47 protein-coding genes, 4 tRNA genes and 1 riboswitch (1 of these 52 cut by a window edge) are annotated in these 57,671 nt (G+C 41.3%); of the genes, 37 read left to right on the top strand and 14 right to left on the bottom strand.

Features of this window, described 5'->3' with window-relative positions:
* From QNM18_RS01550 to QNM18_RS01540, 3 genes are all read left to right on the top strand, one after another.
* On the top strand, positions 1 to 850 hold the 3' portion of the coding sequence (locus QNM18_RS01550; protein ID WP_417714760.1) for an ATP-binding protein. 1,835 nt of this gene lie to the left of the window's left edge; only the last 850 of its 2,685 coding nucleotides appear in the window; its start codon lies beyond the left edge, outside the window; its stop codon occupies positions 848 to 850.
* Between the two features lie 99 nt (positions 851 to 949).
* Positions 950 to 1,339 carry a hypothetical protein gene (locus QNM18_RS01545; protein ID WP_211013148.1) on the top strand — a complete coding sequence of 130 codons (390 nt, stop codon included), beginning with the start codon at positions 950 to 952 and terminating at the stop codon, positions 1,337 to 1,339.
* A 397-nt stretch (positions 1,340 to 1,736) separates the two neighbouring features.
* Complete coding sequence (locus QNM18_RS01540) at positions 1,737 to 3,437, top strand: hypothetical protein (protein WP_284136106.1); 1,701 nt, start codon at positions 1,737 to 1,739, stop codon at positions 3,435 to 3,437.
* 56 nt (positions 3,438 to 3,493) lie between these two features.
* Here QNM18_RS01540 and QNM18_RS01535 read toward each other — a convergent pair whose 3' ends face one another.
* From QNM18_RS01535 to QNM18_RS01515, 5 genes are read right to left on the bottom strand one after another with little or no spacing between them, the layout of a single operon-like run.
* Positions 3,494 to 3,823: a TusE/DsrC/DsvC family sulfur relay protein gene (locus QNM18_RS01535; RefSeq protein WP_211013150.1), complete on the bottom strand. Its 330-nt coding sequence runs from the start codon at positions 3,821 to 3,823 to the stop codon at positions 3,494 to 3,496.
* 3 nt (positions 3,824 to 3,826) lie between these two features.
* Positions 3,827 to 4,096 carry a tRNA 2-thiouridine-synthesizing protein gene (locus QNM18_RS01530; RefSeq protein WP_211013151.1) on the bottom strand — a complete coding sequence of 90 codons (270 nt, stop codon included), beginning with the start codon at positions 4,094 to 4,096 and terminating at the stop codon, positions 3,827 to 3,829.
* A complete protein-coding gene (gene tusC, locus QNM18_RS01525; RefSeq protein WP_284136105.1) occupies positions 4,093 to 4,452 on the bottom strand; it encodes a sulfurtransferase complex subunit TusC in 360 nt (119 codons plus the stop codon). The genes QNM18_RS01530 and tusC overlap by 4 nt, the downstream gene beginning before the upstream one ends.
* Positions 4,449 to 4,802, bottom strand: a complete 354-nt coding sequence (tusD, locus tag QNM18_RS01520; protein WP_211013153.1) for a sulfurtransferase complex subunit TusD — start codon at positions 4,800 to 4,802, stop codon at positions 4,449 to 4,451. Before tusD ends, tusC begins: the two co-directional genes overlap by 4 nt.
* 54 nt (positions 4,803 to 4,856) lie before the next feature.
* Entirely contained in the window at positions 4,857 to 5,525 is a 669-nt protein-coding gene (locus QNM18_RS01515; RefSeq protein ID WP_211013154.1) for a Bax inhibitor-1/YccA family protein, read from the bottom strand.
* A gap of 262 nt (positions 5,526 to 5,787) precedes the next feature.
* Between QNM18_RS01515 and QNM18_RS01510 the strand changes: the two genes are divergently transcribed.
* From QNM18_RS01510 to QNM18_RS01400, 23 genes are all read left to right on the top strand, one after another.
* Positions 5,788 to 5,878: transfer RNA gene (locus QNM18_RS01510), tRNA-Ser, on the top strand.
* A 43-nt stretch (positions 5,879 to 5,921) separates the two neighbouring features.
* Positions 5,922 to 6,012, top strand: a tRNA-Ser gene (locus tag QNM18_RS01505).
* A 47-nt stretch (positions 6,013 to 6,059) separates the two neighbouring features.
* A tRNA-Ser gene (locus QNM18_RS01500) sits at positions 6,060 to 6,150 on the top strand.
* Between the two features lie 47 nt (positions 6,151 to 6,197).
* Positions 6,198 to 6,288 (top strand) — tRNA-Ser (locus QNM18_RS01495).
* Positions 6,289 to 6,457: 169 nt separating this feature from the next.
* Positions 6,458 to 6,820: a hypothetical protein gene (locus QNM18_RS01490; RefSeq protein ID WP_349774884.1), complete on the top strand. Its 363-nt coding sequence runs from the start codon at positions 6,458 to 6,460 to the stop codon at positions 6,818 to 6,820.
* A gap of 136 nt (positions 6,821 to 6,956) precedes the next feature.
* Complete coding sequence (locus QNM18_RS01485; RefSeq protein ID WP_023399408.1) at positions 6,957 to 7,415, top strand: GAF domain-containing protein; 459 nt, start codon at positions 6,957 to 6,959, stop codon at positions 7,413 to 7,415.
* A gap of 1 nt (position 7,416) precedes the next feature.
* Positions 7,417 to 7,695: a hypothetical protein gene (locus QNM18_RS01480; RefSeq protein ID WP_023399409.1), complete on the top strand. Its 279-nt coding sequence runs from the start codon at positions 7,417 to 7,419 to the stop codon at positions 7,693 to 7,695.
* A 12-nt stretch (positions 7,696 to 7,707) separates the two neighbouring features.
* Positions 7,708 to 8,358 (top strand): RNA chaperone ProQ, encoded by a 651-nt coding sequence (gene proQ, locus QNM18_RS01475; RefSeq protein WP_023399410.1) that lies wholly within the window; start codon positions 7,708 to 7,710, stop codon positions 8,356 to 8,358.
* 10 nt (positions 8,359 to 8,368) lie between these two features.
* Complete coding sequence (gene prc / locus QNM18_RS01470) at positions 8,369 to 10,408, top strand: carboxy terminal-processing peptidase (protein WP_284136103.1); 2,040 nt, start codon at positions 8,369 to 8,371, stop codon at positions 10,406 to 10,408.
* Positions 10,409 to 10,703: 295 nt separating this feature from the next.
* A complete protein-coding gene (gene nhaC / locus QNM18_RS01465; protein WP_211012305.1) occupies positions 10,704 to 12,152 on the top strand; it encodes a Na+/H+ antiporter NhaC in 1,449 nt (482 codons plus the stop codon).
* 246 nt (positions 12,153 to 12,398) lie between these two features.
* Positions 12,399 to 14,984, top strand: a complete 2,586-nt coding sequence (gene pepN, locus QNM18_RS01460; RefSeq protein WP_284136102.1) for an aminopeptidase N — start codon at positions 12,399 to 12,401, stop codon at positions 14,982 to 14,984.
* Between the two features lie 3 nt (positions 14,985 to 14,987).
* The gene (locus tag QNM18_RS01455; RefSeq protein WP_023399414.1) at positions 14,988 to 15,209 is read left to right on the top strand and encodes a DUF2835 family protein; all 222 of its coding nucleotides are present in this window, start codon (positions 14,988 to 14,990) and stop codon (positions 15,207 to 15,209) included.
* Between the two features lie 237 nt (positions 15,210 to 15,446).
* Positions 15,447 to 17,564: a DUF1302 domain-containing protein gene (locus tag QNM18_RS01450; protein WP_211012303.1), complete on the top strand. Its 2,118-nt coding sequence runs from the start codon at positions 15,447 to 15,449 to the stop codon at positions 17,562 to 17,564.
* A gap of 11 nt (positions 17,565 to 17,575) precedes the next feature.
* The gene (locus QNM18_RS01445; RefSeq protein ID WP_211012302.1) at positions 17,576 to 18,943 is read left to right on the top strand and encodes a DUF1329 domain-containing protein; all 1,368 of its coding nucleotides are present in this window, start codon (positions 17,576 to 17,578) and stop codon (positions 18,941 to 18,943) included.
* A gap of 120 nt (positions 18,944 to 19,063) precedes the next feature.
* On the top strand, positions 19,064 to 20,059 hold the full coding sequence (locus QNM18_RS01440) for a WD40/YVTN/BNR-like repeat-containing protein (RefSeq protein ID WP_417714768.1): 996 nt from the start codon (positions 19,064 to 19,066) through the stop codon (positions 20,057 to 20,059).
* The gene (locus QNM18_RS01435) at positions 20,059 to 22,389 is read left to right on the top strand and encodes an efflux RND transporter permease subunit (RefSeq protein ID WP_284136100.1); all 2,331 of its coding nucleotides are present in this window, start codon (positions 20,059 to 20,061) and stop codon (positions 22,387 to 22,389) included. The genes QNM18_RS01440 and QNM18_RS01435 overlap by 1 nt, the downstream gene beginning before the upstream one ends.
* A gap of 202 nt (positions 22,390 to 22,591) precedes the next feature.
* Positions 22,592 to 27,424 carry an NAD-glutamate dehydrogenase gene (locus QNM18_RS01430; RefSeq protein WP_211012299.1) on the top strand — a complete coding sequence of 1,611 codons (4,833 nt, stop codon included), beginning with the start codon at positions 22,592 to 22,594 and terminating at the stop codon, positions 27,422 to 27,424.
* A gap of 81 nt (positions 27,425 to 27,505) precedes the next feature.
* Complete coding sequence (gene pyrD / locus QNM18_RS01425) at positions 27,506 to 28,516, top strand: quinone-dependent dihydroorotate dehydrogenase (protein ID WP_211012298.1); 1,011 nt, start codon at positions 27,506 to 27,508, stop codon at positions 28,514 to 28,516.
* 122 nt (positions 28,517 to 28,638) lie between these two features.
* On the top strand, positions 28,639 to 29,169 hold the full coding sequence (locus QNM18_RS01420) for a cell division protein ZapC domain-containing protein (protein ID WP_211012314.1): 531 nt from the start codon (positions 28,639 to 28,641) through the stop codon (positions 29,167 to 29,169).
* A 64-nt stretch (positions 29,170 to 29,233) separates the two neighbouring features.
* Positions 29,234 to 31,345, top strand: a complete 2,112-nt coding sequence (rlmKL, locus tag QNM18_RS01415) for a bifunctional 23S rRNA (guanine(2069)-N(7))-methyltransferase RlmK/23S rRNA (guanine(2445)-N(2))-methyltransferase RlmL (protein ID WP_284136099.1) — start codon at positions 29,234 to 29,236, stop codon at positions 31,343 to 31,345.
* A complete protein-coding gene (locus QNM18_RS01410) occupies positions 31,338 to 31,583 on the top strand; it encodes a glutaredoxin family protein (protein ID WP_284136098.1) in 246 nt (81 codons plus the stop codon). Before rlmKL ends, QNM18_RS01410 begins: the two co-directional genes overlap by 8 nt.
* Entirely contained in the window at positions 31,570 to 33,486 is a 1,917-nt protein-coding gene (uup, locus tag QNM18_RS01405) for an ATP-binding cassette ATPase Uup (RefSeq protein WP_211012295.1), read from the top strand. Before QNM18_RS01410 ends, uup begins: the two co-directional genes overlap by 14 nt.
* Before the next feature lie 8 nt (positions 33,487 to 33,494).
* Entirely contained in the window at positions 33,495 to 35,234 is a 1,740-nt protein-coding gene (locus QNM18_RS01400) for a DUF3466 family protein (protein ID WP_284136097.1), read from the top strand.
* Between the two features lie 80 nt (positions 35,235 to 35,314).
* Here the strand turns inward: QNM18_RS01400 and QNM18_RS01395 are convergent, their stop codons facing one another.
* The gene (locus QNM18_RS01395; protein WP_284136096.1) at positions 35,315 to 35,821 is read right to left on the bottom strand and encodes a DUF2062 domain-containing protein; all 507 of its coding nucleotides are present in this window, start codon (positions 35,819 to 35,821) and stop codon (positions 35,315 to 35,317) included.
* A 72-nt stretch (positions 35,822 to 35,893) separates the two neighbouring features.
* On the opposite strand from QNM18_RS01395, the gene QNM18_RS01390 reads away from it, so the two are divergent.
* The 7 genes from QNM18_RS01390 to tcdA all read left to right on the top strand — a co-directional run bounded on the left by QNM18_RS01390 (position 35,894) and on the right by tcdA (position 43,241).
* Positions 35,894 to 38,068: a DNA internalization-related competence protein ComEC/Rec2 gene (locus QNM18_RS01390; protein ID WP_284136095.1), complete on the top strand. Its 2,175-nt coding sequence runs from the start codon at positions 35,894 to 35,896 to the stop codon at positions 38,066 to 38,068.
* A 63-nt stretch (positions 38,069 to 38,131) separates the two neighbouring features.
* Positions 38,132 to 39,868 carry a lipid A export permease/ATP-binding protein MsbA gene (gene msbA, locus QNM18_RS01385; protein WP_211012292.1) on the top strand — a complete coding sequence of 579 codons (1,737 nt, stop codon included), beginning with the start codon at positions 38,132 to 38,134 and terminating at the stop codon, positions 39,866 to 39,868.
* Between the two features lie 2 nt (positions 39,869 to 39,870).
* Complete coding sequence (gene lpxK / locus QNM18_RS01380) at positions 39,871 to 40,854, top strand: tetraacyldisaccharide 4'-kinase (protein ID WP_211012291.1); 984 nt, start codon at positions 39,871 to 39,873, stop codon at positions 40,852 to 40,854.
* The gene (locus QNM18_RS01375) at positions 40,844 to 41,041 is read left to right on the top strand and encodes a Trm112 family protein (protein WP_023399430.1); all 198 of its coding nucleotides are present in this window, start codon (positions 40,844 to 40,846) and stop codon (positions 41,039 to 41,041) included. The genes lpxK and QNM18_RS01375 overlap by 11 nt, the downstream gene beginning before the upstream one ends.
* Positions 41,029 to 41,784: a 3-deoxy-manno-octulosonate cytidylyltransferase gene (gene kdsB / locus QNM18_RS01370; RefSeq protein ID WP_211012290.1), complete on the top strand. Its 756-nt coding sequence runs from the start codon at positions 41,029 to 41,031 to the stop codon at positions 41,782 to 41,784. Before QNM18_RS01375 ends, kdsB begins: the two co-directional genes overlap by 13 nt.
* Positions 41,777 to 42,442 (top strand): TIGR01621 family pseudouridine synthase, encoded by a 666-nt coding sequence (locus tag QNM18_RS01365; protein ID WP_284136094.1) that lies wholly within the window; start codon positions 41,777 to 41,779, stop codon positions 42,440 to 42,442. Before kdsB ends, QNM18_RS01365 begins: the two co-directional genes overlap by 8 nt.
* A gap of 1 nt (position 42,443) precedes the next feature.
* On the top strand, positions 42,444 to 43,241 hold the full coding sequence (tcdA, locus tag QNM18_RS01360) for a tRNA cyclic N6-threonylcarbamoyladenosine(37) synthase TcdA (RefSeq protein WP_284136093.1): 798 nt from the start codon (positions 42,444 to 42,446) through the stop codon (positions 43,239 to 43,241).
* A 482-nt stretch (positions 43,242 to 43,723) separates the two neighbouring features.
* On the opposite strand, the gene QNM18_RS01355 is transcribed toward tcdA, so the two are convergent.
* The 6 genes from QNM18_RS01355 to QNM18_RS01330 form a co-directional block, all read right to left on the bottom strand.
* Complete coding sequence (locus QNM18_RS01355) at positions 43,724 to 44,131, bottom strand: SufE family protein (RefSeq protein WP_211012287.1); 408 nt, start codon at positions 44,129 to 44,131, stop codon at positions 43,724 to 43,726.
* 2 nt (positions 44,132 to 44,133) lie between these two features.
* A complete protein-coding gene (locus tag QNM18_RS01350) occupies positions 44,134 to 45,345 on the bottom strand; it encodes an aminotransferase class V-fold PLP-dependent enzyme (RefSeq protein ID WP_284136092.1) in 1,212 nt (403 codons plus the stop codon).
* A 125-nt stretch (positions 45,346 to 45,470) separates the two neighbouring features.
* Positions 45,471 to 46,025: a DUF4136 domain-containing protein gene (locus QNM18_RS01345; RefSeq protein WP_284136091.1), complete on the bottom strand. Its 555-nt coding sequence runs from the start codon at positions 46,023 to 46,025 to the stop codon at positions 45,471 to 45,473.
* 107 nt (positions 46,026 to 46,132) lie between these two features.
* Positions 46,133 to 48,910: an ATPase gene (locus QNM18_RS01340; protein WP_284136090.1), complete on the bottom strand. Its 2,778-nt coding sequence runs from the start codon at positions 48,908 to 48,910 to the stop codon at positions 46,133 to 46,135.
* Complete coding sequence (locus QNM18_RS01335) at positions 48,907 to 49,458, bottom strand: condensin complex protein MksE (RefSeq protein ID WP_284136089.1); 552 nt, start codon at positions 49,456 to 49,458, stop codon at positions 48,907 to 48,909. Before QNM18_RS01335 ends, QNM18_RS01340 begins: the two co-directional genes overlap by 4 nt.
* A gap of 10 nt (positions 49,459 to 49,468) precedes the next feature.
* Complete coding sequence (locus QNM18_RS01330) at positions 49,469 to 50,737, bottom strand: hypothetical protein (protein ID WP_284136088.1); 1,269 nt, start codon at positions 50,735 to 50,737, stop codon at positions 49,469 to 49,471.
* A 158-nt stretch (positions 50,738 to 50,895) separates the two neighbouring features.
* Between QNM18_RS01330 and nhaD the strand changes: the two genes are divergently transcribed.
* From nhaD to QNM18_RS01310, 4 genes are all read left to right on the top strand, one after another.
* On the top strand, positions 50,896 to 52,143 hold the full coding sequence (gene nhaD / locus QNM18_RS01325; RefSeq protein ID WP_023399441.1) for a sodium:proton antiporter NhaD: 1,248 nt from the start codon (positions 50,896 to 50,898) through the stop codon (positions 52,141 to 52,143).
* A gap of 119 nt (positions 52,144 to 52,262) precedes the next feature.
* A riboswitch (Lysine riboswitch) is annotated at positions 52,263 to 52,436 on the top strand.
* An 87-nt stretch (positions 52,437 to 52,523) separates the two neighbouring features.
* Positions 52,524 to 53,870, top strand: coding sequence for a lysine-sensitive aspartokinase 3 (gene lysC, locus QNM18_RS01320; RefSeq protein WP_284136087.1), 1,347 nt, complete (start codon positions 52,524 to 52,526; stop codon positions 53,868 to 53,870).
* Between the two features lie 161 nt (positions 53,871 to 54,031).
* Entirely contained in the window at positions 54,032 to 54,562 is a 531-nt protein-coding gene (locus tag QNM18_RS01315) for a DUF924 family protein (protein ID WP_284136086.1), read from the top strand.
* A gap of 121 nt (positions 54,563 to 54,683) precedes the next feature.
* Positions 54,684 to 56,009, top strand: coding sequence for a sodium-dependent transporter (locus QNM18_RS01310; protein WP_211012280.1), 1,326 nt, complete (start codon positions 54,684 to 54,686; stop codon positions 56,007 to 56,009).
* A gap of 81 nt (positions 56,010 to 56,090) precedes the next feature.
* On the opposite strand, the gene QNM18_RS01305 is transcribed toward QNM18_RS01310, so the two are convergent.
* The gene (locus tag QNM18_RS01305) at positions 56,091 to 57,068 is read right to left on the bottom strand and encodes a 2-hydroxyacid dehydrogenase (protein WP_284136085.1); all 978 of its coding nucleotides are present in this window, start codon (positions 57,066 to 57,068) and stop codon (positions 56,091 to 56,093) included.
* A complete protein-coding gene (locus QNM18_RS01300; protein WP_211012278.1) occupies positions 57,034 to 57,549 on the bottom strand; it encodes a glutathione peroxidase in 516 nt (171 codons plus the stop codon). The genes QNM18_RS01305 and QNM18_RS01300 overlap by 35 nt, the downstream gene beginning before the upstream one ends.
* Between the last annotated feature and the right edge of the window lie 122 nt (positions 57,550 to 57,671).

Raw genomic sequence — 57,671 nt, 5'->3', positions numbered from 1 at the left:
AAAACTTGATGGTGATATTGAGGTTGAAAGTGAAGTTGGCTCAGGTACGTCATTTACATTGTCGTTGAGCCTGTTTACTACAGAGCGCACTAAATGGGTAACTTCCTTTGAAGATATCCATCATCAAGGTGATGTTTATGTACAGTCCAATCATGAGCTAGATTCCGAAGAGTTAAAAGGAGAGGTACTATTAGCAGAGGATCACAGTGATAACTGTCGACTTATTACTCGTATATTAGAAAGAATGGGCTTGAATGTTACCGCAGTAGAAAATGGTCAGTTGGCGGTCCAAGCTGTTTTAGACAACGAGTTTGATTTAATTCTAATGGATATTCAAATGCCAGTTATGGATGGCGAACAAGCATTCAACTTTATTCAAGCCACAGGTTGCACAGCCCCTGTCATTGCGCTCACAGCAAATACTATGAGTCATGAAGTTGAGCGCTATATAAAATTAGGCTTTACAGATCATTTAGCAAAACCCATAGACAGGGCCCAATTTGCGAAGAAGATTTCTCATTATCTCAATATTATTGTTGATGATGAGCTTAGCCTACCTGATGAAGAATTTAAGCAGCTTAAAATGCAGTATATAGACGGGTTGCACGAACAGCTTGTGCAGCTACAGAATCAGCTCAAATACAAGGACTATGAAGGGCTAGCACGTTCCATTCATGCATTAAAGGGCACATCTGCGATGTTTGATTGCCATGAAATATATCAAACAGTGTCACAAATTGATTTATTACTGAAGCAAGAAAACTGGCAAGATGTTGAGAAAGTGCTCGCTCGTTTATTTGACCTTATAAATAAAGTTATTGATGAGTCTGATTGCGGACAGGCTGTATAATTGAAGCCGCTACAACTTGAAAAATAAGCATTTGTTCATCACAGTCTCCTAATTTTATAATTACTTTAAAAACAGTTACAACGGATTAAGGTGATAATTATGAAGTATTTAGCGTTGATGTGTGTGCTTGTAAGCCCAATCGCAATTGCAAACCCATTAGTTGGAACTTGGGAATTTGTCAGTGGTGAATACGCCACTGAATCGGGCAGGGTTAAGGCATCTGCTCCCCAAGTAACCTCCACAAAAATAATCAATGAGTCTCACTTCAGTTATATAACCAGCAGCGATAATAAGTTTCACTATGCAGGTGGTGGGACATATAAAGTGACAGGCAATAAGTTTATTGAAACGGTGACGTTAGGAAATGTTGATAGCTTGATTGGCCGCACTATGTCATTTACGTACGAAGTTAAAGATAATTTATGGCATCACAAATTGGTTGAAAACGGTAAGTTTATTGAGTATGAGATCTGGAAAAGGGTTGAGTAAGTAGTACCACTGCGTCAGTTTTAAAAGTCAAACCCCTTCCAAAAAAGCTATCAGGTTAAGCCTGTCGGATCCGCTCCAACTAGGCTTAACAACCTGTATAAAGCATCTAGTCACTGAAAAAGTTCACTATTTGATGTAAGAAATTGTATAAAGCCTGTTGTTTTAGGCTAACATTTCTACATTAAAGAAAGTGTTTGTAATTCTTTATGTTATCTAATGGTTGAAATTAATAATCAATTTTAATGAATAATTATTCTCATTATGGTGGCCGGAAACTCATTAAAAGGTGTGTGTTTTATGAACAGTTAATGACAGGTGTTAATGCTGTCAACTTTGTTCCGTTGCACTTTTTAGCATAAGTTATTTGTACAGGGTTAGACAAAGAAGGTATGCAAATATGAAAGCTTATATTCCAGTAATTATGGCGTCTTTGGTTGTTGGTTGCTCTTCGTCAGAGAGCGATAGTCCAATTCAGGTAAATAGCGAATCGCAACAGGATAGTACGAGTGAACAAACATCGAGTGATCAGAGTAACAATTCGAGCCAAAGTAGTGACAATCAAAATAGTGATGTGAATAATGATTCAGCGTCACAGGATGACACAACAGATGATAGCAACACTGACGAAGTGGGTGAAAGAGGGCTATATTTTCCCAAATCTCTGGCGGTGGCCTCACCTTTTTCTGATAGTAGTGATGAGCAAGATCGGCAATATGTTTATAGGGCACATGAAGCAAGAGGGCCTGCATCGCCAACTTATTTCTGGGCTACGAGAAGAATTGACGCATTATTAAGTGGAGAAACGCCACTGAGAGATGTATTTAGAATTGGCTCATTTTATAGAAACAGTGTGAATGCAGACTGTTTTGGTCCTCAAGTTGCTTATCAGGGACACCCTGATGCTACTGACCCAAGTACTAGCTCAGGAACTTTGCCAACAGGAGATCTTGGACTTTGGCTCGCAAGTGCAAAAAATGGTAATGCATGTGCTGTCGCGCAAACAAATTCGCAACTGCGCGCCGTTAGAGAGCGTTCACGTATGGCGCTAATGACATTGGCGAGTATGGTGTCTGCTGCGATAGATGATGGTGCGGGGCTACCATCCGAAGGAAGCTCAGTTGACTTAACCACACAAATGAACTCGAAAGGACTGGCTGACATTACTTTCAGTTCGGCAAACATAGAGCTTACGTCTGGGGTTTGGCAATATAGTATTGATTTGACTTATACGGTATCAGGATCGGACTATGAGATAATGATGTCGATGATGCATACACCCGGGAGTAGCGCGACAAACTATACAGGGTTATTAAACTTTTCTGTTGAAGGAGAGGTTGGGGTAGCTGGTATTGAATTTCCCGGTGGTAATTGCAGTCAAAATGCACGGACATTGGTGGGATCACTTGCCTATGAACGTAATGGCGAACAAATGTCATTGCAATCAAGGTCAGCTGTTAACTGTGGGCACTCAATTGCAGGTGCATTCAATAGTGACCAACAAGTGGATGTAAAGAACAAATATCACAGTACTGACAATAGCGACGGGTGGAGTGAAAACTTCGCAATCTTTGGTGCAGATTTCAACTTAACTAGTTTAGCTGGTGATTATGCTTATGTGTGGCAAGCTGGCGTCAATGATTCTCATAGTCGCATTCTCAACATTGGGTTTAATGATGCAACTCTGGAAAATGGAGAAGCGCATTTTGGCTATGGCACTGATATTGATGAAACTAGTGGCTTGGTTCAGGGTTTTATTTGTAATTGGGCTGGCCCAGGTAATAGTCACAGTTTACAAGAATTTACGCAAAGGCAATTCTTTGAATTTGACTCTTCAACTAATGTGTATTTAGGTACTGATCATCGAGCAAACATTGAATATGCACCAACCAATTCCTGTGGTTATGACGGATCAGGGTCATTCGTATTTGATATAGACGCAAGTGGGGTGCTGGGTGATATTGCCTCAGAAGATGCCTCATCAACGTTTAACACAGATTTATGGGCGCCAACAGATCCATCGCTTAGCGTTGCAGAATCAGTATTGGCGCGAGGCCTCTCAATTCCAAACGTGCCATTTACATGGCCAATTGATGAATGATATCGATTTGAAGTTGTTAGGACAGAGAATAGAAGAGAAGGTAACACCTTCTCTTTTTATATGCACTTTGCAGGTTTTGGCAGCCCAGCTATTTTAGTTGCTTGCTTTGCGGGACCTTTAGGAAAAAGCTTATATAAATAAATACTTTTTCCTTTGTCTTCACCTAGCTTTTTCGCAATTGCTTTTACTAGCATACGGATTGCGGGACTAGTACCGTACTCCTCATAAAAGTTGCGCACAAATTTGATGACTTCCCAATGTGCATCAGTCAGAATAATATTTTCTTGAGATGCAATGATAGGAGCAAGGCTCTCATCCCAGTCTGAGTGGTCTAAAAGATAGCCTTCTTTGTCGGTTTCAATTATTTTGTTATCTACTTCTAGCATAATTTACCACGTTATTGATTTGTCACAATTGGCAATTAGATCAACCCAGCTCAGATCATCGACTTGCTGTATTGAGTCTATTGGTGTCACTGCACGAGCTATCGCACAAGTTTCAAGCATGTAGATTTGCACAGGGCTGTTCGAAGCAAACTGTGATTGGTCATAACACGCATCCTGTTGTAGTAAAATTTTGTCATGTATACCAACAAGGTTCATATCAAAAGCGGTATAATAGCTTTTGGGTTTTGAAAAAATGTGTAATGTAGAACTCATAACTTTACCACGTACTCTTGTGTGTCAATCAACGCTTTTTGCTGGCTAACGTCTAAGACTTCAATATCTATACTAATTTGCTCGGGAGCCAATGCAAATTGTGCTAAGGCAGACTCGCATGCAAAAATGCGGTCAACATCGTAAATTTCTAACGTCTTTAGCTGTTTCAGAAAATCTTTAATACCCAGCTTAGTTGGCTGCTGGTCTTTTTTAAGCGCCAGTACTGAGGGGCCTCTAAACAGCCAGCTTACTTCCTGATCGACAGCTGCAAAAATTAAGGCCATATCCAAGCTGTCTCTTATTCTTTGGTTATCAAAGGGGGAAGCGTCACAAATTACTAGTATTTTTTTGGTCATTTGAATTGCACCCATTTGTCACTTTGACACGTTTCCATTGCGAACTCAGCGAGACCAGCAACTGTAAATATCCCAGTATCAGCGGTATTGATCCCTCGTTTTTCAGCTGCGGTGACACACAACTTGAGTGGAATACCTAGATTGTGGACGTTTTGCCAAACATTGTTGACTTGCAACTCATCACTAGATAAATGAAAGTGCTGGCTGGCGTGTAATACAGCCTCTTGGTATAAAAAAACGCACTTGATTGTGTGCTTTTGTTGGAGTGCAGCGCTTATGAAGCGCTCGATACATTGTAAAGAGTCATGATCTTCAGGACCACAATGTACTGAAATAATAAACTGGCTCAAAGAAAACCCATAAAAAAAGCCCCTAGTGGGGCTTATTTTATCAGAATGACGAGATTAGTCATCATTTGACATGCCAAGAAGCATAAGCAATGACGTGAACAAGTTATAAATAGCAACATACAATCCAACAGTTGCAATTACATAGTTTGTTTCGCCACCAGTTACTATTCTACTTGTTTCGAACAAGATCATTGCAGACATAAGCAGTACAAAAACCGCATTAATAGCAATGAACAACATTGGACTACCGATAAAGATATTTACGATAGACACACCTACCGTAACTAAGATACCGATAGTTAAGAAACCACCCATAAAAGAGAAATCTTTCTTAGTAGTCAATGCATATGCTGAAAGACCGAAGAAAATCAAAGCCGTTGAGCCTAGAGCTTGTGCGATCAACAGCCCACCATTTGGTAAACTTAAATAAGCGTTAAGCATCGGACCTAAGCCAAAACCAAGGATACCGGTGAAAAGAAACACTAAACCAATTGCAGATGGAGAGTGTGCTTTTTTGTGAATAACAAAAATCAGACCCATAGCCACAAGTGAACAGATCATGCCAGTGAAACGTGGCAGTGCCATTGTCATTGATATTGCAGCAGTAACGGCACTAAATGCCAAAGTCATTGCTAACAGAAAATAAGTGTTTTTAAGCACTTTATTAGTTTCAGTCGTTGACAATACTGCTTTTTCAGTAGAGTACGAATGATTGAACGCCATATTATAGCTCCTTAAAAGAAACACGATGTTCCGATAATTAAACTTATCAAAGATTACCAAGAGTTACATGCTTGAGCAAACCTTTCTCGAATAGTAGACCATATTTTGAGACAAATAGTTCAGAGATAACAAGAGATTGATAAAAAAGTCACCAGATCAGATGGATTTGTCTACAAACGAGCCGAAAATTAGCCAAACAATCAAAAAAGCAAAAAAAAAGCTTCACATTCTAAAAGTGTTTCCCTATTATTCGCCCCGCTGCGGAGAGATGGCTGAGTGGTTGAAAGCACCGGTCTTGAAAACCGGCATACGTTAATAGCGTATCTAGGGTTCAAATCCCTATCTCTCCGCCACTAAATTTATAAATTGTGTCTTAGACATGATTTTACAAGTTTCGGAGAGATGGCTGAGTGGTTGAAAGCACCGGTCTTGAAAACCGGCATACGTTAATAGCGTATCTAGGGTTCAAATCCCTATCTCTCCGCCACTACAATAAGCAATATGTTTAATAACAACATAATGCTTTAAAAATACGGAGAGATGGCTGAGTGGTTGAAAGCACCGGTCTTGAAAACCGGCATACGTTAATAGCGTATCTAGGGTTCAAATCCCTATCTCTCCGCCACTACAACAAGCAATATGTTTAATGACAACATGATGCTTTACAAATACGGAGAGATGGCTGAGTGGTTGAAAGCACCGGTCTTGAAAACCGGCATACGTTAATAGCGTATCTAGGGTTCAAATCCCTATCTCTCCGCCATATTGAGCCCAAGCTAATTTTTAGCTTGGGCTTTTTTATTCATTACTTACCTTAATTTTAAACCGTGTGAAGCTGCTTTGGGTTTGGAAAATGAGACTAATGTAGCATTGATGCGATTGGACTAAAGTCAAAGACTTAATCTCTAACATAGTTTATTAAGGTGTTTGTGATGAAAAAAGTGGCCACTGCAATCGGCATTTCAATGCTTTCTCCACTTATTGTCGGTAGTTTACTAGGTATATATTTCTATATTACTACAGGGCAGGGACAGCTATTCATTCAGTTGTTGACGACGGCCATATCCAATGGCCACATTGTTGGCTTGGCAATGGCGTTGTGCGTTTTACCTGTTTACTTGTTTTTATATAAGCGAAACAAATTAACCTATTCTGCTCTGACAACAGTGGCAATGTTGGGAGGTACCGCATTGACTTTGTTACTTTCCGTGTCGGGGGGGCCGATATTGATAGCTAATGCGGTGATGTGTGCGTTGGCGTCTGCGTTATTTTTATACAGCTTAAGAAAGCAATAATAATTGTGCTGTGTGCAAAATGAACAGTTGGTGTTGTATTGACGACAAATTGGTACTTTTTCCTCGTAAAAGGTTTCATTTGTGTGCGTGAAAGAGTACCTTTACTGTTTATATGTAAGAATGTTCAGTACCAACAATGCAAAAGCAAAAATTTTATGAGTTGTTAAATCAACAGGCAAAGGGACTCATTGATGGGGAGCGAAACCATATCGCAAATATGGCTAACTTGAGTGCCTTGCTCTTCACTAATATGGAAGACATTAACTGGTCCGGTTTTTATTTGATGGATGGCGACAATGAACTTGTTTTAGGGCCATTCCAAGGCAACCCTGCATGTATTCGAATTCCTGTTGGTAAAGGCGTTTGCGGCACCGCAGTATCAGAAGCAAAAACACAGTTAATTGAAGATGTGCACGCTTTCGAAGGGCACATTGCATGCGACGCTGCATCCAATTCAGAAATAGTGATACCAGTGTATAAGCAAGGTAAAGTTTTTGCGGTATTGGACATTGATAGTCCTAGTTTGGCAAGATTTGATGAACAAGATAGACTGGGATTAGAAGCGTTAGTTAAAAGCTTCGAGGAAACACTTTAAAATGAAAGATATGCTTAATGTACAAGACTACTTGTTTTCCAACTTTGATGTTGGCGACTGGGAAGGTGATGAAGAGCAAGTTGCAGAAACGCTTAATGAACTTATTCACTTTGCTTGGGAGAGATTACCCGAAGATCTTGGAAGTGAGCAAATTGATCAAATTATAAATGGTATTTGGGAACATCTTCGCGGTGATATGGCATTAATTGAAACCGACTTAGATGAACTCTTAGACTGGGTTACACACTATATTAATTCATCATTAGATGAAAATATTTAAATAGGTTTAGACATGGAAACCACAAACAAGCTAAAAGATATTAATGAGGTATTGGAGTTTTTATACTCAGAATTTCCTCAGTGTTTTAAACAAAAGGATGGTATTAAACCACTCAAAGTCGGGATCTTCAAAGATATCGCTGAGAAGATTGAAGGCTCTGATAAAGTTAGTAAAACGCAAGTTAGGCAAGCTCTAAGAAAGTACACATCTAGCTGGCGCTATTTAGAAGCCGTAACTAAAAATGAATTTCGTGTTGACTTAGAAGGCGGCCAGGCTGAAAAAGTAGAACAAGAGCACGTTGAACATGCACAAAAAGCACTAGAAGAAAGCCGTGCCAAGATGGCTAAACGTAAGAAGCCGCAAAGACCTCGAAACGACGGTGACACAAAATCTTACAAATCAAAAGGGCAAGGCCAGCCACGCCATGCTAATAAAAAGCCTAGAGTTAATAAGAAACCTGCACAGCAACAGCAGCGCAGAAGTTCAGGAAAAGTTGAACCTCTTCCTGCAAATGAGGTCAAGGTTAATAATAAAGTTAAAGTTAAACTTGGCCAAGCACTAGTAAATGCGACGATTACGGAAGTCAATAAAGACGAAGTACACGTTGAGCTTGTTACTGGTATGCAGGTTAAGACCAAGGCCGAAAGCCTATTTATTCTATAAGGAGTAGTGTATGAGTAAAAATTTACCACTCATTGGGGCAGTTGCACTGTTTGTTTCAAGCACATGTTTGGCAGCAAATAGCGTTGTAACAGAAAAAGATATACCAGTGCTTAAGCCAGAATTACAGCACGCAACAGCTACGAAGAGAGTGACAAGTAAATTTACTCGTGACCACTACAAACGTTTTAAGCTCAACGAAACATTGTCTGAAGAGATTTTTGACCGATATGTAGAAACACTGGACTACAATAAGTCTATTTTTCTTCAGTCTGACGTAGATGCTTTTAAACAATATAAAGCAAAGTTTGATGAAGCACTGATGAGTGGTAAGTTGGACTTTGCTTTTGAAATGTTCAACGTGAGCATGCAAAGACGTTTTGAACGTTTTGAATACGCCATTTCTTTGTTAGACAAAGAGATGAAGTTTGATACCCCAGATGCATTTTACTATGACCGCGAAGAGGCGAAATTTGCCAAAGACCAAGCGGAGTTGAACGAGTTCTGGCGTCAAAGAGTAAAATCTGATGCTTTGCGTTTAAAGCTCACAGGTAAAGACTGGGAAGGTATCAAAGAAATTTTAACTAAGCGCTACAAAAATGCTCAAAAGCGATTAGTACAAACAAATAATGAAGACGCCTATCAGATCGTCATGAACGCTTTCGCTCGTAGTGTTGAGGCACACACATCTTATCTTTCGCCGCGCAGAGCGGAACAGTTTAAGATGGATATGGACCTTGAGCTCGAAGGAATTGGTGCTGTCTTAGGTTATGATGAAGACTACACAATTATCCGAAGCCTAGTACCAGGCGGGCCAGCGGATAAATCTGAAAAAATTAAAGCTGACGATAAAATCATCGGTGTTGCCCAAGACGGTGAAGAATTTGTCGATGTCATCGGGTGGCGACTAGATGATGTTGTTGACCTTATTAAGGGGCCAAAAGGCACTAAAGTGAGATTGCAGTACCTGAAGGGCAGTGACTCCCACGGAACGCCTAAAGTTGTTGAAATAACCCGTGATAAAATACGACTTGAAGATCGCGCAGCGAAGTCGTCTGTGTTTGAAGCACAGTATTCAGATCTAACAAGCAAAATTGGCGTTATCGAGATCCCAAGTTTCTATAACAACCTGTCAGAAGATGTGTTAAAAGAAATTAAATCTCTTAAAGCACAAAAAGTCGATGGTATTGTGATAGACCTGAGACAAAATGGTGGTGGATCTTTATACGAGGCGAAGAAGCTTTCGGGGTTATTTATTGATAAAGGACCGATTGTCCAAATCCATACAGCGAACAACCGTATTGACGTGCAACAAGACCAAGATGGAAAAACCTATTACGAAGGGCCTATGACTGTGCTGGTTGATAGATACAGCGCGTCTGCGTCAGAGATATTTGCTGCGGCAATGCAAGATTATGGCCGTGCTGTTGTGATAGGTGAACAAACGTTTGGTAAAGGCACGGTGCAGCAGCACAGGGGTCTAAGAAAAACTTACGATCTGTTTGAAAACCCACTTGGTAGCATTACCTATACGATTGCGAAGTTCTACCGTATTAACGGTGGGAGCACGCAAAACAAAGGCGTGATCCCAGATATTTTACTCCCTTCATTTATCGAACCAGAAGAGTGGGGAGAAAGCCAAGAAGACAATGCACTTCCTTGGGATAGTATTGCAAGAGCTAAATATAAAACGATTGATGACTTAACGTCTGTTATTGGTCATTTAAATGACAAGCATAACAAGCGTATTGCGAAAGAACCTGAGTTTTCCTATGTGTTCGACGATATTAAACGTTATAAAGAGCAGGAAACTGAAGTCTCAATTTCGCTTGTAGAGTCTGAGCGTAAAAAAGAGCGTGAAGAAAGAGATCAAAGAGCGCTGGTCCGTACAAACGAAAGATTAAAGCGTTTAGGGATGGAAGCGATTGAAAAGCTGGATGATGTACCAGATGTGATATCAGATATGGATCCGTATCTCGAAGAAGCAGCGCTTATTACGCAAGATATGATTAATTACGGCAGGCTTGTGAAAAACGATATAAAGTCGAGTTAATAAGACACTCCAAATGAAAAAGGCGCAATAGCGCCTTTTTTCGTTACTCCTGCTTGCAAATTTGTTATTATCGTCAGCCGCAACAAGACAACATGAGACCATGTTTATCAATCCGTATTGATAATTGGCACAATCAATCAACGAGAAATTTAAACCTTCATATTAAGCAATATGCTTTTATTGAAAGTTGAATACTCGTTTATTAATAATTATTAAACCGGATTGGTAAAGTTGAGTAATAACTACTCGGTCAAATAATAATACGCACCGCAATGAGTGCGAGGGGTACATAAATTTGAAACAACCAAAATCGGCATCAGCTTGGGATGCTTTTATACCAATTATCGTTTTAGTCAGTTTATTAGGTGCTGCTGTTTATTTGTATGGTGATAATTCATCATCAGGTCCAAACCAAATCGCACTATTATTTGCGACTTTTACAGCTGCACTTATTGGACTAAAAAATGGCTTTACCTGGAAAACGCTTGAAGAAGCGATGATTAAGGGTATCACTATTTCTCTAGGCGCGATATTGATCTTGCTCATGGTAGGAGCTCTAATCGGTACTTGGCTACTATCAGGTACGGTTCCCACGCTTATCTATTACGGACTGCAAATCATTAACCCTGCTTGGTTCTATGCGGCCAGTTGCTTAATATGTGGCATCGTTGCAATGAGTATAGGTAGTTCTTGGACGACAGCTGCAACAATCGGTGTTGCGCTTTTGGGGGTGGCTAATGGGCTTGGGTTAGACCCCGTTGTTACCGCAGGAGCTGTCATTTCCGGTGCATATTTTGGTGACAAACTAAGCCCGCTTTCTGAAACCACGAATCTAGCACCAGCGGTCGCAGGCAGTGACCTTTTTGACCATATTCAACACATGTTATGGACTACAGTTCCAAGCTTTGTCATTGCGCTCATTATCTTTATCATTATGGGCTTTAATGCTGATGTCGCGAGTGATGCAAATAAAATAGACGCTATTAGTGCTATTTTACAAAGTAACTTTAACATCAATATCTTTATGTTGGTTCCTTTGGTTATTCTATTGGCTCTGGCAGTTAAAAAAATGCCAGCGTTTCCTGCCATTTCAATTGGTGCTGTCGTTGGTGCTGTTTGGGCTATCTTATTTCAAGGAGATTTGATTGCGAGCCAGATTGATACGAGTCAAGGAGAGATAGTAGGGCAATTTAAACTGATTTGGGCTACTTTCTTTGATGGCTTTAGTGTCCAAACTGGGGATGCAAAAATGGATGACCTTTTAAGTGGTGGCGGTATGTCTAGTATGCTGACGACGACTTGGTTAATAATGACTGCACTTATGTTTGGTGCCATCATGGAAAAAACAGGCCTTCTAGAAGTGTTTGTACGTAGCATCCTTCGTATTGCAAAAAGTACGGGTTCTCTTATCGCGTCTACTATCGCGACATGTTTTGGTACTAACTTAGTTGCTGCCGATCAGTACATTGCCATTGTGGTGCCTGGTAGAATGTTCAAAGAAGAATATAAACGCCGTGGATTGCAAAGCGTCAACCTGTCAAGAACGCTTGAAGATGGCGGAACAATTACCAGTCCACTTATTCCATGGAATACCTGCGGTGCTTACATGCAAAGCGTCCTATTAATCAACCCACTTGATTACGCTGTGTATGCATTTTTCAATCTAATAAATCCACTGCTAGCAATTGTTTATGGTTACCTCGGAGTTAAAGTTTTAAAGCTCAAACCAAGAGAGCAAGAATAAAAACAACCGGCCTCACACAAGTGGGGCCTTTTTATTGTTTTAACAACGATATTACTCGTCTAAACTTACTGAAAGGCTACATTTCACTAATTTAATATTATAAAATCCTGTCCAATAGATAATGAGCGCTCTAAACGGGCGATAAACTTACGCGTAATTAGATATTGGCATTTAATAGACAAGCAGATATTGGCCACAGGGCATTGTTTATATTATCTGGCCAACTAATGCGATGAAGGAATTTAAATGACGCAGAAACCGCAAGCTAAACTTTTAGCAGATTACCAGCCACCTAGTCACCAAGTTGAGCACCTTGATCTGACTTTTCATCTATCACCTAAGCAAACAAGAGTCATAGCCAAGTACAGTTTATGCGCAAATAGCGAGCAGTCTTATGTTGAATTAGATGGTATTGACTTGAAGCTTATCTCTCTAAAAGTGAACGGTCAGCCTCACGCTCAATACACTCTGTTGGTTGACGGTATCAGAATAGATTCGGTACCTGCTTCATTTGATCTTGAAATAGAAACAGAAATAGCGCCTGAACTAAATACTTCTCTAGAGGGGTTATACCTCTCTGACGGTGCATACTGTACGCAATGTGAAGCAGAAGGTTTTAGAAAGATCACATACTTCTTTGACAGACCAGACGTACTTGCGACCTATCGAGTTACCGTAATTGGCAGTAAAGATTTTCCATTTTTGCTATCCAATGGAAATCAAGTTGACTCGGGCACTATTGGGGATGACAAACACTTTGTGACATGGGAAGACCCATTTAAAAAGCCATCATACTTGTTTGCTTTAGTCGCGGGAGACTTTGACAAGCTAGAAGACAAGTTTGTCACAAAGAGTGGAAAAGAAGTGAAATTACAGCTCTTTGTTGATAAAGGAAACCTTTCTAAAGCACCACACGCAATGACATCACTACAAAAGTCAATGAAGTGGGATGAAGAGCGTTTTAATTTAGAGTATGACCTTGATATCTATATGATTGTTGCGGTTGATTTTTTCAATATGGGAGCAATGGAGAATAAAGGCCTGAATGTATTCAACAGCGCTTGTGTCTTAGCGAACCAGGAAACTGCAACGGATAGAGACTATCACGTCATTGAATCAATTGTTGGGCACGAGTACTTCCACAACTGGACAGGTAACCGAGTTACATGTCGAGATTGGTTTCAGTTGAGCCTAAAAGAGGGCTTAACAGTTTTTAGAGATCAGGAATTTAGCAGCGATTTGGGGTCAAGAGCACTTAACCGAATTGACGCGGTCAATGCAATGAGGACGCACCAATTTGCCGAAGATGCTGGACCCATGGCACACCCAATACGTCCAGAAAAAGTAATTGAAATGAATAACTTTTACACTGTGACAGTTTACAATAAAGGTGCTGAAGTGATCCGTATGATGCACACGTTATTGGGAGAGCAGGGCTTTCAGCAAGGCATGAGTCTGTATTTTGAGCGACACGATGGTCAAGCGGTCACTTGCGATGATTTTGTGAATGCAATGGCTGATGCGACGAATACAAATTTAAATCAGTTCAAGCTTTGGTATCAACAATTTGGTACGCCTACTTTAAACGTGTCGACAAAATTCCAACCAGAGTCAAAAACTTATGAAATTGAGCTAACACAAACACATGCTAAAAATGACCCGGTCACTGCGCCTTTACATATTCCAGTGGCAATAGAGCTGCTGGATGGGCAAGGGCAGGCAATTGAGTTAAGTAAGGCTGACTTAAAACAGGGCCGTGTTCTTGAGTTAACGCAAGCCAATCAGACTTTCATTTTTGAGAACATTGAAGCAGAGCCGATACCTGTGCTACTTGAGGACTTTTCTGCACCGTGTTTACTAAAATATGATTACTCTTTGTCGCAGCTTAGCCACATCGCCAAATATGCGTCTAGTTACTATGCAAGGTGGGAAGCAATGCAAATTTTGTTTACTCATCAAATACGTTCGTATGTAGAAAGCACAGAACCAACACAGTCTATGACTGAGGAGCTTGCGTCAGTATTAGTTAGTATGTTTGAGAACAAGCCGGCAGATCTAGCTATTCTTGCTGAGTACATTTCAGTGCCTAACTTTGATACTTTATCTGGAGGGTACGACGTTGTGCCTGTAGATGCGCTGTGCAATGCAATAGCACTTCTTGAGCAGCAGGTTGCTCAACTGCTCGAAAAGCATCTTGTGGCATTTTATACCAGCACACATGACAGCGGGGGGTTAAGTTCTAAAGATGTGGCAATACGTGCACTTAAGAATAAATGCCTTTACTATTTGGCATTAACTCAATTTGATGTGACAAGCCATCTGATTGAGCAGGCTAGCTCGACAAATATGACAACTAAATTAGGGGCGTTAAAAAGTGCTTTAAATGCGCAGCACACGCTATCAACAAAGCTAATGGAAGAGTTTGATGCGCAGTGGAGTCACGACCTACTTGTGATGGATAAATGGTTTGCATTACAGGCCACCAATCAGTCTGACAAGTGTATAGATGTTGTGTTGTCACTTTATTCCCACCCTTGTTTTGATAAATCAAATCCAAATAGAGTTCGCTCTTTAGTTGGTTCTTTTGCCAGATCAAACCCAAAGCAGTTCCACAGAGCTGATGGCAGAGGCTATGAACTCTTAGCTGATTTAATTGTAGAGTTAAACGAACTCAACCCACAAAATGCTTCACGAATAATCACGCCGCTATTGTCATATAAAAGGTTTGACCAAAACCGACAGGACAAAATGCGTACCCAATTGGAGCGTTTAGCTGCAATTTCTGACTTAAGTGATGATTTATTTGAGAAAATAGATAGAGCCTTAAACTAATTGATGCAAGAATATTACTTTTTTTTAAGACTTACTTACGAGCAATGTTTAGCCTATTACGAAGGTGACATTGAATATATACAGGTTGTGGAAGATGGCGGGAAGCGAATTCGCTTCCCAGCGACACATATAAGACGGTTTGTATCGAGCATTGGTGTTAGTGGTCGATTTAGATTGCAACTTGACGATAGTAATCGATTTATAGCCCTTGAAAAGGTGACTTGATCGGCAAAAAGGCTTTCAGAGATATAGTATTTTTGTTAATTCGGTTTGTTTTAAACTTAAATTACGTGTTATAACTACTCTGGTAAGACGTCTTACCAAGGTTAAAAGACGGGCTAAAAAGTTAAAAATGCACCGAACGAACGCGTAAAATTTGTAATTTTCGATTTTCGCTTCTATCGTTACGACAACAAAAAACAATAACTTGATTAGATTTACCCGCCATAAGGGGGAGAAATAATGATAAAAAAAGCGCGCTTTACTAAGAACAAGATTATGCTTGGGCTTGGAGCAGCCATTTTTGGAAGTGTTGGCATGCATGCGCACGCCGCGAATTTCCAGGTCGGTGATTTTGAAATAACGTTCGATTCAACGTTTTCATATGGTCAGAGCATCAGGGTAGAAGATAGAGACTTTGGTCATATTGGTAAGAGTAACCATCCAAGGTTTGATTGGACTGGTTATAATGCCTCTACAGGCAACACTTTATACTCTTCTTCTCAAGTTTGGAGTCAGCCTGGTGCATACTCCAACAATGGTGATGCGGGTAATTTAAATTTTGACTCTGGCGATACTTTCTCGCAATTGCTCAAAGGAACCCATGAGTTTGCTATAACTAAAGACAACTACGGTTTCTTCTCTCGCTTCATGTATTTTTATGACTTTGCGATGGAAGACGGCGATTTCGCATATCGCAACCCTGTGTCAGGCCAGCAGGTAGACCCTTGTGCCGATGACGACACGAAAGAGCAAGTTTGTTCGGATGCGCGTCTACTTGATGCATTTGTTTGGGCTGATTTCGATTTAAATGACGGTAATAACCCACTCTCAATTCGCTTAGGCCAACAGGTTATTAACTGGGGTGAAAGTACGTTAATTTCACACGGTATAAACGTTAACCCAGTTGATATAGATCGACTTAAAGCACCTGGTTCAGAGCTAAAAGAGGCGTTTATCCCTGTAGGTATGCTTTGGGCCTCGTTGGGTATTACAGAGAACATTACGCTAGAAGCTTTTTATCAGTATGAATGGCATGAAACGCGCCTGCCTGCGACAGGGAGCTATTTCTCAACAAATGATTTTGCCTCTGCAAATGGTTACGGTCAAAACGTGCAACTTGGTTTTACGTCAAACCCGGATATTGACTTACACCACCTAACTGAAGCATTAAACTCTCTTCAGGCAAATTGGGTTGGTGCACTAGCTGCACAAGGTTTGGATGTTACTGACCAGAGTGTGTTAAACAGCGCAGAAGCGCGACAAATGCTGTCTTCTATGTATCTTGCATACCCAACACGTGTTGCCCTGAAAGGCAAAGGTAATGCAGGTAAAACAGACGCGGACGATAGTGGTCAATTTGGTATTCGCTTAGGTATGTTTGTGCCTGAGTTAAATGATACAGAGATTGCGCTTTATCATATCAATTACCACAGCCGTAGGCCCCTGATTTCAGGTAAAGCTTCTAACTTTACCACTGGCGCAATCATGCAGGACCTTGAGTATATTCAAGGCAATAAGATCACTGAGGACAACATTACTAACCTGAATGCCTTCACTCAGGCTGTGATTGTCTATCCTGAAGATATCAAACTCTATGGTCTGAGCTTTAATACGGCGATTGGCGAAACAGCTTTCTCAGGTGAATTTGCGTACCGCCAAGATGAGCCGCTACAAATTGATGATGTAGAACTTCTTTATGCTGGTATGGTAGAGCAGTTAGCTGCTGCGGGAATTAGAGATGACTTCAGAGGTTTTTCTCAGCTGAGTCAAGGTGACGCAACCGCTTATGTTAAGCCTGGTGAAGTTGCTCAAGGTTACGTACTAAAAGATACCATGCAACTTCAATTTACCGCGACGCATTTATTTGGCCCATCATTAGGCGCTGATAGCTGGGCAGTGGTTGGTGAAGTCGGTGCGGTTACCATTAAAGACATGCCAGCTTACGACGAGCTGCGTCTAAATGTAGCAGGCACGGGCCGAAGTGGCACAATTGAAGGGGTAGAAGGCCGTAACTACGATTTAATTCACCAAGCTGTATCAAATGGTCCAGAAGTAAATCCATTCCCAACAGCTTCTTCTTGGGGTTACCGTCTCATTGCAAAAGGTGAGTATAACAACCTTTTCTCTGGCGTAAACTTTTCACCAAGAGTTGTATTTTCACATGACGTGAATGGTACGACACCAGATCCTATGTTCCTGTTTGTTGAAGATAGAAAGTCAATGGGTCTAAACCTTAACTTTAGTTATCAAAATGCGTGGTCGTTTGATTTAGGGTACAACACTTTCTGGGGCGGTGGCGCAACAAATACGTTCTCAGACCGTGACTTTGTATCATTTAATATTAAGTATTCAATTTAAGGGCTTTCGATATGTTTAGAAAACCTACACTACTCGCAGCATCAATAATGACAATAATGGCTGCTCCGATTGCACTAGCGAAAATGACACCAGAAGAAGTCGCTCGTTTAGGCAAAGATTTATCTCCAATTGGTGCGGAAGTCGCCGGTAACGCAGATGGCACGATCCCATCGTGGACAGGCGGAATTACTAAGCCACCAGCTAACTTTAAACCAGGTATGCACCATCCAGACCCATATGCTGATGATAAAGTTTTGTTTACTATTGATAAGAGTAACCTTGATAAATACAAGGATAACTTGAGCCCTGGGCAAATTGCTCTGTTTGAAACATACCCAGATACATTCAAAATGAATGTTTATCAGACGCGACGCAGTGCTGCATATCCGCAATTTGTTTACGATGCGACCAAGAAGTACGCATCAACAGCAGAGTTAATTGAAGGCGGCAATGGTATTAAAAACACCGCAATTGGCATTCCTTTCCCTATCCCTGAAAATGGATTAGAAGCAATTTGGAACCACCTGTTAAGATACCGTGGTCTGTCAATCGCTCGTAATGGTGGTCAGGCAATGCCAACGGCTTCTGGTTCATACAACATTATCGGTTTTGATGAAAAATTATTAGTAAAGTACTCAGATCCAAGTGCAACGCCAGAAGAGCTGCAAAAGTCTAACGTACTATTTAAGTTTAAGCAGAAAGTAACAGAACCAGCTCGACTAGCTGGTACGGCGCTACTAGTTCATGAAACAATGGACCAAATTTTGACGCCGCGTCAAGCTTGGACCTATAACACGGGACAGCGCCGTGTTCGTCGTGCACCAAATGTTGCATATGATGCACCGGGAACAGCTTCTGATAGCTTACGTACAACAGATGACTTCGATATGTTCAATGGTTCACCAAACCGTTACAACTGGACATTAAAAGGGAAAAAAGAGATGTACATTCCGTACAACAGCTATAAGCTGCACAGTGACTCTCTTAAGTATGAAGACATTTTGAAAGCCGGTCATATCAACCCTGAACATGTTCGCTACGAAAAGCACCGTGTATGGGTTGTCGAGGCAAACCTCAAAGAAGGCACACGTCACATTTATAAAAAGCGTGTTTTCTTTATAGATGAAGATAGCTGGCAGATTCATGTAGCTGATCTGTACGATAATCGTGACCAAATGTATCGCGTAGCGATGGCACACGGTATCAATTACTACGATGTACCAACTCACTGGAGTACACTTGACGTTTATCACGATTTAAACTCTCGTCGTTATCTAGCCATAGGTTTAGACAACGAAGAAAAAATGTATGATTTTACGCAGTCTTTCCAAGACAATGAGTTTACTCAAAGCGCACTTCGTCGAGAGGGAAGACGTTAATATTACGTCTTCTAGGATCAAGTAATTGGTCTTTCTACACTCTATTAAGGTTGGGCTTGCTGTAGCCCAACCTTATCCCCCCAGTCATTCACGACATTTTTTATTTGAGTATTCATAATGATTAAGAAGTTAATTGCAACGTCGATTGCAGTGTTCGTTATGCAAAGTGAAGCTTTTGGCAGCGCCGAAGAAGCGTTGAGAGTTGCACACCCAGAGAAAACCTTGCTAACCGATATAACCTATAGTGGCGATAGATTAGTCGCGGTAGGAAAGCATGGCACCATTGTGTTCAGTGATGACGGTTCGAGTTGGCAACAAGCACACGTACCAATTCAATCTTTATTAACCGCGGTAGATTTTACTACGGCGAAAAGAGGGTGGGCGTGTGGCCATGATGCGTCTATTTTACACACCACAGACGGTGGCGTATCTTGGCAAGTTCAACAATATCTACCAGATCTAGAAAAGCCCTGTTTAGATATTGAGTTTGTTAACGACAATCAAGGCTTTGCAATTGGTGCGTATGGCATGATGTATCAAACTCAAGACGGCGGAAAGAGCTGGAATAAGCGCTTTTTAAATGAGTTTGTTCATCCCGATGATGTCGATTACTTAGCAGAGCTTAAACAAGACGATCCACAAGCATATGAAGATGAAACGCAATTCATACTGCCCCATTTCAATCGCATGCTAATTGATGGTCAAAGTATATACCTCGTTGGTGAGATGGGACTATTTGCTGTAAGTCATGATTTAGGGGCGACCTGGGAAAGGCTGGAGGAGTTCTATTCAGGCTCTTTGTTTGCAGTCAATAAAAACCAACACAGTGGACTGATAGTCGCAGGCCTTCGTGGTAACACCTTTCAATCATTGAGTGATGACATTTCCTTTGCACCAATTAAGGTAGATAAATCGGCGACGATTAACAGCATCGTTGAACATAATAAAAATCAAATAATGTTGGCTAATAGTGGTTTTATCTTCACGGTGACAGGCGACAGAGTTCAAACAAGACAATTGAAGAACGGTAAATCTATTCTCTCTGGAGTGGTACACAACGGCAAACTTGTACTTGCAACAGAAGAAGGCATTCAAAATATCGAGGTTGATCGCTAATGCAGTCTATATTAAATCAACTAGTTTACGTCGTATTCAGACATCGTTTTATGGTTATTGCGCTGTTTGCGCTCACCACCTTATTTTTAGGCTTTAAGTCAACCCAAATCCAATTGGATGCATCCTTCAATAAAAATATTCCTTTAAATCATGACTATATGAAGGTGTATTTGAAGCACGAAAAGCAATTTGGCGGTGCCAATAGTATTTTAATTTCCGTGTGTGATGCGGATGGCGACATATTCAATCCAGAATTTTTCTCGCAATTAAAGGCTGTGCATGATCAGCTTTACTTTATACCCGGCGTTAATCGCCCGCTAGTAAACTCGATATTCGCGCCAAGCGCCCGATTTGTTGAAGTGGTAGAAGATGGCTTCGCGGGTGGGCCAATTATTCCTGCAAACTTTACAGCAGATGAAGCGGGTTTAGCGGTTGTTAAGCAAAATATTGAAAAAGCCAAAGTCGTTGGCCGCATGGTTGCAAGCGATTATTCTTGTGCCATGGTATCGGCTCAGTTAATGGAGACCGACCCACAAACTCAAGAGAAGCTGGACACTTTAGCATTTGCAAAAAAACTTGAGTCAGAGATCAGAGATCCGCTTAGTACAGACAAAGTTTCAATTCATATCATCGGTTTCGCTAAAATGGCTGGGGACATCGCTGATGGCGCCAAAGACGTGGTGTTCTTCTTTGCAATCGCCATTCTTTTTACTTTTATTATGGTTTGGCTGTTCTGTAAGAGCTTTAAGCTTACACTGTTACCAATTGCATGTTCATTGATCGCTGTTGTTTGGCAGCTTGGTCTGTTGTCGGTACTTGGTTTTGGTCTTGACCCAATGTCGATATTAGTGCCATTTTTAGTTTTTGCCATTGGTGTGAGCCACGGCGTACAAATGATTAATGCCATAGGCAAAAAGGTATCTGAAGGTGTTAGTAGTAAAGTCGCAGCAGAGGCGAGTTTCAAAGCACTATTGATCCCGGGTGGTATCGCCTTATTATCAGACACCATTGGGTTTATGACATTACTGGCGATTGATATCGGGATTATACGAGAGCTTGCAATTACAGCCAGCTTAGGTGTTGCGGTAATTATCTTCACCAACTTAATACTGTTGCCTGTTTTGGCCTCTTATTTCAAATCTTCTAAAATGAACCGGGTTGATGACGGGAAGAATGAAGCCAATAGTGTGTTCACTAAGCTGCGAGAGAGCTTGGTTTTAGCGACAGATAAACGGTACGCAAGTGTTATTCTACTCATTTCAGCGGGCTTATTTGCATTTGGTTATTGGCAGTCGAAAGACATGCGCATTGGCGATTTACATGCGGGTGCACCAGCACTTCATGAAGACGCGCGCTATAATTTAGACACCTTCTTGATATCAGATAGATATGAGATCTCATCAGACATTTTAAAAGTGTTGGTAGAGGCATATCCGGCGGCTTGTACTGAACATGATACGATGCAGAGAGTAAGTCGATTCCAGTGGCGAGTAGAAAACCTAGATGGCGTACAATCCGCAGTTTCTTTGAGCTCGGTTGCTCAAGCGGTTAACGCTGGCTACAACGAGGGCAATTTGAAATGGCAAACTTTGCCTAGAAATGGCGCGTCGTTAGTACAGGCTACTTCAAGAGTAGAAACGAGTACGGGTCTACTCAATGGCGATTGCTCCGTAATGCCAATTATCATCTTTATGGATGATCACAAAGCCGAAACCATCGACCACGTCGTGTCTCAAATTAAATTGTTTGCAAACGAAGAGGGAACTGTTCGAGTTAGTTTTAAGCTGGCTTCTGGTCCTATTGGCGTGATGGCAGCAACAAACGAGTCAGTCGCGGCTGCACAATTACCAATGATGATCTATGTTTATGGTGCGGTGATTATTTTGTGTCTGATCAGTTTCAGGAGTATACGCGCAACAGTAGCAGTTGTATTACCTTTGTATATTGTTTCAACACTTGCTCAAGCGCTGATGGTTAAGTTGGAAATTGGACTTACAGTATCCACGCTACCAGTCATAGCACTGGGCGTAGGAATTGGTGTCGATTATGGTATCTATATCCTGTCTTCAATGATGAATCAGCTAAAACAAGGTATGCCTTTATCAGCTGCTTATCGTAACGCGTTGGCTGAGCGAGGCAGTGCTGTATTATTTACGGGTATAACACTGGCGATAGGCGTGAGTACTTGGATTTTCTCTGCATTAAAGTTTCAAGTTGATATGGGGATACTACTGACGTTTATGTTCTTAGTGAATATGCTTGGTGCTGTATTGCTGTTACCTGCGATAGGTACTTTTATCTGGCCTGACCAGAAAAAAAAGTGTGAATAATTGTGCTCTTAAATGGCCTTAATTGGCCATTTATATCTACAATTTGTGAATATATGACCAACTGGCTGAAAAGCCTCAAATGTTTTTGTCAAAAAAGCTTTTTATTAGCGCCAGAAAGGTTAAAATCCTCTGGACTCCACGCTAATAATTGGCTGTACAAATAATCTACCGTTCAAAGGTGGTATAGATTAAGGAACACATAATGACACAAAGTGAAGGTCCAGCATCGGTTATCCTTGATAACGTTTGCAAGTTGATCCAGAAAAAAGTTCATGCCGATAACGTGTCGCTCGTTGAAACATTCGCCAAAGCCTTGTACAGCAACATGTCTAAAGAGGATTTGGCACATCGTAACGACAGCGACCTGTACGGTGCTGCTTTGAGTCTTTGGAATTCTCTCGAAAAGAATACCTCAGACAATGCAGTTATCCGTGTATTCAACCCTGAAGTTGCAAAAGATGGCTGGCAATCGTCTCACACGATTGTAGAAATCATCTCAGATGATAAGCCGTTTTTGGTTGATTCAGTGCGTATGGCGCTTAGCCGTAAGAATATTGCATCGCATTTGCTTTTACACTGTCCTCTCAAAATCAACCGTGACCAAGAAGATAAAATCTCCGCTGTTTCAGGATTAAAAACCGAACAAGAATCTTCATCTACTAAAACTGTTTTCTTTATTGAAATCGATCGTCAAACAGACGAAGCAGTTATTGCTGATTTTACGCAAGAGCTAGAATCAGTGCTCAAAGATGTTACTGTAGCGGTTGAAGATTGGTTGCTAATCCGGGATAAGCTAGTTGCTGTCGGTGCAGACATTCCTAACCGTAAGCACAGCTCTTCTGAGCAAGAGCTCAATGAAGCAGTTGAATTCTTAGATTGGCTAGCTCGTGATAACTTCACATTCATGGGTTACCGTCAATATGACCTTGTTCCAGTTCAAGGTGACTATGAACTTAAGCCGGTTGCAGGCTCAAGTTTAGGCCTAATGAAAAACTCTACTGAAAGCAGCCGCTTGCTATCAGGGTTGCCAGAAGTTGCTCGCCTTGAAGCACGTAGTAAAAACTTATTGATCCTAACAAAAACGAACTCCCAGTCTCGTGTTCATCGCCCAGCTCATATTGACTATGTTGGTATTAAGCGATTTGACGACGAAGGGAACGTTATTGGCGAAGACCGTTTTATAGGTCTGTTCTCATCAAGCTTTTACAATAACAGTGCATCAGATGTTCCAGTGCTTAAGAGCAAAATTGCTCGCATCATGGAGCAATGTGATTTTGCGAAAGGGACGCACGCATACAAAGCTGTTCTCAATATCTTAGAAACGTACCCACGTGACGAGTTAGTGCAAGCTCGTGAATCTGAGTTATTAGATGTAGCTACGGGCGTTTTGCAAACCCAAGAGCGTGACATGTGTCGTCTATTCGTTCGAAGAGATGTCTATGGTCGTTTCTTCTCTTGTATGGTCTATGTGCCGCGTGAGCGATACAACACCGCGCTTCGTCGCGAAACTCAAAAGTTGTTAGGCAATGCCTTTGGGTCTAACGAAAAAGTTGAGTTCACTACATTTTTCTCTGAGTCTACATTAGCAAGAACGCATTACATTGTTCGTGTAGCTGACAACAACATTAAGTACAACGTGAAAGAAATCGAAAATAATTTAGTAGAAGCTGCCCGTACATGGGAAGATAAACTACAAACGGCTTTACTTGCTGGTGAAGGTGAAGCTCGCGGCAACGAATTAAACCGTAAATATGCAACAGCTTTCCCTCGTGCATATAAAGATGAAGTATTGCCAAGTGCTGCTGTCGTTGATATCTCAAAACTTGAGAGATTGAGCGATGAGAACAAACTAGAAATGTTGTTCTACAGACCTCAAGAAGAAGCAAATTCGCAAATTGTTCGTCTGAGCTTATTCCATAAAGATGAGCCAATTCACCTATCTGACGTAATGCCAATGCTAGAAAACTTTGGTTTACGTGTAATCGGCGAAACGCCATATGCTGTTAAGACAAGTGATGGTCAAATCAACTGGATCATGGACTTCTCAATGTTGCTTGACAGCAAGGGACTGGCTGACTTTGATAAAGTATCTGCTCGTTTCCGTGCAGCGCTTATCAACGTTTGGAATAACCGCCTAGAAAACGACGGCTTTAACCGCTTAGTACTAAAAGCGGGCTCTACAGGTCGTGAAGCGTCTATCTTACGTGCATACGCTAAGTATATGCGTCAAATTGGTGTGACTTTCTCACAGTCTTATATTGAAAACACTTTCGAACACTACCCGCATATCGCTAACCAATTGGTTGAGTTGTTTGAGAAGAAATTCTGTCCTCAGAAGAAAGTGGCACAAAAGTCACTTGATAAGCTTGTAGAGAAAATCTATCACGAGCTAGAAAGTGTAGCAAACCTTGATGACGACCGTATCATTCGTCTATACGTTGCAATGATTGATGCGACTTTAAGAACGAACTTCTACCAAAAAGAAGCAGATGGGTCAAACAAGTCATACGTATCATTCAAAATCCAGCCAAGCGCAATTCCAGAAATGCCGTTGCCATTACCAGCGTTTGAAATCTTTGTATACTCTCCACGTATCGAAGGTGTTCACTTGCGCGGTGGCAAGGTTGCTCGTGGTGGTTTACGCTGGTCAGATCGCCGTGAAGACTTCCGTACCGAAGTACTAGGTCTTGTTAAAGCCCAACAGGTTAAGAATACAGTTATCGTGCCTGTGGGTTCTAAAGGCGGCTTCGTTTGTAAACAGCTTCCAAATGACCGAGAAGGTTTCTTCCGTGAAGGTCAAGAGTGCTATAAGATTTTCATCCGTGGTCTGTTAGATATTACTGACAACATCATTCACGGTGATATCGTTCCTCCTGTTGACGTTGTTCGTCACGACGAAGATGACCCGTATTTAGTAGTTGCAGCCGACAAAGGTACAGCAACTTTCTCTGACATCGCAAATGGCATTGCAGAAGAGTATAACTTCTGGCTAGGCGATGCGTTCGCATCAGGTGGTTCTATTGGTTATGACCACAAGAAGATGGGTATCACAGCGAAAGGTGCGTGGGAATCAGTTAAACGTCACTTCCGTGAAATGGATATTGATTGTCAAACAACAGATTTCACTGCGGTTGCAATCGGCGACATGGCTGGTGATGTATTTGGTAACGGTATGTTGCTATCAGAGCACACGCGCTTAGTATCTGCGTTCAACCACATGCACATCTTCATCGATCCGAACCCTGACGCTGCGAGCTCATATAAAGAGCGTGCACGTATGTTTGAATTGCCACGCTCTTCGTGGGAAGACTATGATGCTAGCCTAATTTCTCAAGGCGGTGGTATTTTCTCACGTGCTGCTAAGTCAATCACGCTAACACCAGAAATCAAGAAAATGCTTGGCACTAAGAAAGCAAGCATGACACCAAATGAGTTGATTAAAGCACTTCTCATGATGCCAGTAGACCTATTATGGAATGGTGGTATCGGTACTTACATCAAAGCTGCAAGCGAAAGTGATGCTGATGTAGGTGACAGAGCGAATGATGCGTTACGTATTAATGGTTCAGAGCTCGGTGCTAAGATCTTCGGTGAGGGTGGTAACCTAGGTGCAACGCAACTTGGTCGTATCGAGTTTGCAGCTAAAGGTGGCCGAATCAACACGGACTTTATCGACAACGTTGGTGGTGTTGCGTGTTCAGATAACGAAGTAAACATTAAGATCCTGCTGAATGGTTTAGTTGCAGAAGGTGACTTAACTAAGAAGCAGCGTGACGAATTGCTATATGCAATGACCGACGAAGTGTCTGAGTTGGTATTGGCTGATTGTTACCGTCAAACACATACATTGTCAGTAACTAAGTCGAAAGGTCCAGCGACTCTTAAAGAAAAGATCCGCTTTATTCATGCTCTTGAAAAAGACGGTAAGCTTGATAGAAACATTGAGTTCTTGCCAAGTGATGAAGAGCTAGCAGAGCGCGCGGCGGCAGGTCTTGACCTAACTCGTCCAGAGCTTTCTGTACTGGTTTCTTACTCTAAGATGGTATTAAAAGAAACTTTGGTGGTTGATGAAATCACTGAAAACCCATACTACCGTCAGTTATTAGTGAACTCTTTCCCTGTGCCTCTGCGTGACCGATTCAACGCTGCCATGGATGAGCACCCACTAAGAAAAGAGATCATCGCGACTAAGCTTGCAAACAATATCGTAAACGATATGGGCTTGAACTTCATGATCCGTATGCATGAAGAAACAGGCGCTACGGAAGCTGAAATTGCACTTTGTTATTCAATTGCATGTGCGACATTCCAGATGTCAGAAACATGGGCTGAAATTTCAGCGCTTGATAACAAGATCCCATCAGCTGTACAAACAGAAATGCTGTATCAGTTACGTCGTACAGTTCGCCGCGTTACGCGTTGGTTCTTGCGCCACCGTAACAAAGCACTAAGCATCGAAGAAACAATCGAGTTCTTCGCACCGACATTTGCAGACTTAAGCACTAATCTGACAACTTATATGGTTGAAGAAGAGAGCGCACGTCTTGCTGAGAAGGCCGCTGAGTTAACATCAGAAGGTGTTCCACAAGCATTAGCGGATCGCATTGTATCGCTATCTAGCTTGTTCTCAGTTATGGACTTAGCAGAAGTTGCTAGCAATGCTAAGCGTGATATCTCGGTTGTATCGAATACTTACTTCAAGTTAGGTGCAAACATGGGCTTGCATTGGTTCTTAGACCAAATTACAGCTCAGCCAGTTGCTAACCATTGGCAAGCGCTTGCACGTGCATCATATCGTGAAGAGCTTGATTGGCAGCAGCGTGCGTTGTCTGAGGTAGTATTGAATAGCTTTGAAGGTGATGGTGAAGTTGACTCATTGATTGATCAGTGGATGGATAACCAAGCTTCGTTGTTACACCGCTGGCAGCAAATGTTAGCTGAGTTCAAGACCTCTCAGAACCATGACTTTGCGAAGTTCTCAGTGGCACTAAGAGAATTAATGTTACTCAGCCACAACTGTGACACTTCCAAATAAAAATTAACACGTTAAAATACCCCGGCAATTGCTGGGGTATTTTTTTGCCTCAAACTGTTACCAGGAACTTAAGGAGTCTCGATGTTTTACGATTTAGCACGTCGTTATATGTTTAATAAAGATGCGGAATGGGCCCACGATTTTGCTTTAGGCAACTTGCGCCGTTTCAAAAATACCCCATTAAGTCTTGCTTGGTCACAGTCTCTACCTAAAAAGCCAGTTAACTTTTTAGGCTTAGAATTTGACAACCCAGTTGGGTTAGCTGCAGGTCTAGACAAGAACGCTGAATGTATTGATGCATTTGGCCAAATGGGTTTTGGGTTTATTGAAGTAGGTACTGTTACACCTAGGCCTCAAGCTGGTAATGATAAGCCACGTATATTTCGTCTGCCAGAAGCACATGCTGTGATTAACAGAATGGGCTTTAACAATAAAGGCGTAGATAATTTAGTTGCTAACGTAAAAGCTTCGAATTATACCGGGATCCTTGGGATCAACATTGGTAAAAACAAAGATACACCAAACGAGCAGGGCAAAGATGATTATATTCACTGTATGAGAAAAGTGTTTGAACACGCTTCTTATATCACGGTAAATATCTCTTCTCCTAATACTCCAGGGCTGCGTGATTTACAGTATGGCGAAGCGCTGGATGACTTGTTACAAAGTTTAAAGAATGAGCAAGTTGATTTAATTGAAAAGCACAAAAAGTCTGTGCCGATGTTAGTTAAGATTGCGCCTGATGTAGATGCAGTACAGCTTACGCAAATTGCTGAATCACTTGTAAATAATAGAATTGATGGCGTTATTGCGACCAATACTACACTGGCGCGAGATGCTGTACAGGGACTTGAGTATGCCAATGAAGCAGGGGGCTTATCTGGTCGTCCTGTCCGTGAAAAATCGACCCATGTAGTGTCTGAATTAAAGCGTTTGACTGAGGGCAAATTACCTATTATTGGTGTGGGCGGTATCGATAGCGCGGACGCGGCACAAGAAAAGCTAAATGCAGGTGCAGATCTGGTTCAAGTTTATACTGGTTTTATATACGAAGGGCCACAATTGATCAAAAGGATCGTAAACTCTTTATAAGGATCAGTCATATAACGAAAAGATCCTAAACAAATTGTTATTATAAATATTTTCACACTTGCAAAAATCGCGATATACTTCGCGTTACTGGATGAATTAATTTAATAGTAATGCGGAGGGCGATTTTGCAAGCATCAAAAGAGTGGCGTTGGCTTCAATGTCGCGTGCAGAACCGTTTGCTTGTTGATTTGGGTGATGAGCTTCAGCTTTGCACTCCTTATCGTCTTCGCCAACTTACGGCTGATTCTGATTCCAGTCCTACCTTTAGCGTTGAAGAAGCGCAGTTCTATCAAAATGTTTTTGACTATTTGTGCAGTTATTCAGTTTGGTCTGAAGCACAATGCTGCCAGATTGCACTAAACGCAACTGCTGCCAAGTTTCACTTGTTGCCTGTGCAAGCCAAAAGTTGGTTTTTTCGGTCATATACAGGGGCTGATGTGCTTTGCAACGCTGTTGTAAGTCTTAAGTCTAAAGTGATGACAGGCGAGTGCCTAATTGTTGATCATGAACGTGAAGCGAGTTTGTGCATCAACTTGACCGCGGACTTTAAACTTGACGAAAATATTAGCTTAGAACAGTTCCAAGCGATAAAAGTTTTGAACGATCGTATCCACCCAGTATTGGTTAGTAATAAAGTAAGCATAAGAGCTTAATCCAATCCCCGTCTGTACATAGCTGTGTTATAATCGCGTCAATTGAAATTACAGGGTTATCACATTGCAGTTTATTGCGCTTACATCGATTGGCATCGAAAATTTACTAGTCGAAGAACTTCAATCTTTCGAAATTAAAGTCACAAAGCAAAGTATTGGTTCGGTTCGCTTTGAAGCAGACAACCTCACTGCCCAAAAGTTTTGTATGATGACGCGATACGCAACGCGCGTCATGTTGTTGATTGACGAGCATGAAGACATTAATAATAAAGATGACCTTTATAAGTTTGCTCGTTTTCAGGGTTGGCAAGAGTGGTTTGGCCCTTCACAAACTTTTGCTGTTGAATTCAACGGTACAAATAAAGAATTAAAAAACACTCAGTTTTCAGGGTTAGTCATCAAAGATGCTGTGGTTGACTATTTTCAAGATCTTTATGAGCAGCGTCCATCAGTAGATAAACAAGATGCCAATGTTCGCATCATTGCTAAGCTCAACAAACAAAAAATTGCCTTATATTTGGATTACTCAGGACCGAGGTTATCGGACCGTGGTTACCGTTTAAAACAAGGCAAGGCGCCAATTCGCGAGCACCTTGCAGCAGCACTTGTGACCCGCAGTGGTTGGTTGAATGATACGTCTAAACCGCTTTTTGATCCTTGCTGCGGCTCGGGTACGTTACTCATCGAAGCTGCGAGTATGGCGCTAAAAATGCCTACTAATTTGAATAAATCTTTTGCATTTAAACGTTTGCCAAGTTTTAGAGAGGCAAAATTTAAAGAGTTACAAAAAGAACTGAAACAACAAAAAGTAGATTCTAAGCTGTGGTTAATTGGTCACGATATTGATTCAAAAGTAATAGAAACCGCAAAATCTAATGCTAATCGCGCTGGTGTTGGCGAGTTTATCCAGTTTAAAGTGGCAGATGCTGGAAAATTGCAGTCTGTCGCGAAACGACCTGGGACAGTGCTAAGTAACTTACCATATGGTGAGCGCTTGGGCTCAATGGCCGAATTAATTAATCTTTATCGTAACATGGGTGTGAGCTTCAAAAAGCATTATCGTGATTGGAATGCTGCGCTGCTCGGTACCGACGATGAGTTATTTAGGTTGCTTAAGCTTGCGTCTAAAAAACGTTATAAGTTTAAGAACGGCCCAATTGATGTCACTTTGTATATGTATGAGCTGAATGAGAAGCAAGTTGCGCAGAATCAACAAACTTCAGAGTTACATTATGAACAGTCTCGCGCATTTGCTAACAGGCTTAAAAAGAATAAGCAGGGCCTAAAAAGTTGGTTGAAAAAAGAGGCTGTTGAAGCATATCGCTTGTATGACGCAGATATCCCTGAATATAACGTAGCCGTTGATGTATATGGCGATAACGCGGTTATCTTTGAATATGCAGCACCAAAAGAAATTAACGCGGAAGTCGCAGATAAGCGGTTACAAGATGTCATCTCTTTGACTGCTGAGACATTAGATATTTCGCCAAGCAACTTAGCGGTTAAGGTACGTAAAAAACAGCGCGGCGATGAGCAGTATACTTCATACGAAAAACAAAATCGTTATCAAGTTATCGAAGAATTTGGTGCAAAATTTAAAGTAAATTTGTATGACTATTTAGACACCGGTCTGTTTTTAGATCACCGTCTTGCGCGTCGATTTATGCAACAAAACGCACAAGATAAACGAGTGTTAAACCTGTTTGCTTATACCGGCTCTGCATCAGTTCATGCTGCTCTTGGCGGGGCTAAGTCGGTGACGACAGTTGATATGTCAAAGACATACCTCAAATGGGCTGAAGAGAACTTTGCGCTTAATAACCTTAAAAATCCGCGTTTTAGGTTCGAGCAGGCGGATTGTCTGAACTGGCTTGAGCATGCGAAAGGTCAATACGATCTGATCTTCTTAGATCCTCCTACGTTCTCAAACTCAAAGCGAATGAAGAATGTTTTTGATGTGCAAAGAGACCATATTCAATTGCTAACTTGGGTAAAGAATATTTTGAGCCCAGATGGCGTTCTGTTGTTCTCTAACAACAAGCGTGGATTTAAAATGGATGAAGTTGCATTAATGGGCTTGGGACTGAAAGCGGAGAATATCTCAAAGGAAACACTATCTCCTGACTTTAAGCGCAACAAGCAAATTCACAATAGCTGGCTTATCACTCATGGCTAAGGTGGTTTTATATCATACTGATGGATGTCATCTCTGTGAGCAAGCATATGCGTTAGCAGTTAATGTGCTTGCTACTAACGACATTCATCATCAAGATATTGTGGAAGACGAGAAATTGATGACACAGTTTCAAACTTCAATCCCAGTAATTAAGAATATAAAAACAGGTAAATTGCTGAACTGGCCATTTACTCAACAACAAATTGAAGAGTTAATAAAAGAAGATGGATTTAATTAGAATTGCTAAAGCACAACTTGCTTTTGGTTCTCATCCTTTATTAGACAACGCAGATGCGCTTATCGAAGCTGGCGAGCGGGTGTGTATTGTTGGTCGAAATGGTGCCGGTAAATCAACTTTATTAAAGGTCCTTGATGGTCAGGTATTGCTTGACGACGGTGAAATAAACCGATTGACTGGATTAAAAGTATCGCGACTTGAACAGGATCCACCAAAAGGCGCCGAAGGGAGTGTATTTGACTACGTGGCGCAAGGCTTACCTGACGTTGCGAGTCTTTTAATCGAATACAACCATGTCAGTGAGGCGCTTCAAACAGATCAGTCAACGAGCTTGCTTAATAAACTTGAACGGTTGTCTGCGGAGATTGAAGCTGCGGATGCATGGCGTTTTGAAAGTCGTATCAACTTAGTATTGAGCCAGTTGCAACTGACCGCGCAAATGCGCTTGGAAAAGCTCTCTGGTGGCTGGTTGAGAAAAGTTGCATTGGCAAAGGCGTTGGTAAGCGATCCTGATTTATTGCTACTAGATGAGCCCACCAACCACTTGGATATGGCAAGTGTGGAATGGCTTGAATCGTTTTTAAAAGATTTTAAAGGTGGCATCGTCTTTATCTCCCACGACCGTGCTTTTATTAGAGCTGTGGCAACTCGGATTCTAGACTTAGACAGAGGTAAGCTGGTTTCTTATCCAGGAAACTACGCAAAGTATCTAGATCAAAAAGCCCATGATTTAAAAGTAGAAGAAACGCAAAATGCGCTGTTTGATAAAAAACTAGCTGAAGAAGAGGCTTGGATCAGGCAGGGGATCAAAGCGAGAAGAACACGTAATGAAGGCCGAGTTCGTGCACTTAAGGCGTTGCGTGTAGAGCGCAAACAACGTGTTGAGCAGGTCGGTAAAGCTGATTTCAATATTGAGTCGGCCGAGCGTTCAGGTAAGTTGGTATTTGAGGCGAGCTTTGTAAATCACGCATTTAAAGATAAGCCAATTGTTAAAGACTTTTCAACGCTGGTTATGCGTGGTGATCGTGTTGGATTAATTGGTCCAAATGGTATAGGTAAAACGACTTTACTCAAGCTGTTATTTGGCAAGTTGTCAGCAGACAGCGGTAAGATCAAGCAAGGCGTGAATCTAGAAGTAGCGTATTTTGATCAATACCGAGAAAAGCTTGATGAAGAAATGACAGTGCAAGACAATGTTGCGGAAGGTAAGCAAGAGGTCTCAATAGGTGGCAGAAGTCGTCATGTTTTAGGCTATTTACAAGACTTTTTATTTCCACCAGCAAGAGCGAGAACACCAGTAAAAGCACTTTCAGGTGGTGAGAAAAACCGATTACTCCTCGCTAAGCTATTCTTAAAACCATCAAATGTATTGGTCTTGGATGAACCGACCAACGATCTGGATATAGAAACACTTGAGCTGTTAGAAGAAATTATCACGCAATATCAAGGTACAATTTTAATTGTCAGCCACGATAGAGAGTTTATCGATAATACGTGTAATAGCGTGTGGGCGTTTGAAGGTGATGGTGTTGTTACTGAGATAGTCGGTGGGTACAGTGATTTCGAGTCTTATCGTGACAATAAACTGGCGCAACAAAAAGAGCTGGAAAAGTTAGATAAAGAAAAGGCTGCTACAAGCCCGGCAAAGCGAGATACAAGTAAAAACAAATCTAGTAAGCTCAGTTACAAATTAAAACTTGAATTAGAAGGCTTGCCGAGTAAAGTAGAGGAGCTTGAGTCCGCGCTTGAAAGTCAGCAAGAATTAGTTAACTCCCCTGAGTTCTTTAAACAAGAGTCTGATGTAACACAACAAGCATTGAACCAACTAGCGGAATTGGAGTCCAAGCTCGAAACCGCGTATGAACGTTGGGAAGAATTAGAAGCTTTACAGAATCAGCAGTAAGGATTGAAATGAGATATTCACTTTTAGCCGCCAGTATTGGTTTGTGCTTTTCAGGGCAGCTATTTGCTGCAACGTACCAATTAACAGAGTTACCATCACATAATGGATCAAAGAATACCTTTGTCTCTGATGCTAATGACTCAGGTGTTGTTGCAGGTCGAGCAACAGAACTCTTTAACTTAAAAATTGATGTTAGCTACATCGACTTTAGCGATGAAACATTAATAAGAGAATATGATCGTTTGAAAGAAGCGCGTGATAGAATCGATGATCCTATCAAATTTACGCTTGATGATATCCAAAATAATAACGCTACAGCAACAGATCCAGATGCACATGCATTTATGCGTGGCTATTTGGGCCAGCGTAATGGTAATGCAGAATTTCAAAAATTAAACGCTAGCACCAGCTTGATATATGCGACCTCAAGCGCCGACGAAAAGGTGATTTTTGATGCGCAAAGAGACTATACAGGAGGAGAATTATCTCGTTCAGTAGTCTCTTTTATCACTGCTGTTTCATCAGATGGCGCCATGGTCGGTTGGGGCACTGCGCCCTACACGAAAAAGAACGAATTTACTAAAAAAGACGAAAATGAAACAACGGTCTTTTTTGAGCGAGAGTTTTCCTCTAAAGGGGTGTTTATAACGCCAGGGGGAGAAGTGATTGAACTACCATCTCCAAGTTTTGACGCGGATTACGGTGGGCAGAGTATCGCTACTGACGTGCAAAAATTAGATGACGGTACCTATCTAGTAATTGGCCAAAGTGCTGTCAGTGTCGCTAAAGATGGTCAAGATCGCTTTGACGATATGTGTAAAAATGAAAGCGAGCCGGTGAATGTTTGTGTGTGGCGGTTACAGAATTTATCTGAGTATTACAACCGCGAAGCATACCAATGGAAGCTTGACGCTAATTTCAATATTATTCCGGGTGAATCTAAAAGCATCGGTGTTGGTCTGGTTCGTGAAGATGATGAAGAGCGTGCTCATATCGGAACTGCGCTAGCAGTTAACAATGCAGGCGTTGCTGTTGGTCATTCACAAACACGTAAAGACGACAACTTCATCATCAGACAAAGAGCTGGCTTTTTCAAAGACGGTACATTTACACAAATAGTTGATCATGTTGAAGGTTATGAGTCAAGCCATGGCGTTGAAATTAACAATCAAGGTGTAGCAATCGGTTACCGTTTTAATGAATTTACACTTGGTAGAAAAGAGCAAGTTAAAGGTTTTTACTTCGATGTAAATGACAAGAAGTATACAGAAATAAAGTCATTCTATGATGGTTCAGCATTATTCCCTGAAGATATCAACGATGCCGGTTATATTGTCGGTCAGGCAGAGGCAGAAAATTTAGGTGACAACCCGAGAAGAGAAGCGTTTCTTTATAATACTTCTAACTCTGAGCTGCAGAACATAAACGATTTGTTGCCGTGTAAGAGTGATGCTTTTCCATATAGTGTTGTAGAAGCTGTCAAGATTACGGAAGATAACCGAATATACGGTGTAGCGACAAAAACGGCAAAGCGCAGAGATAGCCTAGGACAAGTGATGAAAGATAGTTCAGGTGCGGACGAGTATGAGTCGATAGCAGTGCCTGTATTACTAACTCCAGATAGCAGTGGTCAACCTGAGCAATGTGCGCCTGAAGAAGCTGAAACTTACGAGAGAAGCTCAGCATCTTTTGGTGTATTTAGTTTATTGGCTTTGCCGCTGTTAATGTTGCGAAGACGCAGAAAGTAAACAAATAAAAAAAGGGCCTTAGGCCCTTTTTTATGAAATTTACTTTTGAAGGAGGTTGGTCTTAAACTCCAAATAAAAATTTACTGATTCCTTGCTTCCCACGCTTTATTTACTGAGCGTCTCCAAAGATAATCGATACCAAAAAAACCGATAATGGCTGCGATACATGCACAGATCAACGATCCTACGATAAATGCGGGACCAATGGTGGTGATACTTTCTGTTAACCATGCCCAGGTTGGCTCGAAATGGAAAGGCTGCATCTCTTGACCAAGGGCAAAAACCCCGACAAGATAAGAACAGTAAAATATTGGTGGCATTGTCAGCGGGTTTGTAATCCAAACAAGCGCAATTGATAAAGGTAAGTTTACTCGAAATGGAATTGCGAGTGCAGCTGCTAAAACCATTTGAAAAGGGACAGGGATGAACGCAAAAAATAGTCCAACAGAAAATGCACCTCGTGCTGAGCGTCGATTAAGATGCCAGAGGTTTGCATCATGCAATAAACTTCCAAAAATTTTTAACGATTTTTGTTCTTTGATCTTATTGTGATCGGGTAAAAAGCGTTGGATCGTTTTCTTCGCCATATAGAGCAACCATCTACTTCAATATTGATTTGCTGCGGCATAATCTGTGGGTGTCTAATATCCGTATTTTACATGGATAATTGGCAGTTACCCGGCAGTTTAGCCTTGCTCGTTTTAGTTAGTAGCTATTTTAAGCTTTTTTCAAACGTTTTGGCAGGTTTTATTTTAGGTATTTTTGTTACAGTTTTACATTACCAGTTGTTTTATCAGCTTTCTTGGAAAAACCTAGTTGTTGATAAACCAGTAAAGATCACTGCTCGAGTGACCCAAATTATAAAAGCGGGAAAACGTCCCTACATACAGGTAGACATCAAATCTATTGACAAGTTTCAGGTTAAATCCTGGCAAAAAGTGTATGCAAATTTGTCGGCGGATACTGACAGCATTAAATTGCGAGAAGGCGATATGGTCGCCGGCATTGCCAGACTGAAAACTTTTCGCTCCCGGAAAAATTTATATGGCTTCAATACGGAATTATATGCCTTTCGCAATCATGTCCATTTTAAAGGTAGGTTGAAAGTAACGTTTAGGGTCGGGGATACAAATACTCTGCAAGATAAGTATCGACATTTTGTTTTGGGTACATTTGGTGAGTATAAATTTGGTTGGTTGTACTACGTATTAATGACTGGAGACAAATCACTAGTCCCCAAAAAAGAAAAAGAACACTTTCGTATGTTGGGCTTGAGTCATTTATTGGCAATTTCAGGTTTGCATATTGCTATTTTCTTTTCTCTGAGTTTTCTTTTAATAAAAACAGCTGTTTACCCATTTAAAGATGTTATAGCACAAAGTATAAATATACATATTTTTGGGTTAGTTTGTGCTCTGGTATTGGCTGGTGGCTATGTTGTGCTGAGTGGTATGCAGGTGTCAGCGCAGCGTGCGTGGTTTATGACGTTCATAGGCGTTTTATGTTATGTGATGGGGGCGAGAGTAAGCTATACCCGGTCATTGACATATGCATTAACGGTTATATTACTCATCTCACCATTTACACTCCTTAATTTGGGACTTTATTTTTCATTTGCCGCCGTCGCGAGCATTTTGTGGCTGCTCGCAGGCCCTGTTTCTCACAAAAGTTTCGAAGCAAGCTGGACAGCAAAGTGCGCTTGGTTTTTCAAAATTCAGTTACTTCTTTTCCTCACCCTGAGTCCGTTAATGATTTTTGCATTTCAAGGGATCAGTTTATCGGGTGTGGTAGTGAACCTAATAGCGATCCCTTTATTGTCTTGTGTTATTTTTCCTGCCTTGTTGTTCCAAATAATGGTTGCAGCTGGCTACAATATTCAATTGATGAGTCAACTAGACCATCTTATTTACCTTGGTTATCAGTGGTTAACTAATCTTGACTACAACTGGCTTGAAGTAGGCTATATATCCGCCACTCAAACAGCAATGATAATGCTAATTTTGCTTATGCTCAGCCATGTTCTTATTCGTGCTTACGCGGTAATACCAATGATTGTGTTAATAGCGCACAAAGCAGTGGATACTTCGCCACCTTGGCAAATTAATATTTTTGATGTTGGTCATGGTAGTGCCATCTTGGTAGAGCATCAGGGTAAAGGGTTTTTATATGACTTGGGAGCCAATTATTTTGGCACTTACTCCATGTTTGAGAAGGTGATTTTACCTTATCTACGCGCTCGAGACATTCAGCTTGTTCATACAATTGTGAGCCACGATGACGGTGACCATGCAGGTGGGTTACCAGATTTAATAAAGTTTTCATTCGAGAAAACTCTAAACGCTTTTCATGGTATTCCATACAGGCAGCCTTGTGGCTTGAAGGAAATAACTTTTGGTCAGTTAACAATTCGTTCAATTTGGCCTAGTGAGCGTCAGAATGATGATAACAATAGCTCTTGCGTTGTTGTCGTCGATGATGGGAAGTACAAGTTACTTTTACCTGGTGATATTGAGTCAGCGACAGAAAAAAAACTAACGGCTCGATATGGTGAACAATTAGACGCTGATTTTTTATTAGCACCACATCATGGTAGCCGTACTTCTTCAAGCTTACCTTTTGTACGCGCTGTTGGCGCCAAAAAGACTGTGATCTTCTCTCGAAGTCACAACACTGCTTGGCAATTACCCCACCAACAAATACTGAAGCGATATCTCGATGCTGAATACGAAATATACGATACTGCATTAGATGGGCAAATTCAGATCAGAGTGTTTTCTGACCACTTTGAAGTTTACACCGCAAGAAACGCGAAAAATCTATGGTTTTTAAGATAATGCATTCAGTTTTTGTGTATTGGCGGATACAATAAGGGGGTTTTGAAGTTTTAGAGTAATACTATGCAATCGTCTGGAAAGCAAATATATAAAAGGCTTTTGACTTACACCTACGAATTTAAAGCTGCTGCGTTGTTCGCCGTAATTGGTATGCTCGGGTATGCGGCCATGGATGCATTGTTCATCCAGCTTATGAAGCCATTTATGGATGAAGGTTTAACTGAAGGCAACCAAGACGTATTAGCGATGGCTCCCTTTGTTGTAATTTTACTCGTTCTAGGGCGAGGAGTATTTAATTACATGTCGTCTTACTGTTTGAGCTATGTAGGCTCTCAGGTGGTTAGGAAGCTGCGACAACAGTTATATGAACATATGCTATTTATGCCAGTTTCTTTTCACGATAAACACTCAAACGGTGAGCTAGTTTCGAAGATTACATTTGATACAGAGCAGGTCCAGCAAGCTGTGACGCGTGCATTACAGGTTGCAATTAGAGAGGGCGCGTTTGTTGTTTTCTTGCTTTGGGGAATGTTTGCCATTAGCTGGAAGTTGTCATTGCTATTCTTGGTGATCGTGCCATTTGTTGCCATCGTGGTCAGCGTAGTATCTAAACGTTTCAGAAAAATTTCGAAAAAAATACAAGACGCGATGGGGGCAGTCACCCGTAGCTCTGAACAAATGTTATCAGGGCACAAAGAAATTCACGGTTTTGGTGGCCAGGAGAAAGAGATTTCACATTTTGCCACAGTGAACAACCACAATCGTCAACAGCGTGTCAAAATGGATGCAACTAGAGCGTTAAGCGTTTCGGTGATCCAGCTGATTGCAGCCAGCGCCATGGCTGTCGTGCTTGCTATAATTGCCATGCCTGATGTGCATGAGTCACTAACACCAGGCGTCGTAGCGTCGTTGATTACTGCTATGGTGATGATGTTAAGACCTTTAAAGCAATTGGCTAATGTTAATAGTGACTTTCAGCGCGGTATTGCGGCAGCCAATAGCATATTTGAAGTACTGGATCAGGAAAAAGAAAAAGACTTGGGTACGCACAGTGTTGAAGCAGTTGCAGGTGATATCGCGGTTAAAAACGTCTCTTTCACGTATCCAACCAAAGATGAGCCAGTCATAGAAAACTTATCGATTAATATTCCAGCAGGGCAAAGCATAGCATTGGTCGGGCGAAGTGGCTCAGGTAAGTCAACTCTTTCAAGTCTATTACCCAGATTTTACGATTTAGATAGCGGTTCAATTACGCTAGATGGCATTGAATTGAGCGACTATTCTTTGGCGTGCTTAAGGAAGCAATTTGCCTTGGTATCGCAGCACGTTACGCTATTTAACGATACGATAGCCAATAACATAATGTATGGGCTAGATGAAAAAATGTCGGACGAAGAGCTCGTGGAAGTTGCCAAAAAAGCACATGTTTGGGAGTTTGTTAAAGATCTGCCAGATGGGCTGAACACCGAAGTGGGTGAAAATGGGGTGATGCTTTCTGGTGGTCAAAGACAGCGCATCGCTATTGCAAGAGCAATAGTCAAAGATGCGCCAATTCTAATTCTAGACGAAGCAACTTCGGCTTTGGATACTGAGTCAGAGCGTTTGATCCAAGAGGAGCTTGATAAACTTATGGTGAATAAAACTTCGATAGTGATTGCACACCGTTTATCTACCATTGAGAAGGCAGACCAAATCTATGTACTTGAGCAGGGACGTGTGCTTGAACAAGGAAAGCATCAAGAGTTATTAGCAAAGGATGGGGCATATTCAGCACTTTGCAAAATGCAATACGGTGAATAATTGTGAATAAAATAGAGAAGAGCTGGTACAAACCAGTTGGCCTAATTAATATTTTGTTGTTGCCACTGAGTGCGCTATTTTGGTTAATAAGCGGGGGGAGACGTGTTTTGTTCCGCTTGGGTATTAAATCTTCGTACAAAGCCTCTGTACCAGTAATGATTGTTGGAAATATTGGCATTGGTGGCAATGGAAAAACACCATTTGTGCTCTGGTTGGTGCCTTATTTGCAATCACTGGGGTTAAAAGTAGCTGTGATAAGCAGAGGCTATGGCGCGAAGCCACCTCATACACCGTATCAAGTTTCAAATGATAGTACCGCACAGCTAGCGGGCGATGAGCCACTATTGATTTTTAAGCGACTTGGCTGCGATGTGGTCATTGGCGCTGATCGACAAGCGAGTATTGAATACCTCATTGAAAATAATGAACCTGATATAATTGTAAGCGATGACGGTTTGCAACACTACCAATTAGACCGAGATATCGAGGTATGCATTGTCGATAATGAACGCCGTTTTGGAAATGGCTTGTTATTGCCCGCAGGCCCTCTACGAGAGCTACCTAAACGTTTGAAGACCGTGGATTTAACGGTATTCAATGGTTCAATTAAAGAGGATGGCTACTCACTAAATACGACAGGTATTTTTAGTGTAAAAACAGGGCTCCCGGTGAGTGACTTTACACCCAAAGGCATTGCCGTAAGCGCGATAGGCAACCCTGCAAGATTCGAAAAATCGTTAAAAGCCAATGGCGTAAACATTATTCAAAGCCGGCACTTTGCTGATCATCATATGTTTACCGAGCAGGATTTTGACACAGTTAGCAAAAACAACTTATTCATGACAGAAAAAGACGCGGTGAAATGCCAGTCTTTTGCGAAAGACAACTGGTATTTTTTACGTGTAGATGCTGTTCCGTCAGAAGGGCTTATTACTAAGCTCCATAATTTATTAGATAAAAAGGGGATCATCACCCATGGCGTTTGATACAAAATTACTCGAAATTATTGCCTGCCCAGTGTGCAAAGGCAAATTAGCATATGATAAAGAAAACAAAGAACTTATAAGTACAGCCGCAAAGCTTGCTTATCCTGTAAGAGATGATATTCCTGTTTTGTTAGAAAATGAAGCAAGGGAGTTATCCCTTGAAGAGGTAGAAAAGTGGAATTCATAGTTGTCATACCGGCAAGATATGCATCAACCCGATTACCGGGCAAGCCGCTGGTTGATATTTGCGGCAAAACCATGATTCAAAGAGTGTATGAACAGGCGGTCAAGTCGGGTGCAAAAGCTGTTTATGTGGCTACCGATCATCAATTGGTTTATGACGAAGTAAAGCGTTTTACTGACAACGTATTAATGACGCGAGAAGACCATCAGTCCGGTACAGAGCGCCTTGCTGAAGTTGTGGAGTTACTCAATCTTGACGACGACACACTGATGGTAAATGTGCAAGGTGATGAACCACTGCTGGAGCCCGAAAACATCTCTCAAGTTGCTGATTTATTGTTCCAATCGTCTGCACCTATGGCAACTCTGAGTGTGGATATTAACGATGTAGAAGAAGTGCTAAACCCCAATGCAGTCAAAGTAGTCAGTGATATTAATCAAAATGCACTGTATTTTTCACGCTCACCCATTCCATTTCAGCGAGACAGTATGATGGCACTGGATAAAGAGCGCATCCCAGTATCTCATTTTAATCGTCACGTTGGAATTTATGCCTATCGTGCTGGTTTTATTAAAACTTATTTAGCACTAAGTGTTTCACCACTTGAAGTACAAGAGTCACTAGAGCAACTTAGGGTATTGTTTCATGGCTATCCAATCAAGGTTACAAAGGCGATTAAACCAGTTCATGCAGGTGTGGATACCCCAGAGGATCTAGAGAGAGTGGTCGAGTTTTTGAATGACTAACTTCAATGTCATTGCGCAACACGAAGATTACATTGTTGCCTATAAACCCTGTAACTTGAGCTTTCACAGTGAAGAGCAGGCAGGGTTTGTCGCACTGTTGGAGCAACAACTGGGATGCAATTTATTTCCTGTACATAGATTGGATAAGGTGACCTCAGGGTTGATTGTCTTGGCAAAATCAAGTCAAGCGGCTGCGAAGCTCACAGAGCTTTTTACGGCTCGAGAGGTAAACAAATTTTACCTTGCGCTGATTTCTGATAAACCGAAAAAAAAGCAAGGTTGGATAAAAGGTGATATGGCTAAGTCGCGCCGTGGTACTTTTAAGTTGCTAAAAAGCCAAGACAACCCTGCTGTCACACGGTTTTATACTGCGAGTATTAAATCCGGTTTGAGGGCCTGTTTACTTAAGCCATACAGTGGCAAGACGCATCAGCTTCGAGTGGCATTAAAAAGTTTATCAGCACCAATATTGGGTGATGAGAGCTATGGTGGTAAGCAGTCAGATAGGGTATACCTTCACGCTTTTTCCCTTTCATTTTATTGGAACGGAACACTTCAAAGTTTTAGCGCAGTACCAGAAGAAGGTTCGCAATTTATGCAATTAATCGAGCATGACATTTTTTTATCGTGGCGTCAGCCTGAGCAGTTAGAGTGGTAATATGACAGAACAAGATACGTCACTTCGTTTTGGTGGCATCGGTAGATTATACGGTGAACAGCAACTGACATGGCTAAGTGAAGCTCACTTTTGCGTCATCGGGATCGGTGGGGTTGGTAGTTGGGCCGCAGAAGCGTTAGCAAGAACAGGTATCGGACATATTACCTTAATTGACCTAGATGATATTTGTGTAACTAATATCAATCGTCAATTGCACGCTGTTACCGAAACGGTAGGTGATATCAAAGCGGAAGCAATGAAAACACGTTTGCAAAGTATTAATCCACATTGCCAGGTTACCGTTATCGATGATTTTATCACACTTGAAAATATCAAAGAGTATATTCAAGGTTTTGATTACGTTATTGATTGTATTGATGCTGTGAAAGAAAAAGCAGCCCTGATCGCACATTGCAAACGAAATAAAATACCAGTAATGACAACTGGTGGTGCAGGGGGACAAACGGATCCGAGCCAAATTTGCTTTGGTGATGTTGCTAAAACGACCCATGACCCTTTGCTTGCTAAAGTGAGATACCTACTGCGTAAACAATACAACTTTACATCAAATCCAAAACGAAAGTTTGCCGTTGATTGTGTATATTCAACGGAGCAACTTGTTTATCCGACCGGAGACGGGGCTGTTTGTAAAGCAAAGCAGCAAGCTGATGGTAGCAAAAATATGGACTGTGCTACTGGCTTTGGATCTGCAACTATGGTGACTGGCAGCTTTGGTTTTTTTGCAGCTGCACGGTCTATTAGAAAATATTTAGATAAGTGTGCTCGGATCAGCAAATAAGTCTTCAAAGTCAATACAGTGTTCGCATGCAAAATATATTAGGTGGCGGAACGTACCTTATTGAAAAAATAGCGAACACTTTACTCCATCGGTAGTTGGTGAGTGAACCTTTAGGTGCTGTATGTCTGAGTACATGTGCTGCGTGTGGAACTGCTAATCTAATTACGTATCAGCGATAAAGACTATTGACCATAGATTGGTTAAAAATAACAAGCCTTAATGTATCAGCTACTCTAAACAGCTCGGTACAACAATTAAACCAATGAGCCATTTAATTAGCATATTCGCATCACCTAGAGGATACATACTGCAAAGCGCTTCGAGAATGACAAATCATTTCAGTTAGCTAAGATAAGTCTTAAAGCCCACTTAAAAGATGAGTGAGTCACGATTAAGTGGGCTGCTAAACACCATGTTCATGCCTATGGATGTCTTGGGCTTAGGTAAAGGGTGATTTCTGTTTGAGCTTGTTGAAGGGCTGTCTATTGCAGTACTTCAACTTGGCGTTTTATTTGCTCAACAATGGCTTTAACACCATTGCCCCTTGATGGGCTTAAGTGTTTAATTAGGCCCATTTCTTCGAACAGCTGATAAGCATCAATGGATTGAGCATCCTGTGGGAGAGCGTTGTTGTAACACGCTAGGATGATAGCTAGCAGCCCCTTCACAATTCGAGTGTCTGAGTCAGCAATGATGACTAGTCTTTGTTGTGATTCATCTAGATCCAAATGAAGCCACACGTTACTTTCACAACCCTTAACTTGCGCATCAGGGGTTTTTAGTGGTTCTGGTAATGCAGGTAGCTGCTTGCCTAATAACATGATCTCTCGATACTTAGCTTGCCAGCCTTTTAAACTGTTTAATTTGCTTTGGATTTGATTGATATCCATTTTTATTCTTCCAACATCTCAATGGTTTCCATAAGCGCAGCGATAAAGGAATCTATGTCTTGCTGATTGTTATAAAAAGCAAGGCTCACGCGAACAGTTCCAGTAATATTTAAATGTGCCATAAGTGGCTGGGTGCAATGGTGCCCACTCCTGACGGCAATGCCATAAGAGTTGAGAAGCGTGGCAATGTCGAAGTGGTGCTCATTTTTATACGTAAAGCTTACCACGCCGATATTGTTTTTATTGTCACCCCATATTTTAATGCCGTCGATTTGGCGTAGTCGAGTCAACAGGTATTGATGTAGTGATTGCTCGTAGGCAAGTAGCTCGTTTTTATTAAGCGAAGTCAAATAGTCAAGCGCCGCACCAAAACCAATTACGCCACAGATATTTGGCGTACCTGGCTCAAACTTCTCGGGGGCATTTCTAAATGTTGTGCCTGTAAAGCTCACGGTATCAATCATTTCCCCGCCAGTTTGATAAACGGGTAAATTGTTGAGCAAGTCATAACGGCCATATAATCCACCAACACCTGTTGGCCCAAGTGCTTTGTGAGCTGAGAATACAAAAAAATCGCAATCTAGCGCTTTAAGATCAGGCCTCAAATGCATAAAAGATTGTGCGCCATCAACGACTGTGATGGTTCCGTAGGGTTTAGACGCTTCAATTAGTTGTTTTACGTCATGAATATTACCAAGAGCGTTTGACGCATGGCACAGGCTTATTATCTTAGGTTTTGTATCGCGAATAAGCTCAATCGCGGCAGATTGATCTAAAACCCCTTCTTTTGAAACAGGTAAAAGCGCAATTTTTGCCCCGGTTTTTTCAGCAGCTTGTTGCCAAGGTACAATATTCGCGTGATGTTCAAGCGGTGAAAGCACAATAACATCGTCTTGACCAAGTATATTAGTAAGGCCATAGGCCAAAAGGTTGAGTGAGTCTGTCGCCCCTTTGGTCCAAACAACCTCGTTGCGTTGGACATTTAAATATTGAGCAAGCTTATCACGCACCGCTTCATATTTTGTTGTTGCTTGTGCACTTAGTGTATGCGCACCTCGATGCACATTGGCATTTTCTTGATGATAGAATTGATTAACAGCGTCAATAACAACTTGCGGCTTTTGCGTGGTAGCGGCTGAATCAAAGTAACAAAGCGGCTGCTCATCAACCAAGTTTTGTAATAAAGGGAAGTCTTTCCGAAGTTGCTCAATCAAGGTATTTGCTCATTAAGAACCATAAACCGCCGAATTTTACCTAATTGAATTAACCTTGCAAGTCTGAACAATTTATTTCTGTTTAATACAATCAAAAAAGGCAGCATGTTGCTGCCTTTACTGGTTTAGTGTTCCACTTTTGGAGGGAAGTTGGACAAAATATCCCTTACGGTATTGTTGACCGTTTCTGTGCGCTTTTCAGGTGACTCTTTCTTGCGAAGGCGTCCTTCTTTTGCGCCGCGCCATACAAGCTGATTGGAAGCTCTGTCGATGACATCAATAACCAAAGTTCCTACTTCATATTCACGTGCTTGTGTTTGCGTATTCCAGCCAACACCCCAATAATTCCAACGGGCAGAGTAGCTGGTATTGAATGTATCTACGTCAAGTTTTGTATCAACCGCTGCATGAAAGTTTACCATGACATCTGCCTGAGCATTTTCTACCAAGGAGAGTCCATGTTGCGCCATTTCAGTAATAATTGCATTGCGAACGCGCTTTTCCATCAGTTCACTGATCTGATAGTTTTGGGCACCTTTGTCAAAGTTTGCAGTGTCTGGAGACCATGAAAAAGTTTTGTAGTTGGCAAATTCAACTGATTTATCATAGTCCCAATCAGGGGTGTTAGAACAAGCACTTAATACAATCAAACTTAGCGCTACAAGCAGGTTACGAGTCATTTTTTACTCCTTAATTAAGGCTTTTGGCCTTGTAATACTAACTGGACCAAAATTGATAAGCAAAAAGCAAATAAACTTTAAGATCCAGTAAGTAAGACCAGTTAAAACTATGAATGTTCCACTTCAATCCAGTCTTTTTCATCAACCCAGTTCTGACTTCCCTGATTAACACTGCGGATAGGAACCAAGTAATCACAGCTGATCTGTGGCTTAACTGAAGCAAATATTGGCACAAACCCGAAACTCAGTGCAGTTTCGATAATTGCTTTTTGGTTCTGCGGGTCGATATCCGCAGCCTCATCAATGTATATCGGTATGCGATATAAAGCCTGCTCTTGATCAGACAATAGGTAGCGAATGAACAGCATGCCACATAACAGTTTAATGGTAATGCGGGTACCATTTGAGCCCGCAGAGTCAATTTTATCAAAGTGTTCGGTTTCACCGGCTCTATTGACGACTTCAAAACGAATATCGAATAAATCGGTAAGCGTTAAGCCTGCTTTTTCACTGGCTAGTTTAATGATATGGTCTTTTGCTTCATTAACTGCATTCTCATCTGCTTTTGCTTCACTAAGCAAGTCGAAGCTGTCACCTTGCTCATAGACTTCAGAAGTGCTGATAATAGTATCAATGCTGTCGACCAGCATTTTGCGAGGGATAACATTGATCTTAAATGCTTTTAAGTTCGATATACGGTGCTGGCTGATACCGCGGTTAAAGCTATTCATTTCACGGCGTAATCGATCTAAATCCTCTCTTAAGCCTTTTATTGTCGCAGCGACTTCGGTCAGGGCAACACGCGCTTGACGCTCAACAGCATCGCGTTCGTTATCAATATTGTGGTATGCGCTGATCAATTTAGCGTACTTGGTTGACTCGTCGGTTTCGTTGTCAAACTTGGTGATGCCTGCATTGTAGATATGTAGATATGTATTGCGCACATTAACATCTAAGTTTCTCAGCTCTTGGCAATCTTTGTTGAACTGATGGACTATTTCCGACAAGTTATCAAAGTCGATCTTCACGTCAATAGGATAGGGTGTCTGTTTTCCTTCATAAATTGCTAACGTGTGGTCGATACGCTCGGACTTAACTTGCTTAAGACGATCGCTTTGTCTCAAAATAAGATCTTGTTTACTTTTTATGATCGAGCGGCGATCTGAAATTGATCCTGCGTTGCGTTGTACATCTTGTAAATAGTCATCTACTTGCTCGCGTTCGGCACCTAATTGGTCTTTGAGAGCCATTTGTGCCTCTGCCGACTGTTGCATGGTTTGGAATTGCTCGAAGCGTTTAAGGGCATCTTCCGTAGCCATGAGTTCTTGATACAAGGCATCGCGCTCTTGCTGCTTGTCAGCAACATTCGCTGCAACTTCTCTTTGCTGCTTTAGCTCTGTCAATGAACGTTGCAGTGCTTCGAGCTGGGCTTGCAATTGTGCTTTGTTCTCTCCACTTTGCATTTGCACTGGCGCTAGCTTTTTGAGTTTAACGCTCACACCAGGTAATTTCAGCTCACCACCTTTTACTGCGTTTGAAAGTAAGGATAAGAAATCAGCAAACGCATCTTCATCGTGAATGGTTACCTCACCTTGAGAGGTGGTTGCAAACGAAAGCAGATCAGGGTTCAGTATACGAGAGATTTCTTCCACTTCTTTGAGTGATAGATCTTCTCTCATACGAGTAAATAAATTGAACTCTAGGTTTTTAAGTTGCAGCTTTAAGCTCTTTATCTGTTTCTGAGTTTCACCAATACGGTAATCTAAAGTGTGTAAACTCTGACCTTGTGCGCTGTTGATTGAGAATGACAACTGCTCATACTCTTTCTTTAAAAGAGTGAGGTTTGTTTTTAGTGTCGCATGGTTGGTTAATTCAAACTCAGATTTGAGTGCCTGATAGTCAGTAAACCATTGCTCAATTTGTGTTTGTTTACGTTCAATATCACGAGATTGCTGAACATAAAGCTGCTGTTTTTGTTCAAAATCGCGTTTTTCTTGCTCGATATTTTCGAGTTGCTCGTTCAGTTCGTCGATTTGTGACGTTTGATATTCATCGAATGCGATAATAGCTTGATCAATTTTTGGCGCATAAGCTGCCAACTTACCCTTGATGGTCGCTTCGCTTTCAATCATTTGCTCCAGTGCAGCAATCGGCTCTTGCATTGATTCTAAGGCGGTAAGTTCACGTTTAGAGCGATTGACTTTATCGAATGCACGTCGCCAGACTTCGTAAAAGTCGACTTTTGAGTTTGACATATGGCGTTCAAAAACACGTAACATAAAACGTTTAACATCATGAGCGCCTAACTTATGTAAGTTCAAAATGCGTCTAAAGATCTCTTTGTAGATCGCGGCGTCTTGAACATTGTTAAGTGGGATCATTTTAAGATTGATGTCACCATCATATGGGGTTGCGCCCCCGGTCAAGAGTGCGTTTAGCTCAGCGGCTTTTAGCTCTATGGCTTTGTAACCTTTTGAATCTAAATGATTGAATAGTTTAGTGTATTTAATGATGCTTTTACCTTCGGTAAAATCATCTAGGTTAAGTTTACCGTTGTAGCAAAAAAACTGGTGCGCGTAACCTGCGATTTTACCAAGCCCTGCCACGCCAATGACTACGTCACCATGGGGTAGGTTTGCTTCTAGTAAAATGTATGACTGATCGCTTGAGAAATAGAATTTTCGGGTTTCTTCTAAATCGTGACCGTCCCATTCAGTCAAGCGTAAATCGTTAACCAAAGGAAATTGAAGTGCATTGATAACTGAGCTTTTACCTGTGTTGTTAGGGGCGCAAATAGATGCACTTTTGTCCAGTGGGATAACACACTTTGCATAACCTGCGGTATTTAAAAGCGCTAGCTTACTTAATCCATATAATTCGCTCATACTTCTTCCTCTAGCGCTTCAAAATTGTCTTCGTTAACTTCCATTAGGGCATCGATATATCTATAAACTGGCGCTAATAGTACAAAACCGCGTTCAGTTTCTTTACACAATCCAAGTCTCAACATTCGTAAAAAAACGTCTTTTCTCAAGTCTGATCCTGAGAAGATCTCTAACTGATCAGATAAATGTTTGTTGAGCTGGATAAGCGTTTGCATCAGTTCCAAATCAATTTGTTCATCAAACAATGCACGTAATGGATCTTTACCCTGATTTGCGTAATATTCTATGAGAATAAAAACCGTTAAAGCGATAGCGCGACTTATCTTGCCCATATTTGGGGTACTTTCGTCACTGGCAAGGTAGTAAAACCCTCTCGCATCATGTTGTAAATCATGACCAAGCGCTGCAAAAAGCGCTTGGTATGACTCTATATGCTGGTCCAGCTCTTGCCAGAGTGTCGTATCTTGTTCACTGATGTGATATCCACCAGCAAGCTTTTTGTTGATGGCTTGCAGTTGTGATAAATCGTTTAGATTAATTTGTGTCATGGTGTCGTACTTATTGTTTTGCTTTTTCAGCGTCAGAAGTATTATTCTCTGTAGCGCTAAATGGATACAATTTGATTTTGGTATTAGCGAGTTGCATCGATTCTTTTGAATCGGACTGACTGACTATCAATTCAGGGTCGCTAATAAGTTTTTGATACAAAAACAGCATTTCGTCAGCTTCTAGGCTAGGATAGCTATCACTTAAAAAGCCAAGCAGGGCAGTGCGCTTTTGCCCACTGGTTGAAAAAGACTTTTTGATGTCTTGATAATCAGGAATGTTGGGGCTTTGATATGCTGGTACATCTTGATGATCTGGCAATTGGTATTCTTCATGTTCAAATTCGGCAAGGCTTGCCATATAAGCGACCATGTGACGCTTTTGGCCGAGGTTAAAGCGCTGAATATCGGATACAAAGTCTGGCTGAACCGGGCTAAGCATACGATCCACACCATTTTTCCGGATAAGTCCCAGTACTTTGGCTGCTTGGCGAGTAATTAGCGTATTGCGTCTTAATTCTTCACGCAACGGCATAAGCATATCGGCACTCTTACCCAAACTTTCTCTGCCAATTAAATGCATGTCTAAAATACGTGTTCTCAGTTGCTCAAGCATACGTTTGTCTTGAGCCCCTCGTCCAAGCTGTTCGATTTGGTTTATTTGCTCACTAATTTGCGTTTCTATGTCGCTAAAACAAGCTTGGAATGGACCGTGTATGTCAACCATTTCAAGCATTGGTTCAATGTATTCGTCAAACGCTTCGATGACTGCTTGGTAACGTCGCTTCAATGATAAGTTGCTGTGATCAGATTTGGCTTGCTCTACAAGATTGAGAATTGCACTCTCATTGTGTTGATAAAGCTTTACAATTTTTCTGACTCGCTCATCCATTATGCGGCTAAAGCGTCGAAGCTCACTATGGTCGCCTTCATTACCCGCCTGAGCTAAGCGTGCTCCAAGCCGTTGCAAATCTTTAACTAATACGGTGATTTCTTCAGCAAGACCTAAGTGCTCCTCTTGGAGCAAAAAACTTGCAAAATCAGCGACTGCACGGTTGATTTCGAGTTGCGAAGACTTAGCTAGAGGAATAATAATTTCTTGATTAAGCAGTCTATTTGTTTCTTTGTAAACCCGTTCACTTGACCAGTTTGGGTTCTTCAATTTTATTAAGTTTTGTACATCTTTTATACTGAAATCAGACATTTTAAATCGCTTAAATAGCAACTCTAAAACGTTCCAGTGTTCATTTAATGTATTAAGAACTTTTTTCGCTGGGATCATAACTTTCCAGTTTGTATCATTTTTGTGACATCACTTGTTCACGAATTTGTCATAAATTGTAATTATTGATAGCGGTCACTTGCCCATAGTGTTAGACTCCGCGCCGATTTACATCACCCTTTACAAAAATTACATTTGATTACAGGTTGTTTACGCGTATGGTCACTTCCATAATCCTAACCCTAATAGCGCTAGCTTTTGTGCTTATCGTTATAGAGGATATTATCCATGTAAACAAGGCCAAAACGACGCTTTTTTTTGGTACTTTATGTTGGATTATCGCTTTTATATCTCCAATTCATGGCGAAAGCTCAGAAACTATACAACATCAGCTCGATCACAACATCTTAGAAATTGCGACGTTATGGCTTTTTTTAATGGCTGCGATGACTTTTGTTGCTTATTTAAACTCTAAAGGTTTTATCCAAAATATTGTCCATCGCATCATGCCTGAGCAGATCAGCGAGAGAAAGTTAATGTTTCTCGTCGGTGCTTTTGCGTTTATATTTTCTTCGATTTCTGACAACATTACTGCGACGCTAATATCTTTGGCTGTTGTCATGTCCTTAAAGCTGGATGCGAAAAAGCTAGTAAAGTATGCCACATTAATCATTTTTAGCGTAAATTCTGGCGGTGTTTCGCTGATCACTGGTGATGTAACAACCTTGATGATATTTTTGGCGGGTAAAGTCACAATACCGGATCTCTTGCTGTTAGTTTTGCCGGCCATCGTGAGCGTATTTGCACTGGCAGCTATGTTATCCATCGGTATGAATGAGCAACTTTACTTTGCACGTCAAGAATTACGCCGTATAGAAAAGACTGACATTACTATTGCAGTCATTTTTATGTCCACCGTACTCGCTACGTTGTTTTTAAGTGTTCAGTATCAAGTACCGCCTATGCTGACGTTTTTATTCGGTTTGTCATTTATGTTTCTAGTTGCGCAATTTTTAATGCGAAAAAAAGACGTCAACAAAAAGATAATTGATTACATTAGAGAAATAGAATACGACACGCTGCTATTTTTTGTTGGTGTACTGCTGCTGGTGGGGGCGCTCAAGGAAGTTGGCGTGTTAAGTATGTTTACTGAACTCTATCAATATTTGGCGCCTGAATATGCAAACTATTTGGTTGGGTTGCTTAGTGCAGCAGTAGACAATGTGCCACTAACCGCAGCGCTATTAAAAGCGCAGATCGAAATGACCCCACAGCAATGGCTGACATTTACCTATGCAACAGGAGTGGGTGGCTCTATGCTAATTATTGGTTCAGCTGCTGGTATTATTGCGATGAGTAAGGTAAAAGCATTGACTTTTATGAGTTATTTAAAAATGGCGCTGTATTTACTGATTGCTTATACCATAGGTTACGCTGGCTCGTATTATATGGGGCAACTTATTTAAGCCTTTTTTAGCCTTAAGGTACAAAACTACTTGACACCTAGACGTCTAAAAGATAGTTTTTAAAAGCCTGCTCTTGTAGCAGGTTTTATTTTGCCGGTGTTCAGCTTAATACCCGCAAAATAGACAGAAGAGGTGCGATGCTTAGGTAGCTTGTTCGAGGACACGACATCCGACGACAGCAAGCGAGGGAAGTATTCGCCGAGGAAAGTGATTGGTCGTATCAATGACTTTTCGGTTTACGGGGTTGAATCCTCGGAACTGTCACCGTTTATTGGTGGAGAGCTTCTGGCAGTGGTTTTTTCAATATATTTCTATTTCCTCTTGCCAAGTTAGTTCTCCTTATTTTTTTGATAGTACATGTGCTATCACAAGGAGATAAAATGAATTCCCAGTCTGTTGTTGCTAAGTTCGGTGGTACAAGTGTTGCTGACTACACTTCTATGTATCGTTGTGCACAAATTATTAATGACGACCCTACAGTAAAAGTAGTGGTTGTAAGTGCCAGTGCTGGTGTTACAAACCACCTAGTAGAACTAGTTCAACAAAAAGCCAATCATGAAGAGCGCTTGGCACTGGTAGAAGCGGTCATGCAAATTCAGCATCGTATTCTTGAACACGTGACCCTAGACTCTGATTTACAAACTGGTTTTGAAGAAACTTATTTAGAATTTAAAGAGGTAGCATTGTTACCTGCACTGAGCACACAGCAGTGTGATGAAGTGTTGAGTTTTGGTGAACGCTTTTCTTCATTCATTTTTACTCAAGTGCTACGAACGCTAGGCGTCAATTCAGTCCGTTTTGATGTTAGAAACATTCTAAAAACCGATAGCAGCTTTTCCAAAGCGACACCTGACATTGAAGCTACAGCAGTAGCAGCCGCTAAACATTTGGCTCCGTTGCTAGACAATCACGTGGTCGTAACACAAGGTTTTATCGGTAGTGATAAATATGGGCAAACAACCACTTTAGGTCGCGGTGGCTCTGATTACAGTGCGGCGTTGATCGCAGAAGCAATTGATGCTGGCAGTGTTCAAATTTGGACTGATGTAGTTGGCATTTTTAGTACAGATCCTAGGCTCTGTACTAAAGCAAAACCAATTCCGAGATTGAGCTTTGACGAAGCGGCTGAAATGGCAACGTTTGGCGCGAAAGTACTGCATCCAGCGACGATTTTACCAGCCAGCAGAAAAGGCATCTCTGTCTTTGTCGGCTCCAGTAAAGCGCCCGATCAAGGTGGCACGTGGATCGAAAAAGAAACTCAGACTCAGTCTGGGATCCGTGCCGTCACACAACGTAAGAACCAAATCCTATTAACATTAAAAAGCCCTGAGATGTTGTTAGCTAGCGGCTTTCTCGCGAAAATATTTACGATATTAAGTAACTACAATATATCGGTCGATCTTGTTACGACTTCTGAAATAAGCGTTGCTTTGACCTTAGATAACGCGCCCAACGCGTCTCGTCCAGAGCTTGAACAAGCGTGTCTTGATGAGCTCGGTGAATTTTGCCACGTTAGTGTAGAGAACAATTTGACGTTAGTCGCTATGATAGGTTCTGAAATTCAACTAAAAGGGGGCGATGATTGTTTGGTTGATGTGTTATCTGAATTCGATATACGTCTAATTTGCCATGGTGCAAGTCGTCACAATTTATGCTTCTTAGTTGAACAGGCCAGCTCTGATCAAGTCGTTCAAGCAATCCATCAAAAATTGTTGGAAGCGGCCTAAAATTCTGGTTTTACGATAGTAGCTTAGGTATATTTTCTAGGCTACTATCGTTTCTGTTGTTGACGAAATAACTTTATAACAAATATTAATGATAAAGTTGCAATAAAGAACCCGAGGTGGCAATCTTAATAAAGTAACAATAATTTGCATAAGGGCCTCCCATGCAGTATCAAGATATCTATGAGTTTTGGTTTGTTACATGCTCAGAAAAAGATTGGTGGCAGAAGTCATCAGCATTTGACCAAAAAATCAAAAGCCAATTTTCAGTTCTACATAAAATGGCACACAATGGCGAGTTGGGAAGGTGGCGAGATACCCCAGTCGGCTCATTGTGTGAGATTATCGTTTTAGATCAATTTCCAAGAAATATGTACCGTGATACACCACAGGCCTTTGCCAGTGATGCTCTGGCTTTGAGCTTGTCTCAGCAAGCCATAGATAAAGGGTTTGATCAGGCGTTAAACGATACAGAAGTCGGTTTTTTATATATGCCGTTTATGCATAGTGAGAGCGCGGTTATTCATCGCCAAGCAGAGGTATTGTTTCGTGAATTACCAGGCTATGAATTTGAGCTGGCACATAAAAAAATAATTGATCGATTTGGACGTTACCCTCACAGAAACGAGATTTTAGGTCGAGTTTCAACGGATGAAGAAATTGAGTTTTTGCAGCAGCCAGGGTCTAGTTTTTAATTGGTGAGTTTTATTCATTAATGGGCAAGGGAAGTCCCCGTATCGGGGTTGTTGTGCTCGCATTTTTCAATCAAAAAGGTATAATCGCTGGCCAAAACAATAATTATATTTGTGTTCGAATATGGCTCAGGTACGTGATGGTTTTCAAAGCCGACTTGGCTTTGTCCTAGCAGCAGCGGGTGCCGCTGTTGGTTTAGGAAATATTTGGGGCTTCCCAACTCAAGCTGCCAATCATGGCGGTGGTGCATTTTTACTCGCATATTTTATCGTTATCTTTTTGCTGGCATTACCAGCCTTGTATACCGAGCTTTATCTCGGTCATCAAGCACAGGCGAATCCAGTAAAAGCGCTCAAGCAAGCTTGGCAAGAAAAGCAGCCAAGTGTGGGGGCGGCCGCCGGTTACATAGGTTTGAGTGGCGCAATTGTGATGCTCAGCTTCTATTCTATTGTCGCTGGTTGGATGCTGGCACATTCTTTAGAACCATTAACTTCGTTGTTTGGTATGGATGCCGTGAGTCAGTTTTTAACTGGTGACTCAACGACGAGAAACTTTGTGTTTACGCCTCTGATGTTGCTGCTAACTGCGGCAATTATTCTTAAAGGGGTGAAATCTGGTATAGAAACTTGGTCTCGTCGACTAATGCCGATGTTGTTGCTGTTGTTGTGCTGTTTGATTGCTTACATGGCAACGTTGGAGGGGGCGGCAGAAGGCTTTAAAGCTTACTTGGTTCCTAATTTTGATAAAATTACAGATCCGGACTTGATCATCGCAGCCATGGGTCAGGCATTTTTCTCTCTGTCCCTTGGTGTCGGCTGTATGATGATTTATGGCTCATACCTAAAGCCGAATGAAAATCTACCTAAGTTGACTTTTAGTGTTGCCATGTTGGATACCGGTGTTGCATTTTTAGCTGGCTTGCTGATTATACCGGCTATTTTTGTGGCGCAGCAAAATGGCGTGGAAGTTTTTCAAGATGGAAAATTGGCTGGGGAAGGGCGTCTGATCTTTGCGATATTACCTGAGCTGTTTAAAAGTATGGGCCAGATAGGTATTTGGGTTGGATTAACGTTCTTCGTGCTTATGTCAATTGCTTCTTTAACTTCGACTATTTCCTCTACAGAAATACCGGTTTCATTCTTAGTCGAAAATCATGGTATGGAAAGAAGAAAAGCAACATGGATTGTTACTTTGGTGATTTTAGTATGCTCAAGCTTAATCATAATGAACTTTGATTGGCTGTTCGGTTTGGTGATTTCTGTTTTCACTCGATATCAATTACCTTTGATGGGGCTTTTCTACTTTATCACAGTCGGTTGGATGTGGAAGCGAGGTAATACACTGCTATTGGACGCGACAGGTTTACGCTATTGGTTTGCTCAGTATTTGCGATTTATTTGTCCGATACTAATGACTGCCGTATTCGTTAATGTCGTTATCAATAAATAACACCAAATTGCAGATAACAAGAGAGCGCAGCCAATTGGCTGCGCTTTTTATTTTAACTCGGATGAATAAAGCGTGTATGTGCTAAACGAGATTTGGAGTATGCGTTTTGTGTTTAAGTGCGTGCAAATTCTTTAGTGTTGTATTCGCTATCTCAGTCATAGCTTCTTGTGTAAAGAACCCTTGATGTCCCGTTATTAGCACATTTGGAAAGCTACTAAGCCTTACAAAGGTATCATCCTGGATGATCTCTTCACTGCGGTCTTTGAAAAAAAGCTCCGATTCCTGTTCGTATACATCCAGCCCTAAATACCCGATTTTATTTGATTTGAGCGCAGCAATACATGCGCGTGTGTCAATTATCGCACCGCGACTGGTGTTAATTACCATAACGCCTTGCTTCATTTTTCCAAATGCTTGAGCATCAAGTAAGTGATGTGTGGCATCGGTTAGGGGGCAGTGCAGGGATATGATATCGCTCTGCTGCAAAAGCATATCGAGTGACACTTGTGTATAAGAGCCTTCGCCTATATTGGGGTCATAAACAAGTGTGTGTGCGCCAAAGCCATTTAAGATAGATACCAAGGCCTGACCAATTTTACCACAGCCAATTAGCCCAACAGTTTTGTTGTGGATGTTAAAGCCTAATAATCCATTGAGGTCAAAATTCTCTTCTCTGATCCGGTTATATGCTTTATGTGTTTTTCTCGCTAAGGTGAGTATAAGCGCCATGCAATGCTCTGCAACCGCTTCAGGGCTGTATGAGGGCACTCGTACAACTTGCAGGCCCAATGCATGCGCTGACTCAATGTCTACATTATTGTAGCCGGCACACCTCAGTGCGATGTATTTAATACCGAGCTCAGCTAATTCAGCGAGTACACAAGCATTGAGGTCATCATTGACAAACACGCATACTGCGTCACAACCAGACGCCAAGTAAACGGTATCTCTGTTTAGATTATGTTCGAAATACGCAAACTCTATATCAATGAAATTTTTAATTGCTTGAGAGAAGAATGCGTTTTCATATTTTTGCGAACTGAAAAGTGCTACTTTCATCTTGCAACTGACCCTCGATGATCTGCTTTAAAGATTCTGGCTTTGTACGCGGTGCATAGCGTGACAAAAGCTCGCCATTATTACCGATTAAAAATTTAGTGTAGTTCCATTTTATTGCTCGGTTTTGAGCAATTCCCCGTGTATGTGATTTTAGGTAATTAAATAAAGGGTGTGCATCAGGGCCGTTGACCAATGTTTTTTCAGCAACTTTAAAACTTAAACTAAAATGTGATTGATAAAACTCACGAAGCATTTCATTTTCTAGCGGCTCGTTTTTACCAAATTGATTGCATGGAAATGCAATTATCTCTAAGCCTTGTTTATTATACTTACGATACATTTTTTCAAGGGCGGTGAGCTGTGGCGTAAAACTGCATTTACTGGCGATGTTGACAATGATAACGGGCCTATTTTGAAATGACCTAAGTGAAACTGTCTCACCGGTAAGTAACTTAACACTGTATCTGTAAATATTATCCATGCTGCAAAGTTCCGTGCATATAACGAGTTGTATTTATAATTTTCATGTGGAGTTGTTATGTAGTCCACTGACTGCCAATGAGGTGTAATCCCCTCCATTGTTCAAGCATAGCAGTCATTTTG

This window comes from Pseudoalteromonas obscura, from assembly GCF_030135505.1.
GTDB classification, from domain to species: Bacteria; Pseudomonadota; Gammaproteobacteria; order Enterobacterales; family Alteromonadaceae; genus Pseudoalteromonas; species Pseudoalteromonas obscura.
Note: the sequence above shows the minus strand (reverse complement) of the source record. Positions and strands in the feature narration are given on the sequence as shown.

What these genes read in the sequence shown, in the direction of transcription:
- QNM18_RS01485 (WP_023399408.1), top strand. Translation starts at nt 6,957, where the DNA reads ATGCAAAAGCAAAAATTTTATGAGTTGTTAAATCAACAGGCAAAGGGA.
- QNM18_RS01490 (WP_349774884.1), top strand. Translation starts at nt 6,458, where the DNA reads ATGAAAAAAGTGGCCACTGCAATCGGCATTTCAATGCTTTCTCCACTT.
- QNM18_RS01335 (WP_284136089.1), bottom strand. Translation starts at nt 49,458, where the DNA reads ATGACACAAATTAATCTAAACGATTTATCACAACTGCAAGCCATCAAC.
- msbA (WP_211012292.1), top strand. Translation starts at nt 38,132, where the DNA reads ATGCAATCGTCTGGAAAGCAAATATATAAAAGGCTTTTGACTTACACC.
- tcdA (WP_284136093.1), top strand. Translation starts at nt 42,444, where the DNA reads ATGACAGAACAAGATACGTCACTTCGTTTTGGTGGCATCGGTAGATTA.
- QNM18_RS01310 (WP_211012280.1), top strand. Translation starts at nt 54,684, where the DNA reads ATGGCTCAGGTACGTGATGGTTTTCAAAGCCGACTTGGCTTTGTCCTA.
- QNM18_RS01515 (WP_211013154.1), bottom strand. Translation starts at nt 5,525, where the DNA reads ATGGCGTTCAATCATTCGTACTCTACTGAAAAAGCAGTATTGTCAACG.
- QNM18_RS01530 (WP_211013151.1), bottom strand. Translation starts at nt 4,096, where the DNA reads ATGAGTTCTACATTACACATTTTTTCAAAACCCAAAAGCTATTATACC.
- QNM18_RS01430 (WP_211012299.1), top strand. Translation starts at nt 22,592, where the DNA reads ATGACACAAAGTGAAGGTCCAGCATCGGTTATCCTTGATAACGTTTGC.
- QNM18_RS01545 (WP_211013148.1), top strand. Translation starts at nt 950, where the DNA reads ATGAAGTATTTAGCGTTGATGTGTGTGCTTGTAAGCCCAATCGCAATT.
- QNM18_RS01455 (WP_023399414.1), top strand. Translation starts at nt 14,988, where the DNA reads ATGCAAGAATATTACTTTTTTTTAAGACTTACTTACGAGCAATGTTTA.
- lysC (WP_284136087.1), top strand. Translation starts at nt 52,524, where the DNA reads ATGAATTCCCAGTCTGTTGTTGCTAAGTTCGGTGGTACAAGTGTTGCT.
- QNM18_RS01345 (WP_284136091.1), bottom strand. Translation starts at nt 46,025, where the DNA reads ATGACTCGTAACCTGCTTGTAGCGCTAAGTTTGATTGTATTAAGTGCT.
- QNM18_RS01535 (WP_211013150.1), bottom strand. Translation starts at nt 3,823, where the DNA reads ATGCTAGAAGTAGATAACAAAATAATTGAAACCGACAAAGAAGGCTAT.
- pyrD (WP_211012298.1), top strand. Translation starts at nt 27,506, where the DNA reads ATGTTTTACGATTTAGCACGTCGTTATATGTTTAATAAAGATGCGGAA.
- QNM18_RS01480 (WP_023399409.1), top strand. Translation starts at nt 7,417, where the DNA reads ATGAAAGATATGCTTAATGTACAAGACTACTTGTTTTCCAACTTTGAT.
- QNM18_RS01340 (WP_284136090.1), bottom strand. Translation starts at nt 48,910, where the DNA reads ATGAGCGAATTATATGGATTAAGTAAGCTAGCGCTTTTAAATACCGCA.
- QNM18_RS01300 (WP_211012278.1), bottom strand. Translation starts at nt 57,549, where the DNA reads ATGGATAATATTTACAGATACAGTGTTAAGTTACTTACCGGTGAGACA.
- QNM18_RS01375 (WP_023399430.1), top strand. Translation starts at nt 40,844, where the DNA reads ATGGCGTTTGATACAAAATTACTCGAAATTATTGCCTGCCCAGTGTGC.
- QNM18_RS01305 (WP_284136085.1), bottom strand. Translation starts at nt 57,068, where the DNA reads ATGAAAGTAGCACTTTTCAGTTCGCAAAAATATGAAAACGCATTCTTC.
- QNM18_RS01445 (WP_211012302.1), top strand. Translation starts at nt 17,576, where the DNA reads ATGTTTAGAAAACCTACACTACTCGCAGCATCAATAATGACAATAATG.
- QNM18_RS01355 (WP_211012287.1), bottom strand. Translation starts at nt 44,131, where the DNA reads ATGGATATCAATCAAATCCAAAGCAAATTAAACAGTTTAAAAGGCTGG.
- pepN (WP_284136102.1), top strand. Translation starts at nt 12,399, where the DNA reads ATGACGCAGAAACCGCAAGCTAAACTTTTAGCAGATTACCAGCCACCT.
- proQ (WP_023399410.1), top strand. Translation starts at nt 7,708, where the DNA reads ATGGAAACCACAAACAAGCTAAAAGATATTAATGAGGTATTGGAGTTT.
- uup (WP_211012295.1), top strand. Translation starts at nt 31,570, where the DNA reads ATGGATTTAATTAGAATTGCTAAAGCACAACTTGCTTTTGGTTCTCAT.
- QNM18_RS01435 (WP_284136100.1), top strand. Translation starts at nt 20,059, where the DNA reads ATGCAGTCTATATTAAATCAACTAGTTTACGTCGTATTCAGACATCGT.
- QNM18_RS01400 (WP_284136097.1), top strand. Translation starts at nt 33,495, where the DNA reads ATGAGATATTCACTTTTAGCCGCCAGTATTGGTTTGTGCTTTTCAGGG.
- tusC (WP_284136105.1), bottom strand. Translation starts at nt 4,452, where the DNA reads ATGACCAAAAAAATACTAGTAATTTGTGACGCTTCCCCCTTTGATAAC.
- QNM18_RS01390 (WP_284136095.1), top strand. Translation starts at nt 35,894, where the DNA reads ATGGATAATTGGCAGTTACCCGGCAGTTTAGCCTTGCTCGTTTTAGTT.
- QNM18_RS01410 (WP_284136098.1), top strand. Translation starts at nt 31,338, where the DNA reads ATGGCTAAGGTGGTTTTATATCATACTGATGGATGTCATCTCTGTGAG.
- QNM18_RS01365 (WP_284136094.1), top strand. Translation starts at nt 41,777, where the DNA reads ATGACTAACTTCAATGTCATTGCGCAACACGAAGATTACATTGTTGCC.
- nhaD (WP_023399441.1), top strand. Translation starts at nt 50,896, where the DNA reads ATGGTCACTTCCATAATCCTAACCCTAATAGCGCTAGCTTTTGTGCTT.
- prc (WP_284136103.1), top strand. Translation starts at nt 8,369, where the DNA reads ATGAGTAAAAATTTACCACTCATTGGGGCAGTTGCACTGTTTGTTTCA.
- QNM18_RS01395 (WP_284136096.1), bottom strand. Translation starts at nt 35,821, where the DNA reads ATGGCGAAGAAAACGATCCAACGCTTTTTACCCGATCACAATAAGATC.
- QNM18_RS01315 (WP_284136086.1), top strand. Translation starts at nt 54,032, where the DNA reads ATGCAGTATCAAGATATCTATGAGTTTTGGTTTGTTACATGCTCAGAA.
- QNM18_RS01330 (WP_284136088.1), bottom strand. Translation starts at nt 50,737, where the DNA reads ATGATCCCAGCGAAAAAAGTTCTTAATACATTAAATGAACACTGGAAC.
- QNM18_RS01540 (WP_284136106.1), top strand. Translation starts at nt 1,737, where the DNA reads ATGAAAGCTTATATTCCAGTAATTATGGCGTCTTTGGTTGTTGGTTGC.
- QNM18_RS01450 (WP_211012303.1), top strand. Translation starts at nt 15,447, where the DNA reads ATGATAAAAAAAGCGCGCTTTACTAAGAACAAGATTATGCTTGGGCTT.